Source organism: Lyngbya sp. PCC 8106 (assembly GCF_000169095.1).
In the GTDB taxonomy this organism is placed as follows: domain Bacteria; phylum Cyanobacteriota; class Cyanobacteriia; order Cyanobacteriales; family Microcoleaceae; genus Capilliphycus.
Genome location: NZ_AAVU01000022.1, coordinates 57,672 through 101,469, shown reverse-complemented (window position 1 = coordinate 101,469; position 43,798 = coordinate 57,672). Strand labels below are relative to the sequence as shown.

General features: G+C 42.3%; 38 protein-coding genes, 1 pseudogene, 1 CRISPR repeat array and 1 riboswitch. Of the genes and pseudogenes, 18 read left to right on the top strand and 21 right to left on the bottom strand.

The window, feature by feature from the left end; all coding sequences use genetic code 11:
* Nucleotides 1-46 precede the first annotated feature (46 nt).
* Entirely contained in the window at nucleotides 47-514 is a 468-nt protein-coding gene (locus L8106_RS15995) for a tetratricopeptide repeat protein (protein WP_009785393.1), read from the top strand.
* 108 nt (nucleotides 515-622) lie between these two features.
* Here L8106_RS15995 and L8106_RS15990 read toward each other — a convergent pair whose 3' ends face one another.
* The gene (locus tag L8106_RS15990; protein WP_039896498.1) at nucleotides 623-1,354 is read right to left on the bottom strand and encodes a GUN4 domain-containing protein; all 732 of its coding nucleotides are present in this window, start codon (nucleotides 1,352-1,354) and stop codon (nucleotides 623-625) included.
* An 81-nt stretch (nucleotides 1,355-1,435) separates the two neighbouring features.
* Entirely contained in the window at nucleotides 1,436-1,948 is a 513-nt protein-coding gene (locus L8106_RS15985; RefSeq protein ID WP_009785391.1) for an adenylyltransferase/cytidyltransferase family protein, read from the bottom strand.
* 352 nt (nucleotides 1,949-2,300) lie between these two features.
* Between L8106_RS15985 and L8106_RS15980 the strand changes: the two genes are divergently transcribed.
* Nucleotides 2,301-3,134 carry an HpsJ family protein gene (locus L8106_RS15980; protein ID WP_009785390.1) on the top strand — a complete coding sequence of 278 codons (834 nt, stop codon included), beginning with the start codon at nucleotides 2,301-2,303 and terminating at the stop codon, nucleotides 3,132-3,134.
* Nucleotides 3,135-3,271: 137 nt separating this feature from the next.
* Nucleotides 3,272-4,168 (top strand): glycosyltransferase family 2 protein, encoded by an 897-nt coding sequence (locus tag L8106_RS15975; protein ID WP_009785389.1) that lies wholly within the window; start codon nucleotides 3,272-3,274, stop codon nucleotides 4,166-4,168.
* Nucleotides 4,169-4,264: 96 nt separating this feature from the next.
* Here the strand turns inward: L8106_RS15975 and L8106_RS15970 are convergent, their stop codons facing one another.
* Nucleotides 4,265-4,945 carry a CADD family putative folate metabolism protein gene (locus L8106_RS15970; RefSeq protein WP_009785388.1) on the bottom strand — a complete coding sequence of 227 codons (681 nt, stop codon included), beginning with the start codon at nucleotides 4,943-4,945 and terminating at the stop codon, nucleotides 4,265-4,267.
* A gap of 310 nt (nucleotides 4,946-5,255) precedes the next feature.
* On the opposite strand from L8106_RS15970, the pseudogene L8106_RS15965 reads away from it, so the two are divergent.
* A pseudogene (locus tag L8106_RS15965) lies at nucleotides 5,256-6,460 on the top strand (RNA-guided endonuclease InsQ/TnpB family protein).
* Between the two features lie 219 nt (nucleotides 6,461-6,679).
* Here L8106_RS15965 and L8106_RS15960 read toward each other — a convergent pair.
* Complete coding sequence (locus L8106_RS15960; protein ID WP_009785385.1) at nucleotides 6,680-7,732, bottom strand: bifunctional heptose 7-phosphate kinase/heptose 1-phosphate adenyltransferase; 1,053 nt, start codon at nucleotides 7,730-7,732, stop codon at nucleotides 6,680-6,682.
* A gap of 98 nt (nucleotides 7,733-7,830) precedes the next feature.
* Complete coding sequence (locus L8106_RS15955) at nucleotides 7,831-8,403, bottom strand: response regulator (RefSeq protein ID WP_009785384.1); 573 nt, start codon at nucleotides 8,401-8,403, stop codon at nucleotides 7,831-7,833.
* 205 nt (nucleotides 8,404-8,608) lie between these two features.
* Here L8106_RS15955 and L8106_RS15950 point away from each other — a divergent pair, with 205 nt between their 5' ends.
* The 4 genes from L8106_RS15950 to L8106_RS30610 all read left to right on the top strand — a co-directional run bounded on the left by L8106_RS15950 (nucleotide 8,609) and on the right by L8106_RS30610 (nucleotide 11,138).
* Nucleotides 8,609-9,439 carry an RNA-guided endonuclease TnpB family protein gene (locus tag L8106_RS15950; RefSeq protein ID WP_198012955.1) on the top strand — a complete coding sequence of 277 codons (831 nt, stop codon included), beginning with the start codon at nucleotides 8,609-8,611 and terminating at the stop codon, nucleotides 9,437-9,439.
* Between the two features lie 10 nt (nucleotides 9,440-9,449).
* A complete protein-coding gene (locus L8106_RS34475; RefSeq protein WP_009785382.1) occupies nucleotides 9,450-9,845 on the top strand; it encodes a zinc ribbon domain-containing protein in 396 nt (131 codons plus the stop codon).
* 155 nt (nucleotides 9,846-10,000) lie between these two features.
* Nucleotides 10,001-10,939, top strand: coding sequence for a lipoyl synthase (gene lipA / locus L8106_RS15945; protein ID WP_009785381.1), 939 nt, complete (start codon nucleotides 10,001-10,003; stop codon nucleotides 10,937-10,939).
* Between the two features lie 88 nt (nucleotides 10,940-11,027).
* A complete protein-coding gene (locus L8106_RS30610; protein ID WP_071941398.1) occupies nucleotides 11,028-11,138 on the top strand; it encodes a photosystem I protein PsaX in 111 nt (36 codons plus the stop codon).
* A 124-nt stretch (nucleotides 11,139-11,262) separates the two neighbouring features.
* On the opposite strand, the gene L8106_RS15940 is transcribed toward L8106_RS30610, so the two are convergent.
* Entirely contained in the window at nucleotides 11,263-11,643 is a 381-nt protein-coding gene (locus tag L8106_RS15940; protein WP_009785380.1) for a hypothetical protein, read from the bottom strand.
* 335 nt (nucleotides 11,644-11,978) lie between these two features.
* Between L8106_RS15940 and L8106_RS15935 the strand changes: the two genes are divergently transcribed.
* The 3 genes from L8106_RS15935 (at nucleotide 11,979) to L8106_RS29690 (ending at nucleotide 21,701) form a co-directional block, all read left to right on the top strand.
* Nucleotides 11,979-13,574 (top strand): serine/threonine-protein kinase, encoded by a 1,596-nt coding sequence (locus tag L8106_RS15935; RefSeq protein ID WP_009785379.1) that lies wholly within the window; start codon nucleotides 11,979-11,981, stop codon nucleotides 13,572-13,574.
* 552 nt (nucleotides 13,575-14,126) lie between these two features.
* Nucleotides 14,127-18,077: a transporter substrate-binding protein gene (locus L8106_RS15930; protein WP_039896475.1), complete on the top strand. Its 3,951-nt coding sequence runs from the start codon at nucleotides 14,127-14,129 to the stop codon at nucleotides 18,075-18,077.
* Between the two features lie 245 nt (nucleotides 18,078-18,322).
* A CRISPR array of direct repeats spans nucleotides 18,323-20,337; the repeat unit is 37 nt; unit sequence GTTACAATTACCAATAATCCCTATTAGGGATTGAAAC.
* Between the two features lie 200 nt (nucleotides 20,338-20,537).
* Nucleotides 20,538-21,701, top strand: a complete 1,164-nt coding sequence (locus tag L8106_RS29690; RefSeq protein WP_156803705.1) for a hypothetical protein — start codon at nucleotides 20,538-20,540, stop codon at nucleotides 21,699-21,701.
* Here L8106_RS29690 and L8106_RS15920 read toward each other — a convergent pair.
* The 4 genes from L8106_RS15920 to L8106_RS15905 are packed head-to-tail and all read right to left on the bottom strand — an operon-like array spanning nucleotide 21,698 to nucleotide 24,416.
* Nucleotides 21,698-22,546, bottom strand: a complete 849-nt coding sequence (locus L8106_RS15920) for an energy-coupling factor ABC transporter ATP-binding protein (protein ID WP_009785375.1) — start codon at nucleotides 22,544-22,546, stop codon at nucleotides 21,698-21,700. The two genes, L8106_RS29690 and L8106_RS15920, sit on opposite strands and share 4 nt — an antisense overlap.
* Nucleotides 22,530-23,333: a cobalt ECF transporter T component CbiQ gene (gene cbiQ, locus L8106_RS15915; RefSeq protein WP_009785374.1), complete on the bottom strand. Its 804-nt coding sequence runs from the start codon at nucleotides 23,331-23,333 to the stop codon at nucleotides 22,530-22,532. The genes L8106_RS15920 and cbiQ overlap by 17 nt, the downstream gene beginning before the upstream one ends.
* Nucleotides 23,333-23,653 carry an energy-coupling factor ABC transporter substrate-binding protein gene (locus L8106_RS15910; protein WP_009785373.1) on the bottom strand — a complete coding sequence of 107 codons (321 nt, stop codon included), beginning with the start codon at nucleotides 23,651-23,653 and terminating at the stop codon, nucleotides 23,333-23,335. Before L8106_RS15910 ends, cbiQ begins: the two co-directional genes overlap by 1 nt.
* Nucleotides 23,643-24,416, bottom strand: a complete 774-nt coding sequence (locus tag L8106_RS15905) for an energy-coupling factor ABC transporter permease (RefSeq protein ID WP_039896474.1) — start codon at nucleotides 24,414-24,416, stop codon at nucleotides 23,643-23,645. Before L8106_RS15905 ends, L8106_RS15910 begins: the two co-directional genes overlap by 11 nt.
* A 22-nt stretch (nucleotides 24,417-24,438) precedes the next feature.
* A riboswitch (cobalamin riboswitch) is annotated at nucleotides 24,439-24,603 on the bottom strand.
* Between the two features lie 46 nt (nucleotides 24,604-24,649).
* Here L8106_RS15905 and L8106_RS15900 point away from each other — a divergent pair.
* The gene (locus L8106_RS15900) at nucleotides 24,650-25,264 is read left to right on the top strand and encodes a Uma2 family endonuclease (protein WP_009785371.1); all 615 of its coding nucleotides are present in this window, start codon (nucleotides 24,650-24,652) and stop codon (nucleotides 25,262-25,264) included.
* A 223-nt stretch (nucleotides 25,265-25,487) separates the two neighbouring features.
* Nucleotides 25,488-26,849 (top strand): serine/threonine-protein kinase, encoded by a 1,362-nt coding sequence (locus tag L8106_RS15895; RefSeq protein ID WP_009785370.1) that lies wholly within the window; start codon nucleotides 25,488-25,490, stop codon nucleotides 26,847-26,849.
* A gap of 32 nt (nucleotides 26,850-26,881) precedes the next feature.
* Here L8106_RS15895 and L8106_RS15890 read toward each other — a convergent pair whose 3' ends face one another.
* From L8106_RS15890 to ffh, 8 genes are all read right to left on the bottom strand, one after another.
* Complete coding sequence (locus L8106_RS15890) at nucleotides 26,882-27,715, bottom strand: DUF6816 family protein (RefSeq protein ID WP_009785369.1); 834 nt, start codon at nucleotides 27,713-27,715, stop codon at nucleotides 26,882-26,884.
* Between the two features lie 7 nt (nucleotides 27,716-27,722).
* The gene (locus tag L8106_RS15885; protein WP_009785368.1) at nucleotides 27,723-28,130 is read right to left on the bottom strand and encodes a ChuX/HutX family heme-like substrate-binding protein; all 408 of its coding nucleotides are present in this window, start codon (nucleotides 28,128-28,130) and stop codon (nucleotides 27,723-27,725) included.
* Between the two features lie 148 nt (nucleotides 28,131-28,278).
* Nucleotides 28,279-29,232, bottom strand: coding sequence for a PhoH family protein (locus tag L8106_RS15880; protein WP_009785367.1), 954 nt, complete (start codon nucleotides 29,230-29,232; stop codon nucleotides 28,279-28,281).
* A gap of 36 nt (nucleotides 29,233-29,268) precedes the next feature.
* The gene (locus tag L8106_RS15875; protein ID WP_009785366.1) at nucleotides 29,269-29,550 is read right to left on the bottom strand and encodes a Rid family hydrolase; all 282 of its coding nucleotides are present in this window, start codon (nucleotides 29,548-29,550) and stop codon (nucleotides 29,269-29,271) included.
* 291 nt (nucleotides 29,551-29,841) lie between these two features.
* Complete coding sequence (locus L8106_RS15870) at nucleotides 29,842-30,186, bottom strand: KH domain-containing protein (protein WP_009785365.1); 345 nt, start codon at nucleotides 30,184-30,186, stop codon at nucleotides 29,842-29,844.
* 19 nt (nucleotides 30,187-30,205) lie between these two features.
* On the bottom strand, nucleotides 30,206-30,505 hold the full coding sequence (gene rpsP, locus L8106_RS15865; RefSeq protein WP_009785364.1) for a 30S ribosomal protein S16: 300 nt from the start codon (nucleotides 30,503-30,505) through the stop codon (nucleotides 30,206-30,208).
* Between the two features lie 99 nt (nucleotides 30,506-30,604).
* Nucleotides 30,605-30,736, bottom strand: a complete 132-nt coding sequence (locus tag L8106_RS34245; protein WP_009785363.1) for a hypothetical protein — start codon at nucleotides 30,734-30,736, stop codon at nucleotides 30,605-30,607.
* Nucleotides 30,723-32,165 (bottom strand): signal recognition particle protein, encoded by a 1,443-nt coding sequence (ffh, locus tag L8106_RS15860; protein ID WP_009785362.1) that lies wholly within the window; start codon nucleotides 32,163-32,165, stop codon nucleotides 30,723-30,725. The genes L8106_RS34245 and ffh overlap by 14 nt, the downstream gene beginning before the upstream one ends.
* 221 nt (nucleotides 32,166-32,386) lie before the next feature.
* Here ffh and L8106_RS15855 point away from each other — a divergent pair, with 221 nt between their 5' ends.
* Nucleotides 32,387-33,094 (top strand): Uma2 family endonuclease, encoded by a 708-nt coding sequence (locus tag L8106_RS15855; RefSeq protein ID WP_009785361.1) that lies wholly within the window; start codon nucleotides 32,387-32,389, stop codon nucleotides 33,092-33,094.
* A gap of 94 nt (nucleotides 33,095-33,188) precedes the next feature.
* Here L8106_RS15855 and L8106_RS15850 read toward each other — a convergent pair whose 3' ends face one another.
* The gene (locus tag L8106_RS15850) at nucleotides 33,189-34,247 is read right to left on the bottom strand and encodes a hypothetical protein (protein WP_009785360.1); all 1,059 of its coding nucleotides are present in this window, start codon (nucleotides 34,245-34,247) and stop codon (nucleotides 33,189-33,191) included.
* Between the two features lie 461 nt (nucleotides 34,248-34,708).
* Between L8106_RS15850 and L8106_RS15845 the strand changes: the two genes are divergently transcribed.
* The 4 genes from L8106_RS15845 (at nucleotide 34,709) to L8106_RS15830 (ending at nucleotide 41,473) form a co-directional block, all read left to right on the top strand.
* A complete protein-coding gene (locus tag L8106_RS15845) occupies nucleotides 34,709-34,966 on the top strand; it encodes a hypothetical protein (RefSeq protein WP_009785359.1) in 258 nt (85 codons plus the stop codon).
* Nucleotides 34,967-35,047: 81 nt separating this feature from the next.
* Entirely contained in the window at nucleotides 35,048-39,625 is a 4,578-nt protein-coding gene (locus tag L8106_RS15840; protein ID WP_009785358.1) for a calcium-binding protein, read from the top strand.
* A gap of 550 nt (nucleotides 39,626-40,175) precedes the next feature.
* The gene (locus L8106_RS15835) at nucleotides 40,176-40,652 is read left to right on the top strand and encodes a hypothetical protein (protein ID WP_039896470.1); all 477 of its coding nucleotides are present in this window, start codon (nucleotides 40,176-40,178) and stop codon (nucleotides 40,650-40,652) included.
* Nucleotides 40,653-40,906: 254 nt separating this feature from the next.
* A complete protein-coding gene (locus tag L8106_RS15830; protein WP_009785356.1) occupies nucleotides 40,907-41,473 on the top strand; it encodes a Uma2 family endonuclease in 567 nt (188 codons plus the stop codon).
* 34 nt (nucleotides 41,474-41,507) lie between these two features.
* Here L8106_RS15830 and L8106_RS15825 read toward each other — a convergent pair whose 3' ends face one another.
* Both L8106_RS15825 and L8106_RS15820 read right to left on the bottom strand, forming a co-directional pair.
* Complete coding sequence (locus tag L8106_RS15825; protein WP_009785355.1) at nucleotides 41,508-42,251, bottom strand: pentapeptide repeat-containing protein; 744 nt, start codon at nucleotides 42,249-42,251, stop codon at nucleotides 41,508-41,510.
* A 75-nt stretch (nucleotides 42,252-42,326) separates the two neighbouring features.
* Nucleotides 42,327-43,502 (bottom strand): pentapeptide repeat-containing protein, encoded by a 1,176-nt coding sequence (locus L8106_RS15820; protein WP_009785354.1) that lies wholly within the window; start codon nucleotides 43,500-43,502, stop codon nucleotides 42,327-42,329.
* Nucleotides 43,503-43,798 lie beyond the last annotated feature (296 nt).

Sequence of the window (43,798 nt, the reverse complement as noted above, 5' to 3'; positions counted from 1 at the left end):
CGCTGTTCTGAACAGTAATTTATTAAACACATTCTGAAAATAGACCATGAACGAATCAAAGATCAACGCATTACTTGAAGACTTAAAACAACCAGATGAAATCGTTCGCCGTCAAGCGACTCATCAACTGTGGAAAATCTGGTTTGAACAAAAAGGAACCACTGGACTCGAAAAAATTCGCCAAGCAGAAGTCTGGTTACAAGGCGGAAACTCTAGAGAAGCAGAAGGGGTACTGACTCAACTGATTGAAGATTTACCGGACTTTGCAGAAGCATGGAATAGACGGGCGGTTTTGTATTATATTACCGAACAATACGACAAAGCATTAGCAGACTGTAAACAGGTGATTGAGTTGAACCCGATTCATTTTGGGGCGATACATGGAATGGGGTTATGTTATGCGGCGATGGGAGATTTTTCGGCTGCCATTCGAGCATTTCGACAAGCGTTAGAGATTCAACCCTATTCTGTAGAAAATCAACGGTTAATTTTAGAATGTACAAGTCAATTATAAGATATTAAAGTGTGCAATTAAATTGATTAAAAAAGTTTCAGAAAAAAAGGGGTAAATCCTGGCGGATATCCCCGAATACTCCATATTTTCAGTTGATGATATCAAAAGTTAACTTGACGAATCTGACCAAGCCGGATGAGAAAACAACGCCTCAATCACCCTCACCCCTCGCAACTGGTTCGATAGGGGTAAATGACCAACAGGTGCAGTTAAATCCCAGGTAAACTCTTGAGGATAACGAGTCCAATTACCGTTTTGACGCCAGCCAATTTTCGGCCAAAGTTTCTCCCAATTTCTCCCCACCCCTAACCACAGCTTACGTTGGACAGAGTAGCCAAATTTCCCCTCTGAATACACTCGCCAGAGAAGGTCTATTGTCTGTAAATCTGTTTTAGAGAAGCGTTTAATTTCAGAAAAGTAAATCCATTTCCGTTCTACCGCCGCTTGATTTGACAACTCACACAGCTTTTGTAGGGTTAATTTATCAGCTTCGAGAAAATCTTGTTGGGCGAGGAGTTGTTGAAGACGAGAGTAGTCAACTTGTGCTTCTGAAGCCGGAGAGAGTAAACCTTGGGAAAAATGGGTTTTGAGAAAATCTTGCACCTCAGAGGAGTTAGCCGCAGAAAGCACCTGATAAACTTTACCCTCAACCGGAGTCGGAGAAGCAGAAGCCCGTTCTAACAAAAACTCCATTAATAGGGGGAAACCGACGTCTCCCGCCTCAGCTAATGTTTGAATCAGTTGTAGCTTCGTTGCGGTCGTTCCTGAGTTAAGCCCGGAGCGAACTTCATCAGGGTTTAGTGATGCGACAGTCGCTTTGAATGTGGTCGAATCAGTCATAGGAGGTGTTTTGGGGTGAACAACCTGCATGACACTGGTGTGCAGATCCTCAACTATTGTACAGGTGTATGTTCCCTAATCCTACGATCGCTGTAAAATCCGATCAATAATTGTGCTGGTAGAGGCGGGAACTTCGATTTTAATCAAAGCCACTTGACCCCCGTAAGCCAAAATTGCCGGGGCTTCCGGTAGCGTTTCGAGGGTGTAGTCGCCGCCTTTGACGTATATTTCTGGCTTGAAGATTTCGATCAGTTGAGTGGCTGTTGCTTCACCAAAAATCACCACTGCATCAACGGGTTTTAGGGCGGCTAACACTTCTGCTCGCTGCATTTGCGGTACAATCGGACGGGAAGGAAGACCGGGTTGTGCAGGTTTAATCGTTTGCACAGAGGAGTCGCTATTTAAGCCAACCACGAGTGATCGCCCCAAGATTTTAGCCTGTTGTAAGTAGCGAATATGTCCTGCGTGGATCAGATCAAAGCAACCATTGGTTAAAACCAGTGGACGCCAAGCCCTAGTATTAGAAGCGATCACCTCTTGTAACTGTTCTAGGGTGTAAAGATTTTTAATCTTTGATGAATCGAGATCGGTCATGAGTTTTATCCACAATAATGATAGTCTAAAGTCTGAATTTCATCAGGGGGCGTAGTCTGAGCGTTGAGCATCTACAACGGAGAGTATACTGATGGAAAGATTCTTATCTGATTGACTGGCTTCAGGGAGTTCAAATAGTTATGTTAGGCTAGCGTTAATAGACTGATATTGTACGCGCAATCGCGTTGAACTCCGACATTAAGCTAACACGATAAGCCCCCCTGTCGATCTCAAACAACTTCACAATCAGCATTCTCCTCCGGTGGGTTTGAGAAGCCGAAAACCGTCTTGACTCGCCCTCTTTATCCAACCCTACTGTTTACGCAGATGATCACTGAGTTTACTCAATCCTATGAAAGCAACTACTAGCCGTCAATTTCCCTCACTCGCCGCTTGGAGTGTTAAACTGATCGGGACAATTTTGATTGTTTCTTCTTTAGTTGACTACCTGATCTTATTAGTTCCGCCCAATTTACTCAATCGTGCATGGCAACTCAATGTTACTAGCCAGTTGGTTGATCGGGGTATTGTCCCGATGGTGGGTATGGGTTTAGTTCTGATTGGGTTTTGGATGGATACTGTCACCTCTGGAGGAACTCAAAAGCCGACTAAACCTTTCGTTGATTTGAGATTTTGGATCGCCATTTTAGCGAGTTTACTCGGATTACTTTATCTATTGCTCTTTCCCCTACATTTGAATAATACTCGAATTGCTCGATCTGAAGCATTATCACAGATTAATCAACAAGCAACTCAAGCTGAAACTCAACTAGAAACTCAACTGGGAAGCAATCAGTTTCAACAACAGGTTGAACAACGGAAAACTTTGCTGAGAAATCAGTTTAGTAGTGTGATTGACAATGAAGAACAGTTGAATCAATTGTTAGCCCGAGAAGATCTTCCTCAACAAGTTAAAGATATTTTGGAAGAATCTAAAACCAATCCTCAAGCCCTTGATCAGTTTTTAGAACAACAGGCTGATAATTTACCGACTCAGCTTTTAACTCAAATTCGTGAACGTAAGCAAGAACTTGAACAGCAAGCTAAAACTCGTTCTTTAAAGTCGAGTTTACAGACTGGAATTAGTAGTTTGTTGCTGGCTATCGGTTATATTGGTATTGGTTGGACTGGCTTAAAAACAGTCGGAATTTTGGGCGGTGGTCGTCGCAAACCTTCTGCGGGTTAGCTTAGTCTGAGTTTTTCAACAGTAATCAGTATCAGGATTATTTCTAGACAACTGATCGCTGATTACTGAGGATTAGCGATGTTCTTCATTGTGCATTTTGATGCGAGTTTACGAGTTTTTCAATTCTTCAAAAACCGATGTTTTCAATTTATATTCTGACCTATAATGATGAGATTGATATAGCGGCTTGTATTGAGTCGGCAATGCTATCAGATGATATCATAGTTGTAGACTCTTTAAGTAGCGATCGCACTGTTGAAATCGCCCAAAGTTATCCGGTTCGAGTCATCCCCCACGCTTTTGAAAGTCACGGACGTCAACGGACTTGGATGCTAAAAGAAGTTCCCACAAAGCATGAATGGGTTTATATTCTAGAATCGGATGAACGCATGACTCCTGAACTTTTCACCGAATGTTTAGAAGCCATGAAAAGTTTAGAATATATTGGGTATTATGTCGCTGAACAGGTGATGTTTCTGGGGTCTTGGATTCGTCGCAGTACCCAATATCCCCGCTATCAAATGCGTTTATTTCATAAGGATAAAGTCTGGTTTAGCGATTATGGTCACACCGAACGAGAAGAATGTCTTGGGCCAACAAGTTTTATTAAAGAAACCTATCCCCATTATACTTGCAGTAAAGGACTATCTCGTTGGTTAGAAAAACACAACCGTTACTCAACGGATGAAGCAACAGAAACCGTTAAACAGTTAGACTCAGGAACCGTGAATTGGGGGGATTTATTCTTTGGAAAATCTGAGGTGGAACGACGCCGAGCGTTAAAAGATTTTTCTCTACGTTTACCCTTTAGACCGTTAATTCGCTTTGTTTATATGTATATCATCTTGGGGGGTTGGTTAGATGGTCATTCCGGATTTGCGTGGTGTACTCTACAAGCCTTTTATGAATATTTAATTGTATTAAAAACTTGGGAAATTCGCAATAAGCCTATTCTTCAGTTAGCCCATTCTAATACCGATCCGGTGGAAATGAAAGAAACCCCAGTTTCTTCTCCGGTAGCTACAGAAGATTAGGATAGAAACTTTGACCACAAAGACACTAAGATCCTCATATTTTCTCTTGAGTTGCTTTCTAATGTCTTTGTGGATGTTTAAGATTCTCAGTCAGAATTAAGCCGCTTGACAGTATTGTTCGTAAATACCATCTAACAACAAATTGAGCGCAAAAACAGCATCTTGTGTCGCTGAAATTGCAGCTTGCTGTTGTTCTTCAGTTGAACAAAGTTTAACTAAAGCATCACGAGTCATTTGACTGTGAACTTCATCCGCTTGTTCATGGACTTTGAAAAAGGAAACAGCCTCAGCAGAATCAATGCCATAATAGTTTTGTAGTCCGGCAATTTTTGTAGTGGAAACTTCCGGAATTTGAGCTTCATAAGCATACAATGCAGCTAAACCCTTGACTGCATTTTCACTGCGAGCTAACTCTTTTAAAATTCGGACAGATTCTGTTGTTTTCTCCAGATTTTGACGTTCGAGAACCGCTTGTCTGTCCACACCCAATCCTTCTGCAAACCGTAACCAAAGTTCAGGATGATTTGCAGAACCCCGTTCTTCTTCGATTAAATTTTCCAGCAACATCTGACGAATTTCTAAGTCATCACAAGCCGCATGAGTCGCGCTAACGTAGGTAGGGAAGTGATGAACTTGCAAATAATATTCTGTCGCATACTCTTGTAGCATCTCCAAAGTCAGTTTCCCTTCATTCCACAGTTGATAAAAAGGATGCTTCAGTAGATGATGTCCGTCAATAATCTCGTCAATTTGAGCTAAAAACGCTTGCTCAGTCATGGATTTTTCTTGGACTAGCATAATTCACTCTGATGGGGTTAATTCTAGTGAATTGTATACCAAAACGAGTTCTTGTCAAGAGTATAGGGCTACGCGCAAGGCAACAGCCAAAAGGCAAGATCTCCCATCTCCCTACCTCCCATCTCCCTACCTCCCTACCTCCCTACCTCCCCATCTCCCTACCTCCCCATCTCCCCACCTCCCCATCTCCCTATCTTCCCTTACCAAAAAAAGCGGGTCAAAAGCCCCGTCGTTCACGACGGATTATGTTCGTGCTATGATGGGTTATCGTCAGCGACGACGACAAATTATGCTCGTATATGAAATGAAGCTGCAAGGAACATATTGCCAGTACCGAAGCTTGGATGAAGCCATTCGGACAGGTCTATTTGTTCGCAACAGCGTTATCAGAGCATGGTTAGACGGTCAGGTTAAAAGTCGCAACGATGCCTACAAGCACTGCAAACTGTTGTCAGACAACCCAGAATTTCCCTGGGCATCAAAGTTAAACTCAATGGCACGACAAGCACACGCAGAAAGAGCTTGGGCATCAATTGAAAGATTTTATCGGAATTGTAAGCAGAAAATACCAGGCTCCAAGCGGTGCGACCCTGCGGATGTTCCATCCGCTCTGCGTAACGCGCACCAAGAGAAGGATTCCCAAAGTTTAAAAAGTATCAAGTTAGAGCGTCTGTTGAATACAAAACATCAGGATGGAAACTTTCGGAGGACAGACGTTATTTAACGTTTACCGACAAGTTTCAAGCGGGTACGTTTAAGCTTTGGGGAAGTCGAAACCTGCACTTTCATCAACTCGAACAAATCAAACGAGTGAGGGTAATCAGAAAGTACAACGGGTATTATACTCAATTTCTAATAGATTATGAACGAGAGGAGAAAAAAGAACTAACAGGAAAACAAACAGGGCTAGATGTAGGTTTAAACTATTTCTACACAGATTGTTCTGGTAATCAAATAGATAATCCCCGATTTTTGAGAAAGGATGAACGCAAGCTGAAAAAGCTACAACGCCGATTATCAAGAACTCAAAAAGGCAGTCAAAATCGCCAAAAAGCCAGAAACAAATTAGGTAGAGCGCATCTCAAGGTTTCACGCAGGCGTAATGATTGGGCTTGTAAACTAGCCCAACACGTCATCCGGTCTAACGACTTGGTAGCGGTTGAAAACCTACGGATTCGCAACATGGTTAAAAATCATCATCTAGCCAAATCAATTAGCGATGCAGCTTGGTACAGGTTTCGAGAATGGTTAGAATATATGGCGCGGGTTTATGGGGTTCCAGTTATTGCTGTCGAACCCGCATATACTTCTCAAAACTGTTCAAATTGTGGCGAGAAAGTTGTAAAAACTCTCAGTACGAGAACCCATGAATGCCCTCACTGCGGGTATATTGCTGACCGAGATGAAAATGCCGCCAGAAACATATTGAAATCTGCATTAAAACAGCTATCAAATAAAGAAACGGATAAGAAATCGATTAACGGATTAATTTAACTGCGAGTATCAGAGATTTATGCTGTCCTACAGATAACTTAATCCGTTCTTCCGCTTAATATCTGTTTTTAAAATACCGCCGGGCAGGTGGTAATTAACGCCTCTGAAGAGAATGCCCTCTGCTCTGTTGGGGAAACTCAACCTAGTAAGTCAGCTCGTGGAAAGAGGAAGCCCAGACAGTGATGTTTGGAATCTCCGTTGTTTACGACGGAGAGGATGTCAAAGAGAACTTGTATCTGAAAGTAGCGATCGCAACGTTTCCTTCATTTGTCCAATACTTGTTGTTGCGGTTCCAAACTGACGAACCACCAAACTCGCCGCTAAATTCCCCAGTACCGCCGCTTCCCATAGAGAAGCACCCCCACACAAGCCCAAAGTCAGCGCTGAGACGACCGTATCTCCCGCTCCAGTCACATCAAATACATCTGTACGATTAAAAGCCGGAATATGCAATGAACTCAGCCTAGCGTCCTCTGAGTGGGCAGAGAACAAACTCATCCCATCTTCACCGCGAGTAATCAAAATATGATCCGCTTGTGTGAGTTTCAGCAAATCCTCTCCCGCTTGAGCGAGGGTACTCTCATCCGTAATCGAGTATCCCACAGCCAGTTCTGCTTCAGGAAGATTGGGGGTAAACAGACTCGCCCCGGTAAACCGATGTAAATCCTTTTGCGTATCCACCACCGTCAAACCATGAGACAAAGCCGCTTCAATCGTGACAGGTGTGAGAACCCCATCGCCATAGTCCGAACAAACCACCGCATCAACCGTTTCTAGGGAATTGCGAATATAATCTGCTAGTTGTAACTGTAAGTCTAGATCCGGTAAGCGATCAGACTTGCGATCAATTCTGACAATTTGCTGAGTCACCGACTGACGAGCATGACCAGAAATGCGAGTTTTTGTAACGGTTGGGCGATCAGGGTCAAGCAGCATTCCCTGAGTCTCAATTCCCGCCTCCTCAAAAATTTGCCGCAAAGCCAGACCCTGTTCATCCTTGCCAACAAAACCCGCCACCTTAACCGTTGCACCCAATGAAGCCAAATTGTATACTGCATTGGCACCCCCACCGGGAATTTGACGAGTCGCTTCATGGCGGAGAATTAAGACGGGCGCCTCACGAGAAAGCCGTTCGACCTGACCCGAAAGAAACTCATCTAGAGTTAAATCTCCCACCACCAAAACTTTCGCTTGAGAAAAGTGATCTAAGTGTTGTATCAGTGAGTCGGCACTCGCACTCAGTTGGGTGAGAAAAGAGACATCTAGAGTCATAATCCGAATCAGGGAATGAACAGTTGGCGATCGCTCCTGTCAAAATAACCAAGCACAGGATCAGCAACCTTGAATTGTAGCAGTTCCCCCCTAATCAGTTAAGATGGCTTTTTCAGTTTGAGAACAAAAGCTTTGATTTGAGCCACTTGTTTTTTGAGCGCGTTCATCTCCGCTTGCATTTTAGCCATGCGCTGTTCTAACGCTTTGATTTGAGCCGCATCTGCCGAATTTGTTGGTGTCTCTGCCTGAGCAGGTGAGGCTTTCGCGGCTGCACTCGGTAGGGGTTCTCGCGACTTGTTGGCTTTGACAAAAGCAGACTTGATTGCTTCGATCAGTTGTTTTTTTTCAAAGGGCTTTTCGATAAACTCGAAATACTCAAACGGTTCCGGAATTTTTTCCGTCACCTCCTCTTTACGACCAGACATGAGTACGAGTGGAATTTTCCGCAGTTCGCTGTGAGCTTGTATCTGCTGGAACACATCCCAACCGCTTAACTTGGGTAACAGGAAATCCAACATAATTAAATTAGGATATTCCTGATGAACCAGTTCTAGTCCTTCTTTACCATCTTTGGCTTCTAATACATCAAAGTTACCCGGAGGGAGCATTTCCCGAACCCGCACACGAATAACTTTGCTATCATCGATAACCAGGATTTTTCGACCTGCCACGACTGACTCCCTAGTGATGAGTTAAGTGTTCCTATTTGAGTCTATCGTAATGGAGCAAGAGGACTGCGACCAAAATCTTTGATTTTGGTCGTAGGTGAATTGCGACCAACAAAAAGACTCGGTTTTGGGAAGTCCGACGGAAGTTCTCCTGTACAAAAGTCTAACGGGTTAGCATAACGGGATAGAATTGTGGTAACATTCCAGTGTGCTAACACTAACCTACGAATTTAAGTTAATCCCCTCTCAAGAACAGATTACCATCATTGAGAATATGTTGGTGGTCTGTAGAAAGGTGTGGAATTACGCCTTGAGAGAGCGAAAAGACTGGATAAACAGTAGAAAGTGTGCTATTAATTATTGTTCATTGCAACAAGAATACATCATCTCAGCAGATGCCCCTTACCCCAACTACAACGTACAAGCTGCGAACTTAACAAAAGCAAAAAAAACCAACCCGGAAATCAAGAAAGTGAATGCTCAAGTTTTACAACAAGTTTTGAAAACTTTAGAAAGAGCATTTAACAGCATGAAAGAAAAGGGTTACGGCTTTCCTCGCTTGAAAAACAAGTATCGAATGCGGTCGTTTGTTTTCCCTCAGTTCAAGACAAATCCAATCTCTAATGACTGGATAAAACTACCTCAGATTGGATTAGTTCGGATGAGATTATCTCGCCCAATCCCAGAGGGATTTCAGCTCAAGCAGGTGCGGGTAGTTAGACGAGCAAGTGGGTATTTTGCGATGCTGTCATTGCAGAGCAATGTAAATATCCCAGACACTCCGGCTTCGGGGTATCCGCTCGGGATTGACGTTGGACTCGATAAGTTTTTGGCAACTTCTGATGGTGAATTGATTGAACGTCCAAAGTTCTTGGCTCAACTACATGGCGAGCTGAAATTGCTGCAACGTAGATTCAAGTCAAAAAAACCAGGTTCAGTCAATCGACATAAACTCAATCAGAAGTCTTCAAGAATTCATCAAAAAATCTCGGACACTCGAAAAGATTTTCACGCTCTCACTAGCCCATCATTTGTGTGACCAAGCTGGAATGATATTTGTTGAAGACTTAGATTTTAGAACTTGGGCGAAAGGGATGTTGGGTAAACATACTCTTGACGCGGGATTCGGTCAATTCTTCAATATTTTAACTTGGGTCTGTTGGAAACGAGGGGTTTATTTTGGTAAAGTTGACCACAGATATACCAGTCAAATTTGCCCAAATTGTGGGACGCATACAGGCAAATTTGATTTGTCAGAGCGTATCCACAAATGCCCTGAATGCAATTACGAATGTAATCGTGATGTTGGGGCAGCAAAAGTCATTTGTCAACGGGGGATTGCTGCGGTCGGGCAGATCGTGGTTCAAGAAATTGACTGTGGAGATGGTCTGACGGGGACTGGTAACGGTCTAGTTAAGAATCAAAGATGCAGTAAATCCAAATAGCGATGTTTGGGAATCCCTCTCTATAATCTCTGGTTTAGAGAGGGAGGATGTCAATGTGACTCATAGGTTAGAACTCAACCCGAGTTCTTCACATACATTAGATTAATCTGGATTCGTCATAAAGGGCAAAACACAAAAGATTTTTAATTTTGAAGATGTCAACTCCTACTCACTCTCCCTCTACACCTCAGTCTGAATCAAACTCCCGACAAGCAATGGTTGCAGCGATGCCGGACTGGTTACGTCGTCCGATTGGCAAGGCGAGTGAACTGTCTGCTGTCCAACGCATTATCAAACAGCGTAATATCCACACCATCTGCGAGGAAGGACGTTGCCCCAACCGGGGAGAATGTTATGCCCAGGGTACGGCGACTTTTTTGCTGATGGGGCCTGTTTGCACTCGTTCTTGTGCTTTTTGTCAAGTGGATAAGGGTCATGCTCCCATGCCGTTAGACCCCGATGAACCTCAAAAGGTGGCTGAAGCGGTGAAGCTTCTCGGGTTGCGGTATGTGGTATTGACTTCGGTGGCGCGAGATGATTTAACCGATGGCGGTTCAGGGGTGTTTGTTGCCACGATGGAGGCGATTCGTCAGCAAAACCCGGAAACTGAAATTGAAGTCCTTACAGCCGATTTTTGGGGCGGACAAGGCGGTGGTGATCTCTATGAACTTCAAGCTCAACGGATTGCTACTGTCGTTGCGGCTCAACCGGCTTGTTATAACCATAATGTTGAAACGGTTCGACGTCTACAAGGAATCGTCAGACGGGGGGCAAAATATGATCGTTCGCTGGATGTGTTGAGAATTGTTAAAAAACTTAATCCCACGATTCCTACCAAGTCTGGATTAATGTTAGGACATGGAGAAACTGAAGCAGAGATTATCGAAACGCTCCAAGATCTTAGGGAGATCGAATGTGATCGGATTACACTGGGTCAATATATGCGTCCGTCTTTAGCCCATTTACCCGTGCAGAAATATTGGACTCCGGCAGAGTTTGAACGCTTTGGTGCGATCGCGGGAGAGATGGGTTTTTCTCATGTGCGTTCTGGGCCACTTGTTCGTAGTTCTTATCATGCTGGAGAAAGAGACTGATCATGCTATAGAAAGAGATTGATCCCCATCTGTCTGAAAATGATCTCATCTATGCTTTAATGTAGTCAACGCATTGAGAATTAAGTTTATGACAAAGAGTGAATCCAAAGCACCTTATCCTTTTCGCACGTTCTGGGCAATCGTACTGTTAGCGATCAACTTGTTGGTTGCGGCTTACTATTTCCATATCATTGAATAGTTGGAAACGCTGTTAATTTTTGATTTAATAAATTTGTGCTGCTCCTGATTTCTAATTGAGTTCTCTCGAAATTAATCATAGGGCAGCACTTTAACTGTTAAAAATGTACTCGCTTAGACTCGAATTAATTTCGTGAAGTTTCGGTGTGAGATTCGATCTCATCAACACGCTGCTGAAGTTGTTGGAAATCTTGTTTGAGTTCAATCACTAGAGTAGCTAATCGATCAAACATCGGATCACCAGACATTAAATGCGATCGCGGATCAGGCGGAATATCTTCGGTTGGCGCTCCTTCTACCGGGTTAATAGACGGCGAAGATTGAAATCTTAAACTGCTGATTTCCCCTCTCAATTGAGAAACTTGAGTTTCTAACCGTCGAATCCGAAATGCAAGCTGAGAGTTCGTAGACGCTTGAGCCGATGAAAACAGTTGCCAGACTAAGAAAGCGGATAAAAAGGCAATAATTAACCGCAGGTTTTGAGGAGAATTAAAAAAGTTATTCATCAGGATTTGGGTTGAGAAACGATAACAAAAATGACTTCAGGTTTCGAGAGATTAGTCGTTTGAGAACATGAGACGCTATAGCAATTATCGCGCCTTGTGAGGTACATAACTTTATGCTTTAGGCAACAGCTCATCTGGCAATAGGCAATAGAAAAGATCGTAAATCTGTACCTCGTTACTCTGAGAAACGCTATATATCAAAATTTTAAAACAATTGATTTAAAATTAAGGGAAACCCGATTGAGGGTGAGGCTGATCCTCGCTGATTTTGGGTCAACGGCAGAATATTAATCAATAATATTCAAAATTCCAAACCTGTATGGAATCATTTGTTTATGAGTTACTGTATTAATCCTCAATGTCTCCATCCTGCTAATCTTGATACTGCACAATTTTGTCAAAGTTGTGGTGAACCCCTGTTATTGCAAAATCGTTATCGTCCCATTCAACCGTTAGGAGAGGGAGGTTTTGCTAAAACTTACTTAGCAGTTGATGAACACATTCCCTCTAAACCCCCTTGTGCGATCAAACAATTTATGTTTAGCGATCGCCAGGTTCACCATTATCAAAAAGCAGCCCAACTGTTTCGTCAAGAAGCGGTGCGTTTGGAACAGTTGGGTAAACATCCACAAATTCCGCAACTCTACGCCCATTTTCAGCAGAATAAACAGCTTTTTCTGGTGGAGGAGTACATTGCCGGAAAAACATTAGCACAGGAATTAGAACAAAAGGGAATATTTCAGGAAACGCAGATTTGGGAACTACTGCGGGGCTTGCTTCCGGTGTTGAAATATATTCATGATCATCAAATTGTGCATCGCGATATTAAACCTGAGAATATTTTACGGCGTTTTCCTCTGACTTTGGAAGCGGATATTCCCGTGATTGAACCGATAGAATCGATTGTCTCTCGTAATCTCATCTCTAAAGCCAGTTTATCATCGGTATCTCTGAGTTCACCGCCTGTCCGTCGCCCGGAAAATCAATGGGTTTTAATTGATTTTGGTGTTGCTAAACTCCTCAGTGATACAGTGATACAGCGAGCGGGGACAGTGGTGGGTTCTCCTGAGTTTATGGCGCCCGAACAAACCCGAGGAAAAGCATTTGCGGCGAGTGATTTGTATGGGTTGGGGGCGAGTTGTTTGTATTTGTTGACGGGGGTTTCGCCTTGGCAATTGTACGATGAGGAAAAACAAGATTGGGTTTGGCGAGAGTTGATCACGTCTCAGCACCGAGTCAGTGAACGTCTAGGAAAGATTTTGGATCGTTTAGTCGCCCCATCGCTAGAGCAACGTTATAGGAGCGCCGAGCAAGTCTTAGAAGCGATGAATACACCGAAAATGTCTTCTTCTCCAGTTCAGACTCCGGTGAAGCGATTGCCGTCTCGCTCTCGACACCTTTCGCCCCTGTCTCGATCAAGCTGGAAATTACCGGATGTTTTGACTCAGTTGTTTTCAGGTTTGAGTCAACCGATTGATGATCTCAATTCTGAGGTTGGGGTTGATTATAGCAAGTTACAGCGTCTTTTAGCCACTCACCACTGGAAAGAAGCTGATCACGAAACCTGGTGGGTGTTGTGTCAGGCTTTGGGTCATGGGAGATATTGTTATCTTTCTCCCCAAGACTTGAAAAAATTGCCTTGTCAGGATTTGCGAACAATAGATGCGTTGTGGGTGAAATATAGTCAGGGACGGTTTGGTTTTAGTGTACAGACTCGCATTTATGAGGAGGTAGAAGGAGATTATAGTCAATTTTGCGATCGCCTTGGTTGGTTAACTTATAATCCTCATCATCCGGCGATGGGCTTTAGATTTGATCGATCCGCTCCGATTGGTCATTTACCGTCGCGTATGGGGATTGTGGGTTCAGGAAAATGGTGGCAACACGCCCAGATGATGTCTGAGAAGGTTGTTGATTGTGGCATTGTCTGAAAAAAATTAACTTATGTAATCTATTGTTAACGTTTTTGTGAAAAATGGTAATATTGGTAAATTATGAAATATACAGATCATGGGTAGTAATTAATACCCTTGTCTGTTGTTTATCCATTTTTAACCTAAAAACTGTTCTCTAAATGCTATAAAATGTGAGTACAGTTGTCACTGGTAAAGTCAAATTGGGTTGACTGATAAAGAAGCATTATCAGTCTGCTTATAGACTATTTTAATCTCAGGGAAGCAAAATTTTTTTGGGAATGGCTAAGAGTGAACGGTTCTATCAGGAGAACACACTCAATTGCATTCTGTTAGGGGTGAAGGGTAAGGCGAGAGAGGTTGCCTACAATGTCTCTATAGCCGAAAAGTCGATAGATCTAAAAGGATTTCTAGGATTGAAGCCAGAGTAGACTTGACCAATCTGCACAGCCACCGAGGGGAAATCCGATCATGAAGATTTGCTCAAGATTTGAGATGAATCGGTTCTAGAACAGGGTGCAACCAGAAAGCCCATAACGGGGTTATTGTTCTTTAAACCAATAACAAGCTATGCCAGGTGTACGAGTCGGAATATTGCATTCTCTGAGTGGGACGATGGCAATTAGCGAATCTCCGCTCGTTGATGCTGAATTAATGGCAATCGCTGAAATTAATCAATCTGGAGGTGTCTTAGGTCAGCCTATCGAACCCGTCATCAAAGACGGTGCATCTAATCTAGAAACATTTGTCACCCAAGCCACAAAACTGATTCAACAGGATAATGCTTCTACTCTATTTGGTTGTTGGACAACAGATGCACGTCAAGCAGTCAAACCCGTTGTCGAAGCTTGTAATGCTCAACTGTGGTATCCTGTCCACTATGAAGGCTTAGAAAACTCCCCTAATATTTTTCATACCGGATCTTGTGCCAATCAACAAGTCGAACCCACTGTCAATTGGTTGATACAAAATCTGGGATCACGGTTTTATCTACTCGGTTCGGATTATGTGTTTCCCCATACTGTCAATAAATTAGTCAAAATTCAACTCAATGGACTGGGGGGAGAGATCGTCGGCGAAGCCTATGCCCCTTTGGGAAACCAAGACTTTAGCGCAATTATCACTCGGATTCAACAAGCCCAACCCGATGTGATTTTTAGCACGCTAACGGGCGATAGCAATGTTGCTTTTTACCGTCAATTTCAAGCAGCAGGTTTAACGGCGGAAAATATCCCGATTATGGCAACCTCTGTCTCCGAAACCGAACTGCAAGAAATCGGAGCAGCAGCAGTGGGTCATTTAAGTTGCTGGAGTTATTTTCAAAGTATTGACACGCCAGAAAATCAACAATTTGTCAAAAATTTTAAAGCCAGATACGGCCAACATCGCGTGACCAGTGATCCCATTGAAGCCGCTTATACCCAAGTTTATCTGTGGAAACAAGCGGTTGAATTGGCAAATTCATTTGATTGTGGTCGGATTCGAGTCGCGGCTTATGGAGTTAGTTTTCCGGCTCCAGGGGGTATCTACTGCATCAAACCCAATCATCATGTTTCCAAAGTGTGTCGGATTGGTCAAGCCCTCCCTAACGGACAATTTGAAGTGATATACTCTACACCCAATCGAATTAAACCCTTACCCTGGTTAGGATTTGAAGAAGGTCATTTCAATACTTCAGAAATGGTCACACATTTGCTCGCAGAAGTGAGTCATAGTATTGAACGTGCTGAACAACTCGAACAAAAATCTATCGAACTCGAAGCGACTCAAGCCCAACTCAAACAAGAAATTGAAGCCCGGAAACAGTTTGAGCAAAAACTCAAACAAATGAACGTTCAACTCGAACAAATTGTTGCAGAACGAACAGCCGCCCTCAAAGAATCAAATGATCGTTTTGTTGAAGAAATTGTTGAACATAAACAAGCCCGTGAAGCCCTGCTTTCTGCCAATACTCGTCTACAAGCTGTCTTAGAAGCAGTACCGGGAACTGTGTCTTGGATTCAATCTGATTTGCGTTACATCGAGGTGAACCAAAAACTCGCCGATATGTTCAATATGCCTCGGGAAAACTTTTCAGGTCAGCATATTGGATTCTTGGGTTCGAGTTCTGATTTTAATGATTTTGTTCAACAATTATTTGCCAGTCCTGAAGTTGAAATGTCTCGGGAAGTGATGACGAATTTGGGTGAACATCCCTCTTATTATTTAGTCGTCGCTCGTAAATATGATCACAACAAAGCGGCGTTTGTAGTCGGTCTTGATATTACTGAACGCCGACGGACTGAAGAAGCATTAAAAACAGCAAATGTCCGTTTACAAACTGTATTAGAAGCCGTTCCGGGTACTGCTTCCTGGGTGAGTTCAGATTTACGTTATATCGAAGTTAATCAAAATCTTGCTGATATTCATAGCCGACCTCGTGAAGATTTTGCCAATCAACCGATTGGATTTTTAGGCGGAGGTTCACAGTTTAATCAGTTTGTTCAGGAGTTATTTGGCAAGCCTGAAATTAATGCTTATCGGGAAATTTGTGCGAAAGTTCAGGATAAAAGACGACATTACATTATTGTTGCTCAAAAATACAATCAAAGTCAAGAAGCTTTTATTATTGGGATTGATATTAGCGACCAAAGACGAGCAGAAGCAGCATTAGAAAATACTCGAGATCAATTACAAGCCGTTTTAGATGTTGTACCCGGAACGGTTTCTTGGATTAGTTCAGATTTGCATTATTTGGGGGTGAATCGTTATCTGGCTGATACGTTTGAATTAAAGCCTGAAGATTTTTTAAATAAGCATATTGGGTTTTTAGATGTTAGTCCTCAATTCAATCAGTTTGTACGAGATTTCTTCGCAACTGCGGCGTTAGATGCTCAACGAGAAGTGATCTCGATTGTTAAAGAAGAACGGCGAAATTATTTGATTGTTGCTCATAAATATCACCACGAACAAGCAGCGTTTTTTGTCGGAATTGATATTACAGCCCGGAAACAAGCTGAGGCGAATTATCGCAGTATTTTTGAAAATGCAGTTGAAGGGATTTTTCAAACTTCACCGGAGGGACGGTTTATTAGTGTAAACCCGGCTTTAGCACAGATTTATGGGTTTGCATCTCCCCAAGATTTAATTCATAATTTGACTCATGTTGGTAATCAATTGTATGTGGATACCGGGCACCGTCAGGAGTTTGTTCGCTTAATCAAAGAACAGGGGGCGGTTGTTAATTTTGAGTCGCAAATTTGTCGGGTAGATGGTCAGTTGCGCTGGATTTCTGAAAACGCCACCGCAGTCTATGATAATGCCGGGAAACTGTTGTATTATGAGGGAACAGTTGTTGATATTACTGAACGTAAACAGGCTGAAGATGCACTTCAACAGGCGATGGATGCTTTGGAATTTCGAGTAGAAGAACGCACGGCTGAACTGGTACGAGAAATTGGGGAACGGCGACGGATAGAAGGGGCTTTGCGATCGTCAGAAGCCGAACTGCGAGCTTTGTTTGCGGCAATGACTGATGTGATTACGGTGTTTGATGCTCAAGGGAATTATAAGAAGATTGTCACTACAAATGCTGAAGTTTTGTATAGTCCCACACCAGATCGTTTAGGAAAAAGTGTCTTTGAAGTGTTTCCGCCCGCTCAAGCCAGAATGTTTTATAGTCATATTCAAAGAGTATTAGAAACTGGAAAAACACTGAATGTTGAGTATAGTTTACCTGTTGAACAATCAGAATCGGGTTTTGTTCCGAGTTCTAATTCTCCCCTCAACCCAGAAATAACAGAATTAGTTTGGTTTGCGGCGACGGTTTCTCCTATGCCAAATAATTGTGTAATTTGGGTTGCGCGTAATACGACTGAACGACGACGGGTACTTGATGCGTTGCGAATTGAACAGCAAAAGTCAGAGCGTTTGTTACAAAATATTTTACCGAGATCAATCGCTGAACGTCTCAAACAAGCCCCCCATTCGATTGCTGAACGCTTTGATCACGCAACAATTATGTTTGCAGATATTGTTGATTTTACCGGATTTTCTTCTCAAATTGCACCGACTGAATTAGTGGATTTACTTAATGAGATTTTCTCCGCATTTGATGCGTTTGCACAAAAACATGATTTGGAAAAAATTAAAACTATTGGAGATTCTTACATGGTTGTCGGAGGTTTACCCACACCAAAAGATGATCATGTTAAAGCAATTGCTGAAATGGCTTTGGATATGCAACGGGAAATTTGCCGTTTTCAACGCCATGATGGTTTACCGTTTCGTCTGCGAATTGGGATTAATACTGGGCCAGTTGTTGCTGGGGTTATTGGGACTCGTAAGTTTATTTATGATTTGTGGGGAGATGCGGTTAATGTGGCGTCACGGATGGAGTCTCACGGGGAAGCCGGGAAAATTCAAGTCACAAAAGCAACTTACGACTTATTAAAAGATCAGTATATTTTTGAAAAACGGGGAATCATTGATGTTAAAGGGATAGGTAGAATGGCGACCTACTGGCTACAAGGGAGAAAATAACTGATCGGATGTCTTTTTTGCGCCCCCGAGTAGGTGTCAAAATTGGGCGACTGCTTTTGAACGCTGAATTTCTTACTCTGTCTGGGTTTGGGGTCGCTCCTGAGTTCGAGAGGCGGGCGCGTCCCACTGTGTAAGGGTTTCAGCCTTTTTGACAAATCTGAGGCGATCGGGTATTATAGTTTTAGTCGCACCAGGCGCAACTGCACCTCGAAAACTCAATATACTATAGGTTTCAATGGCTTACAGTTACAATTACCAATAATCCCTATTAGGGATTGAAACCCCAGAAGAAAAGCTGAATCTCTAAGCGCCGACGAAAGGTTACAATTACCAATAATCCCTATTAGGGATTGAAACCACGAACCAGACTCAATATCTTCCGGCCCGGCGGAGCCTTGTTACAATTACCAATAATCCCTATTAGGGATTGAAACTCTATCCCATTTCTGTAATTCAGTATCATCAGTTACAATTACCAATAATCCCTATTAGGGATTGAAACACATATTCAAATTCGTGAAGCTTCTGAATCACCAGGTTACAATTACCAATAATCCCTATTAGGGATTGAAACGTCTCGCTTTGACCGGACGGTTGCCTTCGCTGGAAGTTACAATTACCAATAATCCCTATTAGGGATTGAAACTATTGGATGAACCGACAACACTCCCAGTTACTCACAATGCGTTACAATTACCAATAATCCCTATTAGGGATTGAAACCTCGGTATTGCTGCTCTAAATGCTCTCTTGTTGAATTGTTACAATAACCAATAATCCCTATTAGGGATTGAAACCAATCAAAGTTATAGGCAAACGATGATGCTTGGGTGTTACAATAACCAATAATCCCTATTAGGGATTGAAACAAATCAATTAAATTGAACCCAGTGTCTGCACTTGTTACAATAACCAATAATCCCTATTAGGGATTGAAACTTGCCTAATAGACGGACTGAACTGTTTTTCCCTGCTCCGAGTTACAATAACCAATAATCCCTATTAGGGATTGAAACTTGAAAAGCTTAGAGTATTGGTTTCTGAACCTGAATTGTTACAATAACCAATAATCCCTATTAGGGATTGAAACTGATGAATTAGCGCAAGAGTCTGCAATCAAACGGTTACAATAACCAATAATCCCTATTAGGGATTGAAACATAAGCTTCTACTCGCTCTGGCGACCACCAAATCCGTTACAATAACCAATAATCCCTATTAGGGATTGAAACTCAAAAAACATCCTATCATCGTTGCGATCGCATTGAGAGTTACAATTACCAATAATCCCTATTAGGGATTGAAACTAAATCCTGTAATCCCATCATTTGAACGGGTTACGGAGTTACAATTACCAATAATCCCTATTAGGGATTGAAACTTTAATCTTTTTGATTGCTCTTTGCAGTTTTGAGAAAAGTTACAATTACCAATAATCCCTATTAGGGATTGAAACATTAGGGTGATTCGACAAACCCCCTTCCCACAAAAGTTACAATTACCAATAATCCCTATTAGGGATTGAAACAAATTATTTTCAAAAACATGGGTGCTATGATGGGTTACAATTACCAATAATCCCTATTAGGGATTGAAACAAAATCCATCAAATTGCGAACTCGCTCACTTGCCTGGTTACAATTACCAATAATCCCTATTAGGGATTGAAACTGGAAGTTTTGTATGCACCCGGAGAGGAAATACTTCTTTGGAAGTTACAATTACCAATAATCCCTATTAGGGATTGAAACAGGTTCACCTTGAGGCTAAGGGTAAGGATTTCTGGAAGTTACAATTACCAATAATCCCTATTAGGGATTGAAACTGCCCATCTGCATTTATATAAACGTGATCTGGATGTTACAATTACCAATAATCCCTATTAGGGATTGAAACAACACTAATCCAGAAGCAATAATTCTAAAAGTCAGAGGTGTTACAATTACCAATAATCCCTATTAGGGATTGAAACAGAGACGATTATGCTCAAAGGGTTGAATCACTTAGTTACAATTACCAATAATCCCTATTAGGGATTGAAACTACGATATTGAATATGTATACAATTCATTTAAGGGTTACAATTACCAATAATCCCTACTAGGGATTGAAACTCAGGATGAACGGATGATATTAGAACGGGAGCGTTACAATTACCAATAATCCCTATTAGGGATTGAAACGACTTCTGCGGCGTGTATCGGCTTTTGGCGGTGGTGTTGTGTTACAATTACCAATAATCCCTATTAGGGATTGAAACACTACCAAAACTTATTAATTTTACATTTTATTAACGGGTTAGATTGTTAAGTTAACCGTTTTGTTAAAGTCTGCGTTTCTATTAGATTGATAGCGCTGAAGCACAACACCGCGCGTAACAATAAATCAAGGTTTTCATAAAATCTAGTGAAACTCCTGAAGTGATAACAGAGATCTTTATGAAAGCTGTAGGGAATGGAAATGAACGTTCAACAACAGGAACTCTATCAACGCTTACAAGCCTTTTCGCTGGATGAACCTAACGCCAAATATTCTTTTAGCAAACGCCTAGCCAGAGAGAACGGTTGGACTGTAGAATATACTCAGCAAGCGATCGCAGAATATAAAAAGTTTGCATTTTTAGCGGTTGTTGCTGAACATCCCGTTACGCCTTCAGAACAAGTCGATCAAGTTTGGCATTTACACTTAGCTTATACTCGTTCTTATTGGGATGAATTTTGTCCGAATATTCTGCAAAAACCGTTACATCACAGCCCAACTCAAGGCGGAAGTTCAGAGGATAATAAGTTCAATCATTGGTATAATAAAACTTTAGAAGAGTATACCACATTCTTCGGAGAATTTCCACCTGTTGAGATTTGGCCGCCTGCGGAAATTCGCTTTAATCACGATATTCAAGTTCAACGGGTTAATACAGAGGATTATTGGATTATTCCCAAGTTTCGTAACCTGAATTTACCTGTATTTCGCTTTCCTAAACCCGCAATTTTAGGAATTGGATTTCTTCTAACTCTAGCTTTAACCGCCTGTGAAGTTTCTCTTACAAATATGCAAAATCCTCTTGATTTTACAGGTTCGGAATTTTTAGAATTTTACTTTCTTTCGGTTCTTACTGCCATTGTTTTAGGTTTGGGTTTGGACAGTTTAAGAAAGCCATCGACAGCAACTTCTTCAACTCATAGAAAATCTTTGTTCATTGAATACTTACCCGCCTTACCGATATTTGCAGTATTAGCGTTGGGTGTGGCTAAAATTTTCGTGAGTATTTCTCGCGGAAAACCTATCGGATATCTGTTTTTTCTCTGCATTTTTACTCTTTGTATTGCAATTTGTTTTCTACCGTCTAGCCAATCAAGTAGTCGTTCTAGCAGTCGTTCTGGTAACAAGAGTAGCAACAGCAGTAGTAGTTACCATTCTACCAATAGCAGTAGTTACTATGACAGTAGCAGTAGCAATAGTGGTTATGGAAGTGATGGGGGTAGCGATTGCAGTAGTAGTTACCATTCTACAAGTAGCAGTAGCGATAGCAGTTGTGGAAGTGATGGCGGTGGTGGTGGAGGTGATTGCGGTGGCGGTGGTTGCGGTGGGGGTTGCGGTGGGGGCGGTTGCTGCGGTGGCGCCTAAAGCTGACGAATACGCTGGCGAATTTTTTGTAATTGTTCCGCAGATAAAGGTGTTAATTGATTGAGATTGAGTTCATCTTGAATGGCTTTCAACGCCGTGACAATAAGCGGAACTCCCAAACCTAATTCTTGAATTTGTTGACTTTGGCTAAATACGGTTTCTGGGGTTCCTTCTAATACAATTTCTCCACTATCCATCACAAAAACCCAATCCGCCCAAGCTTCTACAAAGTCTAAATTATGAGTTGCGAGTAGAATCGTTGTTCCTCTACTATGAACTTTTTCGAGGGTTTGGCGGAAGTTTTGAACTTGTCTGGGGTCAAGATACGCTGTGGGTTCATCAAGTAATAAAAGTTGAGGCTGAAGAACCATCACATCTGCAATAGAAACGCGCTTTTTTTGTCCTAAACTGAGGTAATTAATCGGTGTATCGGCTAAACTCAGTAAGTCAAAATCTAATAAGGTTTGTTGGACTCGTTGGGCGATTTCCGACTCGGGTAAACCTAAATTACACAGTCCGTAGGAGATATCTTCTTCGACAGTTGTGGCGACTAATTGCTGTTCGGGATTTTGAAAAACTAGACCGACTTGTTGTCGTAATTGATTTAAGGATTTTCGATCATATTTTAACGGTTTTCCTTGCCATTCTATTCTACCATGTTTCGGGCGATATAATCCATTAGCGAGTCGAAATAATGTTGTTTTTCCGCAACCATTTCGTCCAATCACTGCACAACGTTGGTGTTGGGGAATTCTCAGCGTTAGATTTTGAACCGCAGAACGTTGGCTACAGGGATAAGTATATTCAACATCTTTAAAACTGAGAAGGTCAAATTCTGGAGACATAATGCCATCCAATATTAACGAACAATAAAGTACACCCAAAAATTGCTTCAATTATATACCGAAAATCGGGTTTATAGCGACGAATATACCAAACCTTTAGTTCTCCTGTAAACCCTCGTGATGTCAATCCCAGAGAAATTTGACGATAGTTTTCTAGGGTGCGTCGCAACATTTGACTGACGACAATTCCAATACTGCGAATTCCCGTTTTCCAATTACAATAGCCGATTCTGGCTTGTTGGGCGGTTAACAATTCACTGGCGGTTTCTGTGAGTAGAAAAATGAACCGATACATTAACGTCAAGAGTTCTGTTATCAAACTCGGACAGCCAATATTTTTTAAAATTCTGACAATTTCTACAAAAGGAACTGTTAACAAAATAAAGTACATACAAGCAGTCAGTACCAGAGAACGGGTAAACAAAACTGTAATTTGTTGAAGTCCTTGTTGACTGATATAAATAAAAAGATTACCCAAAGTTACGCCCCAAAAAATATCGCTCTGAACCAACTGCATATCCGATAACCCAACTCCCGCCAACACCAAAGCCGGAACGCTGGTTAACCAAAATCCTAACGGAATAGCTAGTAATTTTAGGTAAACCGAAGCTGGAATCTGAGCATAAATAATAATCCAAATTGTAATCCAAACGGTGATTAAGAGTTGTATTAGTGAAGGTGCCGCCCAACTCAAACAAAACAAAGTCATTCCAAACAAAATTTTGTGTTCGGGAGGGAGATAACGCAATCGATTGGTATAGGCTAAAGAATCAATTTCATGGTGCATTAATTTTTTTGATTTTTTCCCTCTTGACGACCTTTGTACAACCCCACAACATAGCCAACAATTCCGGCTCCAATTGCAGCTTGAGACACAAATAATAGACTTTCTATTTCTCCACTGGGAAGTTCTATTAAAGGATTAAACCAGGGTTGATAATTGGGTTTAATTTCTGTAATAATTTTCTCGGCTTCGCTATCGGCTCCACTATATTCTCCTCGAATAAATATTAACGGTAATATTGCTAAGGTGATAACGGCTAAAATAAGTAACCCGTTTCTTTGTTTTGAGGATTGAGGTTGAGTGGGTTTCTGATTAGATTGCATGGCTTTTTCCTCGACTATTTTGTAAAAGTTTGAGTGTTTGGAGTTCTTCTGAGGCGTAAGATTGTAACCAGTTCCACACCAATAGGGTTAATAAACCTTCACTAATTGATAATGGAAATTGAGTTAGAGCAAAAATCCCTGCAAATTTAATAAATGACACCAAAACGCCTCCGGTTGCAGCCGGAAAAGCCAAAGCAAGTTGAATCGAAGTCATAGTATAAGTCGATAAACTTCCTAATGTTGCGGCGAGGAAAATACCGAGTTTTTGATGTCCTTGACTTAAGCATAAACGATAAATTCCATAGGCAATCCAAGGGCCAACAATTGCCATTGAAAAAGCATTTGCACCCAAGGTTGTTAAGCCCCCATGAGCCAGTAATACCGCCTGAAAAACTAATACCAAACTCCCCAATACTGTCATTACAGAAGGGCTAAACAAAACAGTTCCGAGTCCGGTTCCGGTTGGATGAGAACAACTTCCGGTAACAGAAGGAATTTTCAAAGCAGACAGTACAAAACTAAATGCTCCGGCTAAGGCGAGTAATAATTTAAGTTCGGGATTTTGACGAGTAATATGGTTTAATGATTTTATTCCCAAAATGAAAAAGGGTAAACTCAAAACCCACCAAAATATTGCCCAACCCACCGGAAGAAATCCTTCCATAATGTGCATCGCTTGGGCTGGAGAAGCTGCACCGACAACGAGATAAAAGCTTAACCCTGTCATGGCGACAAGGCGGAAAATTCGATGAACTCTTGACATCTGTACCTCGCAGATTGAGTTGTGTTTGTAGATTTCTATTGGCGGGCATCCTGACTTAGAGATTTGATGTTAATAAAACTTCCATAAAATCTCATCACAGTTGCGGGACAGTGTTGGATTTTTACCAAACTTTCCCCGTTACCTCTAGTGGCTGACCCTCACTAGAACCAATAGATTTTGTATCTTACCATATAAAATGTAAATAGTTGCAGAAATGGTTAAGAAAAATAATAATGCTTCAATTTATCTCAAACTTACTGACGGCTGATGAATTTATTATAAAATACGGCGATCGCGATCGCTATGAACTGATAGATGGCGAATTAATTAAAATGGAACCAACAGGGCTGCATGAACAAGTTTCTGCTTTTATTGGGCGAAAATTGAATGTAGAAATTGATCGCCAGGATCTCAACTATTTGATTCCCCATCGCTGCTTAATCAAACTTTTAGGAACGGAAACGGCTTTTCGTCCAGATGTAATAATTTTAGATCAAACTCAACTTATTAATGAACCTTTGTGGCAAAAAGAACCTGTTATTACATTCGGAAACTCGATTAAACTGATTGCAGAAGTTGTCAGCACAAACTGGCAAAATGACTATGCCCGAAAAGTTGAAGATTATGCTTTATTGGGTGTTTTTGAATATTGGATTGTTGATTATTTGGGTATGGGTGGTAGAGAATATATTGGCAAACCTAAACAGCCAACGATAACGATTTGTACATTGGTCGAAGATGAATATCAAAAACGGCGATTTCAAAATAACGATCAACTCGTTTCCTCAATTTTTCCTAACTTACAACTAACAGCAAAACAAATCTTTACTGCTGCTGAATTTAGATAGAGATGAAGATTACTCTATTTGAGTGACAACACTCAAGCTGTCACACTAGAATTTCAGGGTGATATCAGTTAGAAGACTGGAATGGGGGGTTTAACGGGAAGTTGGGGTGAACAGACTTGTGATGATTTGGGAAGTTGTACGTTAAGCCAACTGCGGCTTTCGAGACTTTTATAGAGTGAAGTTAAGCAGAGAGTCTTACTGGTTTAACTTTATCGAGGTCGTCATGCAAGTTGTTACTCATACTCCCCCAACTCCCGAAAAACTCCTCAATAATCGCTATCGTATTTTACAATCTATTGGTAGCGGTGGCTTTGGTGAAACGTTTCTCGCTGAAGATACTCAAATGCCTTCGGGTCGTCGTTGTGTTATTAAGCAATTAAAACCGAGTGTTAATCGTCCTGAACTTTATCCGTTAATTCAAGAACAATTTCGCCGAGAAGCAGCTATTTTAGAAAAACTGGGTGAAAAAAGCGATCGCATTCCTCGATTATACGCCTATTTTGAAGAAGAAGAACAGTTTTATTTAGTTCAAGAATGGATTGAGGGAGAAACCTTAACCACTCGCATTCAACGCTTAGGACGATTGAGTGAGACGGAAGTTAAAGAGATTTTATTGGGTTTATTACCGCTTTTACATCGCATTCATAAACAAGGTTTAATTCATCGAGATATTAAGCCGGATAATATTATTTTACGTCATCCGATGGGTAAACCTGTTTTAATTGATTTTGGGGCTGTCAAAGAAACAATGGGAACAATGTTAAATTCTCAGGGAAGTCCGACGGCTTCGATTTTAATTGGAACACCGGGTTTTATGGCATCTGAACAAGCGGTAGGCTATCCATTGTATTCGAGTGATCTTTATAGTTTGGGGATGACAGCGATTTATTTATTAACCGGAAAAACAATTAAAGAGATGAATATTGACCGAGAAACAGGTAAAATTTTATGGCGAGAAAATGTTCCTGATGTTAGTCAAAGTTTTGCGGAAATTTTAGATAAAGCAATTCAATTTTATCCGCGTGATCGCTTTTCTAAGTCTGAGGAAATGTTTGCCGCTTTACAAACTATTCCGAGTCCTATTCCCAAAACTGAACCGTCGTTACCCCCTTCGACAATATTTTTCCCAAAACCACTTCAGTCTCCTAAAACTTCTCACTCTAAATTTCAACTCTTTAAACAGTTTAAACAGTTAAAAGATTGGCAAAAAGCAACGTTATTCGGAATTCTCATCGGTGCTTTTGTGGGATTGGGAATTGCTATTCCGTTGAAGATTTTATTTCAACAAAAGTCGTCTCAAGCTTCAACGGTTGATCAACTGTATAATCTGCCGATGTCTTTCTATTTTATTGCCGATTCAGCTTTTAATGACCCAGAACAGGCTGAACAAAAACGTCAATCTTTAAAAGAAAATGGTTATTCTGATGCGGGTTTATTTTGGAGTCCAAACTATTCTAATTGGTCTCAATATAAGTCTTATAAAGTCTATGGAGATTGGTTTGAAACAAAATCAGCCTGTGAGAAAAATTTACCCAAATACCGAGAATTTAATCCGAGTGCTTATTGTGGATTTGCAACGAAGTAGTTCATCAGTGAAGGGAATTTTAAATACACCCTTCACTCTGTTGATGATTTAGAATTTATAGGTAATAATTTTAACTGATACCGATAAAGAGAAACGGGTTGATTTTGGGCTTTAAAATAATCTGGATCTTGAGGAGACAAATAAATTGCTGTGATCTGATTAGCGGTAACTTCATCAACTTTTTCAGGATCTTGTTGATTGAATTTAGCAGTGTAAGCGGTTGTGGTTTCGACTTCGTTGAGATAAATAGACGTTTCTCCTTGAAAAATCTGTTGAAAGATTTCTGTGGAAACAAATTGATTAAGACTTGGGGTTTCGCTTCCTCGACGGGTTACGGTTGAAAGCAGTTGATTATCATTATTAAAAAATGTAATCTGTTTATTGGGATTTTTGGGATCAACTTTCACGGATAAAACGGCTTTTTCTCCTAAAATTGCTTGGGCAATATTTAACCCATTAAATGCCCGATCTCCCACAATATTTTCTTGATTTTGTGTTGAATTATTCTGAATATTTAACGTTTGCGGAAACGGAAGATTAACGTTAATAAACGAATAGGGTTTAGCTTGATAAAACCGAACATTAAAGGTTATCGGTTGATCGAGATATTGACGATTCTGTTTAAAACCCGGTGTTACCACTTCTGGGTTCGGTGCAACCATTTTTACTAATGTACTGGTCACTTGCCATTCTCCCGCCATCCATTCAGGATAAATTAAATCCCCTTCTGCTTCCTTGAGAATCGGTTTACTTTCCCAGTTAGGAAACTCTAAAACTCGTTGGGTAAGTTGTCCGGCAATGGCAGAATTTCCACTCAGAAATAAGACGAAAAATAGACAGATAATAATTAATCTTCTGAATTTCATCTATAGTTTAAGATAAGGTTTCTACAGGGGAAGGTTGCCAAATTTCTCCATATTTTGACTTGAGTTCTTGCCAAGCTTCAACTTGTCCGGGTTCATATTCTCCCGGTTTTCCCCATTGTAAAAATGCACTCAGGGCGACTTCTTCTTGATCGTCGATAAAACGAATCGCGTAGGTGGTAAAGTTGCCGCGTTTAGCTTCTCCCGTTTCAAATTTCACCTGTTGAATTTTATCCATATTCAGATGAAACTCAAAGCCTTCGGTGTGCATATTGGCGTATTTTCCTTTGGGAAGTTCGGCATAAAATAACTTCTCAATTTTGCCTCGGGCTTCCAATACGGCTGAACTACTGGTAACAATTAAACGTAATGTTCCGAGGGTTTCGCAAGCTTCTAAAAAGTCTTTGAGGGTGGTCATAATGATTTAGGTTCTTTTTGAGGTTAATCAATCGGTTGAGATTTCTAATATAATAATATGAAATCTTCAAAATAATGCTACAGATCTATCTCCCCACCTCCTCACCTCCCCATCAATTATTGGTAGCAAATTCAGTCTTTGAGAACACTTACTTCTCATGCCGTTCATAGGCTGCTACAATTCGCTGAACTAAAGGATTTCGCACGACATCCGCTTGAGAAAATTCACAGAAAGCGATACCTTCGACATTCTTCAATATTTTCAAAGCCACACTTAAACCCGAAGATTGATTTAAAGGTAAATCCGTTTGAGTTGTATCTCCGGTGACAACCATCCGAGATCGAAATCCTAATCGAGTTAAGACCATTTTCATCTGGGCGGGAGTCGTATTTTGGGCTTCATCTAAGATGACAAAAGCATTGTTTAACGTGCGTCCTCGCATATACGCTAAAGGTGCAACTTCGATGATACCGCGTTCCATCAAGTTAGCGGTTTTTTCGGGGTCAATCAGTTCATATAGGGCATCATAAAGCGGACGCAAATAAGGATTAACCTTTTGTTGTAAGTCTCCGGGTAAAAATCCTAAACGTTCTCCGGCTTCTACCGCCGGACGGGTTAAAATTAGGCGTTCGTATTGGTCAGAGAGTAAGGCTTGAACCGCAATAATGGCGGCGAGATAGGTTTTTCCGGTTCCGGCAGGCCCACTACAAAAGATCAAATCATTAGTGCGGATGGCTTGAATATATTGGCGTTGACGAAAGGTTTTCGCGCGAATTTCCATTCCTCGCCGAGTGGTGGCGAGAACGTCTTGATGAATGGCGCTGAGTTCTTCTTGTCGGTTTGTATTTAACGCATGACGCGCCGTGATAATATCAACGCCTGTAACGGTTTTACCTAGCTTCCAAAAGTCTTTGAGAGACTGCACCAATTTTTGACAGAGTTCAATTTGACTGGCGGTTCCGCTAATGTGGAGTTCTTGACCCCGCAACACAAGTTGGGCGCCGGTTTGTTTGGCTAGGGTTTTGAGGTTATCTTCTTGGTATCCTGAAAGGGCCATTGCACTTTCAATACTGGGGAACTCAAGGGTTAAGCGCTCTGTCATTCGTTTTGAGTAACGACAACTGCATCAGCTTCAATTTCAATTAACATCGCTGGATCGATCAAGCGTTGAACTTCTACTAATATTGGTGACAAACATTCGCGTTCGCACAACACCGCTTAGGTCAGCGTCTAAGTTCTGTAATGTCTGTTGGAAAATCTCAAAGGCATCACCTGGAGCGAAGACCTGACCATCAGCGGCGACTGGGGCTGTTCCCGTGATATAGATTTGATTAGCCACTTGCACGGCGCGACAGTAGCCCACTTGTGACTCCCCAGGTGCGCCGGAAAAGGTACGACGGACACTTGTTGAATGAACCATAGTTGTTCACAAACATTCGTTTAATGAGGAAACTAAACAACGAGGAAAAGCGGCTCTAAAACGACCGCTTCCTCAGTTGATCTCGAATCCCATCGGGCGATGAGACGGTTGGCTGATTGTCTGAACTGAGTTTGAACTATTAATCAAATTAGAGCCGCCGTTTTTCGAGGGGGAAATGACTTCGAGTAATTGAGCTGAGTATCGTGAAAACTCACGAGGCAACACTTTTTTACTTTGATCTTGGGCTAACTCCCGTTATACGCTGGGTTTAACGGGAGAAGTTGCTAACTTTTATCGCTCCGGCTTTCTGGCAAATTGGCTAGAAGTCGATGGGCGATGCCGAGTTCGGGTTGTACGTCTCGGAGAAGGACGACTAGGAGAAACCCTCGGGCGACTACTACCATTAGATTGGTTATCGTATATGTCTAAATAAACGGATTCTCCGGCGGCTTCTGCGATCGCAGACAACACAGTCCGAATCGCCTGAATATTGCGTCCTCCACGACCGTAAACCCGGCCTTTATCTTCTGCTTCAAAAGCTAATCGAATCCATGTTCTCTGTTGAGCCAGAGAGCGCTCACAATCGACTCGTAAGGAATCTGGAGTTTCTAGAAAAGGTTCGATCAAAAATCGCACTAACTGAGCATAGTTTGGACTAGCTGACGGGTTCGGGTTCCGATTCTGACGAATTGGGTTCAGCGTTTGATCTGGACTTGAGTTGTTCAAATACATTGGCTTTTTGCAGGATGTTACGCACAGTTCGAGTTGGTTGCGCCCCTTGTTGAAGGCGCCGAACAATCGCTGGGACATCCAATCGAGTTTCGTCTGTTCTGGGGTTGTAGAAGCCCAGTTCCTCTAAGGGACGACCTTCGCGACGAGATAAACTTGTCATCGCAACAATCCGGTAGCTCGCTTCCCGCTTTTTACCATATCTCTTCAATCGCAGTTTGATCATTTTAATTCACAACACTCCTTTATGATTGTAAGCTATTTTTTTTGACTGGGGCATAGGGATAGGGACTGGGGATGTTGTCAGACCCCTGAACTTTGAGGTCTAGCCCGCAACGACAGCGCGATCGCTATTTTGAGGTAATTGCTCAATCATCACCGTGGAAACATTGACTTCGCCGATATTTATGGGTCTATTGTCTAACGTTTCTGTTGTCGCTGCTTTACAGTTGTCCAAACCCTTTTTTCTTCTTGTTGGCTTTCTTTTTCTTTTTGCCACCCCCTGCACCGCGCATTCCTCCCATTCCGGGCATTCCTCCCATTCCGGGCATTCCTCCCATTCCGGGCATTCCTCCCATTCCGGGAAAACTACCTTGACCCATTTGCTGCATCATGCCCCGCATTTTCTGGAAATCGCCGACCAGTCGCATCACGTCTTTTTCACTATGACCCGATCCTTTGGCAATGCGCCGACGCCGAGAGGGAGAACTCGCCAATACCTCTGGGTTTTTACGTTCTTCAGTCGTCATTGAATTGATCATCGCTTCTGATCGCTTCAACTGTTGTTCTCCCTGTTCAAGTTGTTCTTTGGAGATTTTATTCATCCCCGGAATCAACTTCGCTAACCCCCCCAGAGAACCCATATTTTTCATCAGCCGAGTTTGCTTGAGGAAGTCTGTGAAGTCAAATTTGGCTTCCATGATCTTCTGCTGCATTTTCTCGGCATCGGCCAGGTCGAATTCTTCCTGTGCTTTCTCAACCAGCGTCAGGACATCACCCATTCCTAAAATACGAGAAGCCATCCGTTCGGGGTAAAACGGTTGCAGGGCTTCGACTTTCTCACCCACCCCTACAAATTTAATCGGCGCACCAGAAATTCGCCGTATGGACAGGGCCGCACCGCCTCGGCTATCCCCATCTAATTTTGTCAGAATCGCGCCGCTAATGCCAATCTGTTCGTTAAAGGTTTGGGTCAAGGTCGCGGCTTCTTGGCCAGTCATCGCATCGACCACCAACAGCGTGTCATGGGGTTGAACAACTGCTTTGATACGGGCGAGTTCCGCCATCATATCTTGGTCGATTTGCAGGCGACCAGCGGTGTCAATAATCACAGTATCAACGCCCTGGGTTTTGGCGTATTCCACGCCTTGACGGGCAATTTCCACCGGATCGGCATCACTTCCGAGTTCAAAGACGGGAACTTCGATCTGCTGGCCGAGGGTTTTCAACTGATCGATCGCCGCAGGTCGATAGACGTCTGTCGCCACCATCAATGCAGTGCGGTTTTCCTTGCGAAGATGCAGGGCTAATTTAGCCGTTGCGGTGGTTTTACCGGTCCCTTGTAAACCAGCCATTAACACAATGGTGGGCGGGGAGTCGGCTGTTGCCAGGGGAACGTTACTTTCTCCCATGACTTTCACCAGTTCATCATGCACGATTTTGACGAACTGTTCTCCCGGTCGCACGCCTGAAAAAACCTGCGACCCTTGTGCTTGCTCACCGACTTCGGCGACGAATTCTTTGACAACCTGGAGATTGACATCGGCTTCGAGTAAAGCCCGACGGACATCTTTCAGGGCGTCTTGAATGTTGGACTCGGTGATTTTGTCTTGACCCCGGAGTTTTTTCCAAGCGGAGTCTAAGCGTTCAGCAAGGGCGTCGAACATAATTGGTGATTTTTTCGTGCAGCAAATGGGCTATGGGTCACAGGAGGCCGCTGGGAACAGAGTCATCTGTGACTCGACTTTTATTATGATAATCCCTAATTTGATTCGGCTGATCCCCAAGTCGATCTATTTTAGCGGTTTCATGGCTATTTTGAGTCTAATCGCGGGCTTGTACAATAAAAAATAGACTGTTGTAATTCTCTACTGACAATAAGTGCGTTATGGTAGCCACAACCGCCAACTTGGAAATTACTTGGGAACTCTTACCCGATGACTTTAAACTTCCCGATGATCCTGTGGATAACATTAATCAACCCTCTCTAGCGGCGGCACTGACGGAGGCTTTGGAACTGGCGGGTCAGATTGGTGAAAGAACGCTAACTCCTACAAATTATGGGATTTGTGCCACTCTCAATCAAAAATTGGTCATTAAAGCACCGGACTGGGCTTTTATTCCTGAAATTCGGGTTCCGCGAGAAGATGTGATTCGCAGTTATACTCCTCAGTTACAAGGGGAATTTCCTGTGATTGTGATGGAATTTCTCTCGGAGACTGAAGGAACAGAATATTCCAGTAAACCCACTTATCCACCCGGAAAATGGTTTTTTTATGAACAGGTTTTAGAAGTCCCAAATTATGCAATTTTTCAACCGAGTACGGGAGTTTTAGAATTATATGGTCTGGATGAATCTGGACGCTATGAATTGAGAGAACCTGATGGGAATCAACGCTATTTTATCCCCCAATTGCACCTATTTTTAGGGCTTTGGCAGGGAACCCGAGGAAACCGCACAGGATACTGGTTACGATGGTGGAATGAGGCGGGAGAGTTGTTACTTTGGGGTTCAGAATTAGTAGAACGGGAACGACTCAGAGCAGAACGTTTAGTTGCTCAACTCCGAGCAGCTGGTATTGAACCGGAAGCATGAAGTTGTTCAGCTAAACTGCCATTCCTACGTGCTTCGCACACGCTTCGCGAACGTCACGGCAAATTACAAATTATGCCGGATGGCTCCTGGCAGTTTAGCTGACTCCAAGCGATTTCTCATACCTGACTTGATTTTCATAAAAACAATTATTGAGTGCTGATGCTAGTTCTAAAATAACTTTTTGTTGACTTGCATCTTGTAATCCCAAAGCTTGCTTATACTTGTCAAGATCTAAATATTTTTTAACTAAGCCTTGAGCAAAACAGAGAGAAAAGGCATCGCTAGAATTTAAACCAATATTGGCTTTAAAACTATTAAATACAGTGATTTTAAATCCCGTTTTTTTGAATAAGTAAGGATGGATATGAGTTTGAAACAAATTCAATATTTTTTCTTGATGTTTACTCAGTCCGAGTTTTATATAGTCATCACCAGATAAAGTCTGATCAATAGGGTTTCCATTACTAATTTTGTAAATCTTATATTCATTTAGAGTTAATCTTGAAGTTTTTAAGTCACTTTCTATATGGACAAAAATTCGGAAAGGTTCGGTTTCAAAAACATAGGAATCAAAAAATATAGGATGTTCGTCTGCCACACAAACAGCAGGAGGAGAACTGTAAAATACTTCCTGTTTAACTTTCCACTGAAATAATTTTTCTTCTAAGTCATCTGTCATCAGTTCTTGAGAACTCTGTTGACCATTGTCAGAGAATTGAGACGGTTGATTGAGTTGTTTATACTTCAAATCCCATGCACCCAATTCACCCTCTTTCCCAAATAACCAATCCAGGTTTTTCTGGGGTTCTGTATCCACCAATTTCAGCATAAACTTCCATTCTTTAGAACCCGTCTGTGTTTTTGAGTTGTTTTTACTGCGTTTATCTTCGAGAAATCCCAATTTTTCTAAACATTTAATCGCATTGCGAATTTTGTCAGTATCAATTTTTTCACCCCATTCCTGGGTTAACTTGCTTAAAGCCTGGAGGGTTGTCTTTTTCACCCAGAGATGATTTCCATCCCACTCTACCTGAACTTGTTTACGGAGGTTAGTATCGTCGAGTTGTCCATTCGCCAAACTATTTAAGGCTTGAACTAATATCCTCGCATTTTGCTTACCTAACTTCCAACTCAAACGTCTTCCGCTTTTCATGGCTTAAATATAAAAAAATATTAAAAAACTTTAAGAACAACCCCAAAATACCAAGGTTTTTCTTGATAGATAAGGTTTATCCCTTAACTGACAAGGGTTTCCAGCCTTTTAAAACGGGTTTGCTTGGGATCGATAAATCCTTTACATTTAGAACTATCCAACAAGTTATACAGTTCGTTAAATCGCCGCGAGTGAAACGAGACATCCCAACGATTTCTCACAATACTCACGATGACTAACCCTTCTAATGCCAGAAGCCTTTTCAACTCACCAACATTAGATCGAAGTTCGAGTAACCCCCAGAAACAAAGCTAGATTCTGATGCAAAATTAAGAATCTAAAATATTTCGCAACTAAAAACGGTTGATGGCTCTGAGTCACATCGTTGAATACTTTTTATTGTTCATAAGTCTAGCACTTTTGCTCAGACTTAATCAAGTGTTTTTTAGGAGGATTGGGTCATGTATACTAACAGTTATACGGTCTTTTATACAGTAGTTGAACAAGCGTTGGAGAGGGCCAAAATTTATTTAAAAGATTTTGCTTTAAGCGAAGATTTTCTAGTCGAAATTCAAGAGGTGTTTGGCGATCGCTTCGATGCGGTTCGGTTGGAGGAGTTGCGACAACAGTGGGCGTCGGGAAATTTTGAAGATTTAACCCTGTTTGAAGTGCGATCGGATGCCGAGTTGGGTGGGGCAACCCATCTTAAGTCTCCGTAAAATTTAATAGCATTTTGGTTTATAGTATTTTGGCAATTTTTCGATGACTTTTTATCACTTAAGCAAAAAGGAGTACAAGCCATGTCCGAAGAAAATTTTCAGAAAGTTTTAGAAAGTATTATTAAACAAAATGGTCGGACTCACGTTTTTTACATTAACGGAGTATCGACACCCGAAGAGCTTTTTGATACCAATCGCGAAAAAATTGATAATAAATTTAAAGTTGAACATAATTCCAACACTTTTCTCGTCGATTCTGTCTTGCCTTCAGACGGTCATCATAATAGTTCAATTCTAGAGGAGGATTGGCTAACTATTGTATCATCATTTAATCTTAATGAAATAATTGTCGATAGCTTTAGAACGGGCTTTATTAACTATTTTAATAGTAATACTCCTACCCCTTTATCTTTAGATTTAGAAGTGTTAGGGATATTCATCACAGAAGAGCTTGAAAAAAACTTTTCGGCTAACGATATTTATGAATCAATTAGACAATTTTGGGATGACACTCCAGCAGCAAGCGCCCATGAAAATGATATATGGACTCAAGATGAACAGGGGGTTAAAGGTTGGCTAAGTTCTGATAGTAAAGATTCAGTAATTTTTGTACCTCATTCTCAAGGAAATTGGTTTCTCGAAGATGCTTTACAATCAATGAACTATGATCCCGAGCGTCTCAGGATTTTGTCTCTTGGTTCACCTACCAATTACTCGACTGCTGGAGGTTTAAATGATGTTGTAGCTGATATCGATGGAAAGTATCGTGGTGCTTTAGTTTTTAATGAGAGAGATCCAATTACTTACTTTCATCGAGGTAACGATCAAGTTTTTAATATTTTATTATCTAATTGGGGAACGCAAGCAGCAATTTCAATCTTTGATCATTACAACTTATCTGGTGTTTCGGATGCCATAGAAACTTTTTTGGGTTATACACCAGAAGGGTTAGCTTCTTCTTTAACAAGTAGTATTCTTGACAAAGTTAGTCCTAAACTATACAACTTTTTGTCTGGAGTAGGAGGGATATTACAGAATCCTTATGAAGCTTTCCTTGACAGTCATCCTCTTCAGAGCGGTTACTTGCCAAGAGAAGATGTTCAAGACTACTTTAAGCAATTTGCCTATGAGCTTCAGCCACAAGGGTTTTACTTTCCCAACGATCAAATAATCCTCAATGCTCCTCAGTCACGATTGGGAACCGAAGATGATGATTGGATAGTAGGGAGTTCGGAAAGTAATGATCAACTACTAGGACTAGGGAGAAATGATGTTTTAAGAGGCAATGATGGTGATGATATCTTGGTCGGTGGTTCTGGCTACGATTTACTTGACGGTGGAGAGGGAATTGATATCGCAGATTACTCCAGTTATCCTAGTTCTCTTACTCCGGAAGGAATTGTAGTCAATCCCAGTCAAGTTGCAGGAGTTGAGATTTACGAAATTAATGATGGTTGGGGAACTACGGACACCGTTTTAGATGTAGAAATAATCCAAGGTTCATTGCACAGAGATGTGATGAACGGCTTCGATCACAAACGCGATATCTTTTATGGTGGTGATGGGATCGATGAGATTAATGGTAATGGTGGTGATGATTTTCTTCATGGTGAAGGGGGAGGCGATATTATTCACGGCTACCAAGGTCAAGACGAGATACATGGGGGAGGAGGTTTAGATTTTATCAGCGGTGGAGATGAATCGGATACTCTTTATGGAGAAGATGAATCTGATAAAATTCACGGCGACGGTGGCAATGATTATATATACGGTGGAAATGGTTGGGACGAATTGCAGGGACATGGTGATGATGACTATATAAGTGGTGGAGAGGGAAATGATATTATTCACGGCCACCAAGGTCAAGACGAAATACATGGAGGAGGAGGTTTAGATTTTATCAGTGGTGGAGATGAATCGGATATTCTTTATGGAGAAGATGAATCTGATATAATTCACGGCGACGGTGGCAATGATTCCATATACGGTGGAGAGGGTTGGGACGAAATACAAGGAAACGATGGGGACGACTATCTTAGAGGAGAAGGTGGCAAAGACCTGATCTTTGGAGGAAATGGGGATGACAATATTACTGGTGGAGATGGAGACGATGAAATTTGGGGCTTCTACGGAAATGACCTGATATTTGGTGATAGCGGTTTTGGTCACGACAAGATTTATGGAGAATATGGTGATGATTCTCTCTATGGTCGCGTCGGTAACGACTCTATTAGTGGCGGTGATGATCAAGATCAGATTTTTGGTGAAGAAGGAGCCGATCAACTCGAAGGCAACCGTGGAGAAGACTACATTTCTGGTGGAGAGGGCAACGATGCGATCGCGGGTAACGAAGACAACGACATCATTGAAGGCGGACTCGGAGAGGACAATATCTCCGGTGGAGAGGGCAACGATGCGATCGCGGGTAACGAAGACAATGACATCATCTCTGGCGGACTCGGAGACGACAAAATCACGGGTAATGACGGAAACGACCAGATCGAAGGAAACGGCGGCCAAGACCTGATCGAAGGGGGACTCGGAGAAGACAACATCTCCGGCGGCGACGGCGACGACATCCTCAAAGGCAACCAAGACAACGACATCATCAAAGGCGACTCCGGTAACGACCAGATCGAAGGAAACGACGGCAACGACATCATTGAAGGAAACGACGGCGACGACAGCATCTCCGGCGGCGTTGGCCAAGACGAACTTTACGGCAACGACGGCAACGACCAAATCAACGGAGACGCCGGAAAAGATAGCCTCTACGGGGGAAATGGCGCCGACCTGTTGGCCGGAGATGATGGAGAAGACGAAGTATATGGCAACGACGGAGAAGACACCCTCTCCGGTGGCGAAGCCGATGACCTCCTCTACGGAGACAAAGACAACGATACTATCTACGGCGATAACGGAGATGATTTTATCGTCGGCGGCGAGGGGGCCGACTCCATCAACGGCGGAGAGGGCGATGATACCGCATCCTTCTTCACCTCCAGTCTCGGGGTGATCGCTGACCTGACAACCGGGGGCGGCGGCGGTAGCGGAGACTCCCGAGGCGATCGCTATGAAGGCATTGAAAACCTGGAAGGGTCAGAATTTCGCGATCGCTTAATTGGAGACGCCAACGACAACAAATTCAGTGGACTCGGCGGCAACGACTACATCGACGGACGGGACGGCGACGACACCCTCGACGGGGGAACCGGAGATGATAACCTCATTGGCGGAAAAGGTAATGACAGCCTCATCGGTCAAGACGGCAACGATGACCTCGACGGCCAAGAAGGAAACGACTTCCTCGACGGTGGAAAAGGCGAAGATGTACTCTTAGGGGAAGCTGGCGATGACACCCTCTACGGTCAAGCAGACGGAGACGACCTCGACGGGGGAGAAGGTCACGACTATCTCGACGGCGGCGAAGGCGATGACTTCCTCTCCGGTCGCGAAGGCCACGACGAACTGTTTGGACGCGAGGGAGATGATTACCTTTCTGGGGGTAGCGGTAACGACACCCTACAAGGCGAAGCGGGTATGGATGTTCTGTTTGGAGAAGCAGGTAAGGATATCCTCTACGGCGGAACCGGAGAAGATAGCCTGTTTGGGGGAGATCAAAACGACTTCCTCGACGGTGGGGAGGATCGCGACTTCCTCGACGGCGGAAACGGCAACGATGACCTCTACGGTCGCCAGGGAGAGGATACCCTGTATGGGGGTAAAGGAAACGATTTTATCTGGGGTAACGAGGACAAAGACACCCTCTACGGCGATGAAGGCAACGACATCCTTGACGGCGGTGAGGACAACGACATCCTTGACGGCGGCGACGGCCGAGATGAACTCTGGGGTCAAACCGGAGAAGACACCCTCTACGGTGGAAACGGTCACGACCTCCTCGACGGCGGTGAGGACAGCGACCAACTCAACGGCGGAACCGGTCACGATAAACTTTACGGACGCCAGGGTGCAGACGACCTCACCGGGGGCGAGGGTAAAGATTCCCTCTGGGGTCACGAGGACAGCGATCACCTCCGGGGCGATGGCGGAGACGACTATCTCGACGGCGGACAAGCAGACGACATCCTCGACGGGGGAGACGGCCAAGACATCTTGTTGGGAGACGACGGCAACGACGAGTTATTCGGCGGCAAGCATAATGACCTGTTGGACGGGGGCGAGGGTCAAGATACCTTAAGCGGGGGAGAAAACAATGACCAACTTTACGGCCAAGGGGGAGACGACGAGTTAACTGGAGAGGCCGGAAAAGATACCCTCGACGGCGGCTTGGGCAATGATACCCTAAACGGTGGAGAACACAACGATCGCCTGATCGGTGGGGATGGAAATGATATCCTGGCGGGTGGAGAAGGCGTCAACACCTTAACGGGGGGTTCGGGACAAGACGAGTTTGAACTGTTTTTCGGAGACGGATATCAACTCATTCTCGACTTCCTCCCCTCCCAAGACTCGTTTAAACTTGCAGAGGGTTTAACCCTTGACTCCCTGATTTTTGAACAAGATTTAGGTGATACCAAGGTCTACGATAAAGCCAGCAACGACTTGTTAGCCATTTTGAAAGGCGTACAACTGGCTGACTTAAATCTTAGCAATTCTGCCGACTTGAATGGTGAGGTTTTTCCAAGCGGAGTCTAAGCGTTCAGCAAGGGCGTCGAACATAATTGGTGATTTTTTCGTGCAGCAAATGGGCTATGGGTCACAGGAGGCCGCTGGGAACAGAGTCATCTGTGACTCGACTTTTATTATGATAATCCCTAATTTGATTCGGCTGATCCCCAAGTCGATCTATTTTAGCGGTTTAGGGGCTATTTTGAGTCTGAATCTCAGAGTTAATATAATAATTTTGTTAATATAATAATACAGATAGACTTTTGTACTTCTCTCCTGACGGTAAGCACGCGATGGCATCTCATCGCACCCGCTGAGAAATTACTTGGGAACCTTTACTTGATGACTTTCAACTACCCGATAATCCGGTTAATGATATCGATCCGGGGGATTTCCGATCATTGTGATGGAGTTTCCCTGTGATACTAATGGCGGAGAATATTCGAGTAAACCCACCGAGCCGCAACGATAAAAAGCCAAAGCTTTAGTTGCTCAACTCCGAGCCGCAGCAGCACCCGAAGAATGAAGTGTAATCTATCATCATTATATCAATTCGTCTATTCTAATCAAACGTCCCATGATAGAATCTAAAGTCGCTCATAAGAACAAAAATAGTAGTCTCTACGGAGACAACATCAAGGTAGATGTTTTCTGGCATTCCTTGGGTTTGACTCAAACGCAAGCCATAGCTATGTGCTTATGTCTTAATAAGACAGCGTTTTCTTCTCGATTATTCAGACATAGAGATCCGAATTGCCCAGATTCTATCTTTATTGGTTCTCTGGTCGGTGCTGAACAAGCTCGATTAGTTATTTCTGTGATTCCTTATCCAATTAAATACATTTTCAAGCCCGATTATTCAGAAGAACAAGGAGGAGATTTAACTGGGTTAAAAATAGGCGTGGGTTTTATTTCAGAACATTGTAAATATATTCGCGATAGGAAGGATGAACCTGTAAAAGTTTCACCAGAAAATTTACAAAGTTTAATCCAACCCCATTTATCCAATACAGAATTTCAACAACGGTTAAGAAATATTTGCTGGGGGAATTGACGGTGTTCTTCATCATAGATTGTTAATTGATCGCGATCGCGGAAAACAGTTGAAGCCCCGGGAAAATTCAAGGGGTGTTTGCGAATATTTTGCTTTTCTTTTTCGGGGTTCCAATCAAAGTTATAATCTAAAGTAATTCTTTCGGGGAAAGAGAGGTTTACATTTATTACAGGTAGGATGGTATTATATTAAATGGTGTAGAGTCAGTTTTTGCTAAAATAATATTACACCCTAATTGCAGTTGAGCAACTCCTATGCTAGAAACCGCAACCCAAACCTACAGCTTTCAAGATTATCTTGATTTTAAAGATAGTGGCGATTTAAAATATGAACTCTTGAACGGAGAATTAATTCAGATGCCTCCCGCCAGTGGATTACACGCTGAAATTTTATGTTTAATCTATGATATCTTAAAAGCAGAGATTCAACGGTTACAGTTAGATTGGGCTGTACGACCTGGAAATGTGGGAGTGAGAACCGGAATTACAAAATCTCGTATTCCTGATTTAATCGTAATTACTGAAACTCAACGTCAAGTTCTCAAAACATTACCATCAGCAATTCTTGAAGAACCTCCCTTATTAGCGGTTGAAATAGTGAGCGTTAATAACCCCGATGATGATTACCGCTACAAACGTTCAGAATATGCGGCTTTAGAAATTCCCGAATATTGGATTATCGATCCGCAAGAGCAAAAAATCTCAGTTTTAACCTTAGTTTCGGGGTTTTACGATAGCGTAGAATTTCGAGAACAAGATACAATTAATTCACCGAGTTTTACCGAATTAAACTTAACGGTTGAACAAGTTTTAAACCCTTAATTACTGAAAAAATTCATAAATTTAAAAGATAGTTTTACTCCTCAAAAATTGCGCCTCGTTTGATTAAATCTTGCTTAACTTGTTCTGATAAACCCGCATCATGCCACATTCTCGCCTGTTTAACGTTAGCGCCAGTCAAATCTGCACCTGTTAGGTTTGTTAACGCTAAACCCGCTTGATTAAGATTTGTATTTTTAAGAATCGCATGACTTAAATTACAATTACTCAGATTACAATTACTTAAATTGGCTTCTGTTAAATTGGCTTCTGTTAAATTGGCTCCACTTAAATTCGCTAACGCTAAACTCGCTCGATGTAAATCAGCTTGAGTTAAATTCGCATCACTCAATAATGCTCCACTCAAGTCAGCCCCGCTTAGGTTAACAGCTTGCAAATCAGCATTACTTAAATCCGCATCACTTAAATCTGAACCTCTGAGATAAGCCCCTTTCAACTCAGCACCACTCAAATCTAAACCTGTTAAATTTGCGCCTAATAATCTCGCTCCAGCAAAATCTTCTAAGGGATTTAAACCGACAAAATCTGCCAACTCTAAAAGGTTTTCTGTTTTCGCTTCTATAATCGTTTTAATCTGGTTTTGCAATTGAGAAAAATCACATCCAGCAGCGGCAGCTTTTTGGGTGAGAACTTGCAGATTCTCTACTTTCACTTCTGATTTTAAGCCCTGCGATCGCAACCAAATGGCTAACTTGCATTCTAAGACTGCCAAGCGATTTGGACTAATATTGTGGGGCCATAATCCTTCTACACGAGTCATTGTAGTTCTTAACTATCTGTTACTAATCTTAGGTTTGAGTGTAATTTTCAGCGTTAAATTGATCTGCCCAGAAGATTACTCATTCTGCTCAAAAATAGCTCCTCGTTCGACTAATTCAGATTGAATGCGCTGAGAAATTCCGATCGCCTTTGAAAAGCAAACCTTCTCAACAATGGCATCTTTTAACTCAGCCCGACTCAAATCGGCGTCTTGCAAATTGGCATTTCTTAAATCTACCCCACTCAAGTCAGCATATTTTAGATTAGCTGAGGATAAGTTGGCATGACTCAAGTTCGCCTGCGGCAGATAAGCGCTACTGAGATCAGCTTCTTCGAGATTTGCATAGCTTAGGTTAGCACGAGGTAGTTTAGTTCGTAAATCCGCTTGATAAAGATTTGCATGGCTGAGATCGGCATCTCGGAGGTTGGCATTGCTAAGAATCGCTTGGGTGAGGTTGGCTGTGGTGAGTTTGGCACCACTTAAGTCAGCCAGGGCTAAGTTGGCTTGGGTGAGATTGGCATTTTCGAGATTAACACCTTGAAGATCGGCATAGTACAGGTCAAAACCGCTCATATCGACCCCTACGAGGTCTTCAAACAGGTTTAAACCGACCATTTGAGCAATTCGCACGAATTCATCGCTTTTTTCGTCTAGGAACCATTGACGCAGCATAGCCCATTGCTGTTGATAGCAGTTTTGGGCGTGTGTATCTTCCCCCAGGGTTTGATAGGCGAGTCTCAAATTTTTGAGGGCGTTTCCTTGAGAGGGGCGGTTGTTTGTTTGCTTGGCGATCGCCAACTGTTGCTGATAGTATTCTATGGCTTGGGGAATTTCCCCCAAGGTATGGTAGGTGATCGCTAAATTGGAGAGGGTTTGGGCTGTCGTTTGGGGATCTTGGAGTTGACGGGCTATAGCTAACTGTTGCTGTTGATAGCTAATGGCTTGGTGATAATCTCCTTGGGTGTAGTAAGTATTTCCTAAGTTTCCTAAGGCGTTGAGTTGTCCTTTGAGATCTTGTATTTCAATTGCGATCGCCAAGTGTTGCTGATAAGATTTGATGGCTTGATCGAGATTTCCCAATGCTTCATAGGCGACACCTAGATTACCCCATGTTGCTCCTTCTCGTTTACGATCGTTGAGATCGTGATAGTGGGTGAGGGCTTTTTGCCAGGTTTGCAGGGCGGCTTCAAATTGCTGGCTTTGGTATTGTAGAATTCCCTGCTTGAATATCTGATCAGCTTGTTCTTCCATCTCTGGTTTGTTTCAGCAGCGTCTTTACTGCTTCAGTTATACCGAAATTTGTTCTGGGCTTGAGCAAAATGTTTGGATTTACTGGATGATTGCTCTGTCTGTTCAGGCAAATGTAGCGAAAAATTAATTCTTAGATTGCCTAATTTTTGTTGTATTTAATCTCAGTTGTTCTTGTTGATATTGCTCTAAATAAATAAAGAGAGAGCCGCTTGAGCAACTCCCCCTACCATCTGGGTGCATCTATTAATATAATGTCTCAACATCTGTTATATGGTCAAGGTTTTACTTTAAAGATT

What these genes read in the sequence shown, in the direction of transcription:
- L8106_RS15995 (WP_009785393.1), top strand. Translation starts at nt 47, where the DNA reads ATGAACGAATCAAAGATCAACGCATTACTTGAAGACTTAAAACAACCA.
- L8106_RS15990 (WP_039896498.1), bottom strand. Translation starts at nt 1,354, where the DNA reads ATGACTGATTCGACCACATTCAAAGCGACTGTCGCATCACTAAACCCT.
- L8106_RS15985 (WP_009785391.1), bottom strand. Translation starts at nt 1,948, where the DNA reads ATGACCGATCTCGATTCATCAAAGATTAAAAATCTTTACACCCTAGAA.
- L8106_RS15980 (WP_009785390.1), top strand. Translation starts at nt 2,301, where the DNA reads ATGAAAGCAACTACTAGCCGTCAATTTCCCTCACTCGCCGCTTGGAGT.
- L8106_RS15975 (WP_009785389.1), top strand. Translation starts at nt 3,272, where the DNA reads ATGTTTTCAATTTATATTCTGACCTATAATGATGAGATTGATATAGCG.
- L8106_RS15970 (WP_009785388.1), bottom strand. Translation starts at nt 4,945, where the DNA reads ATGACTGAGCAAGCGTTTTTAGCTCAAATTGACGAGATTATTGACGGA.
- L8106_RS15960 (WP_009785385.1), bottom strand. Translation starts at nt 7,732, where the DNA reads ATGACTCTAGATGTCTCTTTTCTCACCCAACTGAGTGCGAGTGCCGAC.
- L8106_RS34475 (WP_009785382.1), top strand. Translation starts at nt 9,450, where the DNA reads ATGATATTTGTTGAAGACTTAGATTTTAGAACTTGGGCGAAAGGGATG.
- lipA (WP_009785381.1), top strand. Translation starts at nt 10,001, where the DNA reads ATGTCAACTCCTACTCACTCTCCCTCTACACCTCAGTCTGAATCAAAC.
- L8106_RS30610 (WP_071941398.1), top strand. Translation starts at nt 11,028, where the DNA reads ATGACAAAGAGTGAATCCAAAGCACCTTATCCTTTTCGCACGTTCTGG.
- L8106_RS15940 (WP_009785380.1), bottom strand. Translation starts at nt 11,643, where the DNA reads ATGAATAACTTTTTTAATTCTCCTCAAAACCTGCGGTTAATTATTGCC.
- L8106_RS15935 (WP_009785379.1), top strand. Translation starts at nt 11,979, where the DNA reads ATGAGTTACTGTATTAATCCTCAATGTCTCCATCCTGCTAATCTTGAT.
- L8106_RS15930 (WP_039896475.1), top strand. Translation starts at nt 14,127, where the DNA reads ATGCCAGGTGTACGAGTCGGAATATTGCATTCTCTGAGTGGGACGATG.
- L8106_RS29690 (WP_156803705.1), top strand. Translation starts at nt 20,538, where the DNA reads ATGAACGTTCAACAACAGGAACTCTATCAACGCTTACAAGCCTTTTCG.
- L8106_RS15920 (WP_009785375.1), bottom strand. Translation starts at nt 22,546, where the DNA reads ATGTCTCCAGAATTTGACCTTCTCAGTTTTAAAGATGTTGAATATACT.
- cbiQ (WP_009785374.1), bottom strand. Translation starts at nt 23,333, where the DNA reads ATGCACCATGAAATTGATTCTTTAGCCTATACCAATCGATTGCGTTAT.
- L8106_RS15910 (WP_009785373.1), bottom strand. Translation starts at nt 23,653, where the DNA reads ATGCAATCTAATCAGAAACCCACTCAACCTCAATCCTCAAAACAAAGA.
- L8106_RS15905 (WP_039896474.1), bottom strand. Translation starts at nt 24,416, where the DNA reads ATGTCAAGAGTTCATCGAATTTTCCGCCTTGTCGCCATGACAGGGTTA.
- L8106_RS15900 (WP_009785371.1), top strand. Translation starts at nt 24,650, where the DNA reads ATGCTTCAATTTATCTCAAACTTACTGACGGCTGATGAATTTATTATA.
- L8106_RS15895 (WP_009785370.1), top strand. Translation starts at nt 25,488, where the DNA reads ATGCAAGTTGTTACTCATACTCCCCCAACTCCCGAAAAACTCCTCAAT.
- L8106_RS15890 (WP_009785369.1), bottom strand. Translation starts at nt 27,715, where the DNA reads ATGAAATTCAGAAGATTAATTATTATCTGTCTATTTTTCGTCTTATTT.
- L8106_RS15885 (WP_009785368.1), bottom strand. Translation starts at nt 28,130, where the DNA reads ATGACCACCCTCAAAGACTTTTTAGAAGCTTGCGAAACCCTCGGAACA.
- L8106_RS15880 (WP_009785367.1), bottom strand. Translation starts at nt 29,232, where the DNA reads ATGACAGAGCGCTTAACCCTTGAGTTCCCCAGTATTGAAAGTGCAATG.
- L8106_RS15875 (WP_009785366.1), bottom strand. Translation starts at nt 29,550, where the DNA reads ATGGTTCATTCAACAAGTGTCCGTCGTACCTTTTCCGGCGCACCTGGG.
- rpsP (WP_009785364.1), bottom strand. Translation starts at nt 30,505, where the DNA reads ATGATCAAACTGCGATTGAAGAGATATGGTAAAAAGCGGGAAGCGAGC.
- ffh (WP_009785362.1), bottom strand. Translation starts at nt 32,165, where the DNA reads ATGTTCGACGCCCTTGCTGAACGCTTAGACTCCGCTTGGAAAAAACTC.
- L8106_RS15855 (WP_009785361.1), top strand. Translation starts at nt 32,387, where the DNA reads ATGGTAGCCACAACCGCCAACTTGGAAATTACTTGGGAACTCTTACCC.
- L8106_RS15850 (WP_009785360.1), bottom strand. Translation starts at nt 34,247, where the DNA reads ATGAAAAGCGGAAGACGTTTGAGTTGGAAGTTAGGTAAGCAAAATGCG.
- L8106_RS15845 (WP_009785359.1), top strand. Translation starts at nt 34,709, where the DNA reads ATGTATACTAACAGTTATACGGTCTTTTATACAGTAGTTGAACAAGCG.
- L8106_RS15840 (WP_009785358.1), top strand. Translation starts at nt 35,048, where the DNA reads ATGTCCGAAGAAAATTTTCAGAAAGTTTTAGAAAGTATTATTAAACAA.
- L8106_RS15835 (WP_039896470.1), top strand. Translation starts at nt 40,176, where the DNA reads ATGATAGAATCTAAAGTCGCTCATAAGAACAAAAATAGTAGTCTCTAC.
- L8106_RS15830 (WP_009785356.1), top strand. Translation starts at nt 40,907, where the DNA reads ATGCTAGAAACCGCAACCCAAACCTACAGCTTTCAAGATTATCTTGAT.
- L8106_RS15825 (WP_009785355.1), bottom strand. Translation starts at nt 42,251, where the DNA reads ATGACTCGTGTAGAAGGATTATGGCCCCACAATATTAGTCCAAATCGC.
- L8106_RS15820 (WP_009785354.1), bottom strand. Translation starts at nt 43,502, where the DNA reads ATGGAAGAACAAGCTGATCAGATATTCAAGCAGGGAATTCTACAATAC.